The sequence below is a fragment of the Paraburkholderia sp. CNPSo 3076 genome (assembly GCF_026343935.1).
Lineage (GTDB): Bacteria > Pseudomonadota > Gammaproteobacteria > Burkholderiales > Burkholderiaceae > Paraburkholderia > Paraburkholderia nodosa.
In genome coordinates, this window is record NZ_JAPMAL010000043.1 from 1 (window position 1) to 57219 (window position 57219).

The 57219-nt window shown below is 62.5% G+C and carries 51 protein-coding genes and 3 pseudogenes; 11 read left to right on the plus strand and 43 right to left on the minus strand.

Annotated elements, in window-relative coordinates; all coding sequences use genetic code 11:
* From M3A49_RS35770 to M3A49_RS35790, 5 genes and pseudogenes are all read right to left on the minus strand, one after another.
* Positions 1 to 205: pseudogene (locus M3A49_RS35770) on the minus strand (IS5/IS1182 family transposase); the annotation flags it as partial.
* Positions 206 to 1282: 1077 nt separating this feature from the next.
* Positions 1283 to 1675 (minus strand): tautomerase family protein, encoded by a 393-nt coding sequence (locus M3A49_RS35775; RefSeq protein ID WP_266233095.1) that lies wholly within the window; start codon positions 1673 to 1675, stop codon positions 1283 to 1285.
* Positions 1676 to 1742: 67 nt separating this feature from the next.
* Positions 1743 to 2333, minus strand: a complete 591-nt coding sequence (locus M3A49_RS35780; RefSeq protein ID WP_266233096.1) for a flavodoxin family protein — start codon at positions 2331 to 2333, stop codon at positions 1743 to 1745.
* 196 nt (positions 2334 to 2529) lie between these two features.
* On the minus strand, positions 2530 to 3153 hold the full coding sequence (locus M3A49_RS35785) for an isochorismatase family cysteine hydrolase (RefSeq protein ID WP_266233097.1): 624 nt from the start codon (positions 3151 to 3153) through the stop codon (positions 2530 to 2532).
* 59 nt (positions 3154 to 3212) lie between these two features.
* The gene (locus tag M3A49_RS35790; RefSeq protein WP_266233098.1) at positions 3213 to 3977 is read right to left on the minus strand and encodes an SDR family NAD(P)-dependent oxidoreductase; all 765 of its coding nucleotides are present in this window, start codon (positions 3975 to 3977) and stop codon (positions 3213 to 3215) included.
* A 137-nt stretch (positions 3978 to 4114) separates the two neighbouring features.
* Here M3A49_RS35790 and M3A49_RS35795 point away from each other — a divergent pair, with 137 nt between their 5' ends.
* On the plus strand, positions 4115 to 5008 hold the full coding sequence (locus M3A49_RS35795; protein WP_266233099.1) for a LysR family transcriptional regulator: 894 nt from the start codon (positions 4115 to 4117) through the stop codon (positions 5006 to 5008).
* 35 nt (positions 5009 to 5043) lie between these two features.
* Here M3A49_RS35795 and M3A49_RS35800 read toward each other — a convergent pair whose 3' ends face one another.
* The 4 genes from M3A49_RS35800 to M3A49_RS35815 form a co-directional block, all read right to left on the minus strand.
* Positions 5044 to 6153: an alkene reductase gene (locus tag M3A49_RS35800; protein WP_266233100.1), complete on the minus strand. Its 1110-nt coding sequence runs from the start codon at positions 6151 to 6153 to the stop codon at positions 5044 to 5046.
* A 45-nt stretch (positions 6154 to 6198) separates the two neighbouring features.
* On the minus strand, positions 6199 to 7065 hold the full coding sequence (locus M3A49_RS35805) for an aldo/keto reductase (protein WP_266233101.1): 867 nt from the start codon (positions 7063 to 7065) through the stop codon (positions 6199 to 6201).
* 199 nt (positions 7066 to 7264) lie between these two features.
* A complete protein-coding gene (locus M3A49_RS35810; protein ID WP_266233102.1) occupies positions 7265 to 8485 on the minus strand; it encodes an MFS transporter in 1221 nt (406 codons plus the stop codon).
* A 12-nt stretch (positions 8486 to 8497) separates the two neighbouring features.
* Positions 8498 to 9607, minus strand: coding sequence for an alkene reductase (locus M3A49_RS35815; protein WP_266233103.1), 1110 nt, complete (start codon positions 9605 to 9607; stop codon positions 8498 to 8500).
* A gap of 247 nt (positions 9608 to 9854) precedes the next feature.
* On the opposite strand from M3A49_RS35815, the gene M3A49_RS35820 reads away from it, so the two are divergent.
* From M3A49_RS35820 to M3A49_RS35845, 6 genes are all read left to right on the plus strand, one after another.
* Positions 9855 to 10739 (plus strand): LysR substrate-binding domain-containing protein, encoded by an 885-nt coding sequence (locus M3A49_RS35820; protein WP_266233104.1) that lies wholly within the window; start codon positions 9855 to 9857, stop codon positions 10737 to 10739.
* Between the two features lie 155 nt (positions 10740 to 10894).
* Positions 10895 to 12031, plus strand: a complete 1137-nt coding sequence (locus tag M3A49_RS35825) for a Gfo/Idh/MocA family protein (protein WP_266233105.1) — start codon at positions 10895 to 10897, stop codon at positions 12029 to 12031.
* A gap of 88 nt (positions 12032 to 12119) precedes the next feature.
* Positions 12120 to 12869, plus strand: coding sequence for an SDR family NAD(P)-dependent oxidoreductase (locus tag M3A49_RS35830; RefSeq protein ID WP_266233107.1), 750 nt, complete (start codon positions 12120 to 12122; stop codon positions 12867 to 12869).
* Positions 12870 to 13539: 670 nt separating this feature from the next.
* Positions 13540 to 13815, plus strand: a complete 276-nt coding sequence (locus tag M3A49_RS35835; RefSeq protein WP_266233108.1) for a helix-turn-helix domain-containing protein — start codon at positions 13540 to 13542, stop codon at positions 13813 to 13815.
* A gap of 611 nt (positions 13816 to 14426) precedes the next feature.
* Positions 14427 to 15185, plus strand: a complete 759-nt coding sequence (locus M3A49_RS35840) for an SDR family NAD(P)-dependent oxidoreductase (RefSeq protein ID WP_266233109.1) — start codon at positions 14427 to 14429, stop codon at positions 15183 to 15185.
* A gap of 48 nt (positions 15186 to 15233) precedes the next feature.
* Positions 15234 to 16343 (plus strand): glycerol dehydrogenase, encoded by a 1110-nt coding sequence (locus M3A49_RS35845; protein ID WP_266233110.1) that lies wholly within the window; start codon positions 15234 to 15236, stop codon positions 16341 to 16343.
* 246 nt (positions 16344 to 16589) lie between these two features.
* Here M3A49_RS35845 and M3A49_RS35850 read toward each other — a convergent pair whose 3' ends face one another.
* The 12 genes from M3A49_RS35850 to M3A49_RS35905 form a co-directional block, all read right to left on the minus strand.
* The gene (locus tag M3A49_RS35850; protein ID WP_266233111.1) at positions 16590 to 16895 is read right to left on the minus strand and encodes a hypothetical protein; all 306 of its coding nucleotides are present in this window, start codon (positions 16893 to 16895) and stop codon (positions 16590 to 16592) included.
* 248 nt (positions 16896 to 17143) lie between these two features.
* Positions 17144 to 17620: a DUF3788 domain-containing protein gene (locus M3A49_RS35855; RefSeq protein WP_266233112.1), complete on the minus strand. Its 477-nt coding sequence runs from the start codon at positions 17618 to 17620 to the stop codon at positions 17144 to 17146.
* 44 nt (positions 17621 to 17664) lie between these two features.
* The gene (locus tag M3A49_RS35860; RefSeq protein ID WP_266233113.1) at positions 17665 to 18168 is read right to left on the minus strand and encodes a YkgB family protein; all 504 of its coding nucleotides are present in this window, start codon (positions 18166 to 18168) and stop codon (positions 17665 to 17667) included.
* A gap of 202 nt (positions 18169 to 18370) precedes the next feature.
* A complete protein-coding gene (locus tag M3A49_RS35865; RefSeq protein ID WP_266233114.1) occupies positions 18371 to 18820 on the minus strand; it encodes a GNAT family N-acetyltransferase in 450 nt (149 codons plus the stop codon).
* Between the two features lie 167 nt (positions 18821 to 18987).
* Positions 18988 to 19458 carry a pyridoxamine 5'-phosphate oxidase family protein gene (locus tag M3A49_RS35870; protein WP_266233115.1) on the minus strand — a complete coding sequence of 157 codons (471 nt, stop codon included), beginning with the start codon at positions 19456 to 19458 and terminating at the stop codon, positions 18988 to 18990.
* A gap of 89 nt (positions 19459 to 19547) precedes the next feature.
* Complete coding sequence (locus M3A49_RS35875) at positions 19548 to 19967, minus strand: cupin domain-containing protein (RefSeq protein WP_266233116.1); 420 nt, start codon at positions 19965 to 19967, stop codon at positions 19548 to 19550.
* Between the two features lie 54 nt (positions 19968 to 20021).
* Entirely contained in the window at positions 20022 to 20717 is a 696-nt protein-coding gene (locus tag M3A49_RS35880) for a glutathione binding-like protein (RefSeq protein WP_266233117.1), read from the minus strand.
* A gap of 121 nt (positions 20718 to 20838) precedes the next feature.
* Positions 20839 to 21384 carry a carboxymuconolactone decarboxylase family protein gene (locus tag M3A49_RS35885; protein ID WP_266233118.1) on the minus strand — a complete coding sequence of 182 codons (546 nt, stop codon included), beginning with the start codon at positions 21382 to 21384 and terminating at the stop codon, positions 20839 to 20841.
* Positions 21385 to 21572: 188 nt separating this feature from the next.
* The gene (locus M3A49_RS35890) at positions 21573 to 22190 is read right to left on the minus strand and encodes a nitroreductase family protein (RefSeq protein ID WP_266233142.1); all 618 of its coding nucleotides are present in this window, start codon (positions 22188 to 22190) and stop codon (positions 21573 to 21575) included.
* A gap of 451 nt (positions 22191 to 22641) precedes the next feature.
* Complete coding sequence (locus M3A49_RS35895) at positions 22642 to 23598, minus strand: AraC family transcriptional regulator (RefSeq protein WP_266233119.1); 957 nt, start codon at positions 23596 to 23598, stop codon at positions 22642 to 22644.
* A 118-nt stretch (positions 23599 to 23716) separates the two neighbouring features.
* Positions 23717 to 24118: an SDR family oxidoreductase gene (locus M3A49_RS35900; RefSeq protein ID WP_266233120.1), complete on the minus strand. Its 402-nt coding sequence runs from the start codon at positions 24116 to 24118 to the stop codon at positions 23717 to 23719.
* A gap of 15 nt (positions 24119 to 24133) precedes the next feature.
* On the minus strand, positions 24134 to 24766 hold the full coding sequence (locus M3A49_RS35905) for an FMN-dependent NADH-azoreductase (protein WP_266233121.1): 633 nt from the start codon (positions 24764 to 24766) through the stop codon (positions 24134 to 24136).
* A 411-nt stretch (positions 24767 to 25177) separates the two neighbouring features.
* On the opposite strand from M3A49_RS35905, the pseudogene M3A49_RS35910 reads away from it, so the two are divergent.
* A pseudogene (locus tag M3A49_RS35910) lies at positions 25178 to 25687 on the plus strand (aminotransferase class I/II-fold pyridoxal phosphate-dependent enzyme); the annotation flags it as partial.
* A 544-nt stretch (positions 25688 to 26231) separates the two neighbouring features.
* Here M3A49_RS35910 and M3A49_RS35915 read toward each other — a convergent pair.
* Both M3A49_RS35915 and M3A49_RS35920 read right to left on the minus strand, forming a co-directional pair.
* Positions 26232 to 26693, minus strand: a complete 462-nt coding sequence (locus M3A49_RS35915) for a carboxymuconolactone decarboxylase family protein (RefSeq protein ID WP_266233122.1) — start codon at positions 26691 to 26693, stop codon at positions 26232 to 26234.
* Between the two features lie 5 nt (positions 26694 to 26698).
* A complete protein-coding gene (locus M3A49_RS35920) occupies positions 26699 to 27130 on the minus strand; it encodes a cupin domain-containing protein (protein ID WP_266233123.1) in 432 nt (143 codons plus the stop codon).
* Positions 27131 to 27217: 87 nt separating this feature from the next.
* On the opposite strand from M3A49_RS35920, the gene M3A49_RS35925 reads away from it, so the two are divergent.
* Positions 27218 to 28633, plus strand: coding sequence for a PLP-dependent aminotransferase family protein (locus tag M3A49_RS35925; RefSeq protein WP_266233124.1), 1416 nt, complete (start codon positions 27218 to 27220; stop codon positions 28631 to 28633).
* Between the two features lie 178 nt (positions 28634 to 28811).
* Positions 28812 to 29129, plus strand: a complete 318-nt coding sequence (locus tag M3A49_RS35930) for an NAD(P)H-binding protein (protein ID WP_266233125.1) — start codon at positions 28812 to 28814, stop codon at positions 29127 to 29129.
* Between the two features lie 42 nt (positions 29130 to 29171).
* Here the strand turns inward: M3A49_RS35930 and tnpB are convergent.
* Together tnpB and tnpA are read right to left on the minus strand one after the other, a co-directional pair.
* Positions 29172 to 29393, minus strand: a pseudogene (gene tnpB / locus M3A49_RS35935) (IS66 family insertion sequence element accessory protein TnpB); the annotation flags it as partial.
* Positions 29390 to 29821 carry an IS66-like element accessory protein TnpA gene (gene tnpA / locus M3A49_RS35940; RefSeq protein WP_266233143.1) on the minus strand — a complete coding sequence of 144 codons (432 nt, stop codon included), beginning with the start codon at positions 29819 to 29821 and terminating at the stop codon, positions 29390 to 29392. The gene tnpA and the pseudogene tnpB, both read right to left, overlap by 4 nt.
* A 141-nt stretch (positions 29822 to 29962) precedes the next feature.
* Between tnpA and M3A49_RS35945 the strand changes: the two genes are divergently transcribed.
* Positions 29963 to 30112, plus strand: a complete 150-nt coding sequence (locus tag M3A49_RS35945; RefSeq protein ID WP_266233126.1) for a hypothetical protein — start codon at positions 29963 to 29965, stop codon at positions 30110 to 30112.
* Positions 30113 to 30701: 589 nt separating this feature from the next.
* On the opposite strand, the gene M3A49_RS35950 is transcribed toward M3A49_RS35945, so the two are convergent.
* The 18 genes from M3A49_RS35950 to tssJ all read right to left on the minus strand — a co-directional run bounded on the left by M3A49_RS35950 (position 30702) and on the right by tssJ (position 57163).
* Positions 30702 to 31091, minus strand: a complete 390-nt coding sequence (locus M3A49_RS35950) for an Imm1 family immunity protein (protein ID WP_266233127.1) — start codon at positions 31089 to 31091, stop codon at positions 30702 to 30704.
* Positions 31092 to 31109: 18 nt separating this feature from the next.
* Positions 31110 to 35609, minus strand: coding sequence for an RHS repeat-associated core domain-containing protein (locus tag M3A49_RS35955; protein WP_266233128.1), 4500 nt, complete (start codon positions 35607 to 35609; stop codon positions 31110 to 31112).
* Positions 35610 to 36860 carry a tetratricopeptide repeat protein gene (locus M3A49_RS35960; RefSeq protein ID WP_266233129.1) on the minus strand — a complete coding sequence of 417 codons (1251 nt, stop codon included), beginning with the start codon at positions 36858 to 36860 and terminating at the stop codon, positions 35610 to 35612.
* Between the two features lie 19 nt (positions 36861 to 36879).
* Positions 36880 to 37575, minus strand: coding sequence for a hypothetical protein (locus M3A49_RS35965; protein ID WP_266233130.1), 696 nt, complete (start codon positions 37573 to 37575; stop codon positions 36880 to 36882).
* A 26-nt stretch (positions 37576 to 37601) separates the two neighbouring features.
* A complete protein-coding gene (locus M3A49_RS35970) occupies positions 37602 to 39845 on the minus strand; it encodes a type VI secretion system Vgr family protein (protein WP_323183466.1) in 2244 nt (747 codons plus the stop codon).
* Positions 39846 to 39848: 3 nt separating this feature from the next.
* A complete protein-coding gene (gene tssG / locus M3A49_RS35975) occupies positions 39849 to 40964 on the minus strand; it encodes a type VI secretion system baseplate subunit TssG (protein WP_266233131.1) in 1116 nt (371 codons plus the stop codon).
* A 23-nt stretch (positions 40965 to 40987) separates the two neighbouring features.
* Entirely contained in the window at positions 40988 to 42883 is a 1896-nt protein-coding gene (gene tssF / locus M3A49_RS35980; protein WP_266233132.1) for a type VI secretion system baseplate subunit TssF, read from the minus strand.
* Between the two features lie 14 nt (positions 42884 to 42897).
* A complete protein-coding gene (gene tssE / locus M3A49_RS35985; protein WP_266233133.1) occupies positions 42898 to 43386 on the minus strand; it encodes a type VI secretion system baseplate subunit TssE in 489 nt (162 codons plus the stop codon).
* Between the two features lie 85 nt (positions 43387 to 43471).
* Positions 43472 to 43963: an Hcp family type VI secretion system effector gene (locus M3A49_RS35990; RefSeq protein ID WP_254357702.1), complete on the minus strand. Its 492-nt coding sequence runs from the start codon at positions 43961 to 43963 to the stop codon at positions 43472 to 43474.
* 85 nt (positions 43964 to 44048) lie between these two features.
* On the minus strand, positions 44049 to 45569 hold the full coding sequence (gene tssC, locus M3A49_RS35995; RefSeq protein WP_266233134.1) for a type VI secretion system contractile sheath large subunit: 1521 nt from the start codon (positions 45567 to 45569) through the stop codon (positions 44049 to 44051).
* A gap of 16 nt (positions 45570 to 45585) precedes the next feature.
* Entirely contained in the window at positions 45586 to 46149 is a 564-nt protein-coding gene (gene tssB, locus M3A49_RS36000) for a type VI secretion system contractile sheath small subunit (protein ID WP_254357700.1), read from the minus strand.
* Positions 46150 to 46270: 121 nt separating this feature from the next.
* Positions 46271 to 47326: a type VI secretion system protein TssA gene (gene tssA, locus M3A49_RS36005; RefSeq protein WP_266233135.1), complete on the minus strand. Its 1056-nt coding sequence runs from the start codon at positions 47324 to 47326 to the stop codon at positions 46271 to 46273.
* A gap of 21 nt (positions 47327 to 47347) precedes the next feature.
* Complete coding sequence (locus tag M3A49_RS36010; protein WP_266233136.1) at positions 47348 to 49366, minus strand: serine/threonine-protein kinase; 2019 nt, start codon at positions 49364 to 49366, stop codon at positions 47348 to 47350.
* Between the two features lie 61 nt (positions 49367 to 49427).
* Complete coding sequence (gene tagF / locus M3A49_RS36015) at positions 49428 to 50105, minus strand: type VI secretion system-associated protein TagF (RefSeq protein ID WP_254357697.1); 678 nt, start codon at positions 50103 to 50105, stop codon at positions 49428 to 49430.
* Entirely contained in the window at positions 50102 to 53791 is a 3690-nt protein-coding gene (gene tssM, locus M3A49_RS36020; RefSeq protein ID WP_416339081.1) for a type VI secretion system membrane subunit TssM, read from the minus strand. Before tssM ends, tagF begins: the two co-directional genes overlap by 4 nt.
* Positions 53788 to 55143, minus strand: coding sequence for a DotU family type VI secretion system protein (locus tag M3A49_RS36025; protein WP_266233137.1), 1356 nt, complete (start codon positions 55141 to 55143; stop codon positions 53788 to 53790). Before M3A49_RS36025 ends, tssM begins: the two co-directional genes overlap by 4 nt.
* The gene (tssK, locus tag M3A49_RS36030; protein WP_266233145.1) at positions 55140 to 56543 is read right to left on the minus strand and encodes a type VI secretion system baseplate subunit TssK; all 1404 of its coding nucleotides are present in this window, start codon (positions 56541 to 56543) and stop codon (positions 55140 to 55142) included. The genes M3A49_RS36025 and tssK overlap by 4 nt, the downstream gene beginning before the upstream one ends.
* Positions 56544 to 56551: 8 nt before the next feature.
* Positions 56552 to 57163: a type VI secretion system lipoprotein TssJ gene (gene tssJ, locus M3A49_RS36035; RefSeq protein WP_323183467.1), complete on the minus strand. Its 612-nt coding sequence runs from the start codon at positions 57161 to 57163 to the stop codon at positions 56552 to 56554.
* Positions 57164 to 57219 lie beyond the last annotated feature (56 nt).

The following is a 57219-nucleotide window of genomic DNA, read 5'->3' on the forward strand; positions in this document are numbered from 1 at the left end:
TGGCTCGCAGCAACTTCTCCGGCGCGATGCTCGGCCGTCCACCTTTTATGTCCGCTTCGTACATCTCGGCGAACAGTCGATCCATCTTCGCCAGCGCTTCGTTCGCCATTACGCGGATCGAACGCAACGGATGCGACTTGGGGACGAAGTCGTCCAGCTTGCGCACGGAAAACAAACTCTCGGTGAAAGTGTCGGCGCCGCGCATGATCTCCAGTGGGTAAGTGGTGGTTCATCTATCAACGCTTCACGAACTCTGCGCGATGACATGTTTCAGCGGTACTTCAGCAACCTGTTAAGCATTGGTCCGCGCCAACTCAAATGAGTCGCAAAGGCATTCAATGCCGCGACCGCGTCCAGCGAAACCACTCGTGGTGATCGAGATTACGCAGAAGATCCGCTCGACGCCGTTCACGTCGGTAGTGGGCGACAACGCTAGATGCAGCGATTGCCAACACTACTACACCAACAGTCATTGCCAGCCAGGATTGGTCCATATCAGCCTCCTCTGGTACGCCGGATCGCCACCCGCTAGCGCAGGCGACACGCTCGGTCAATATAGCCTTTCGGAACGACACGCAACAGAAACCGGGCTGCGGCCGACGCGCTCACGCGATGTTTGGCCGTAACCAACCAAATAGAGACAGTGGACAAGCTACTTCAAAGTGCTGCCGTAAAATGCTGCCCATGAATATGGAACCGGCGGATACCCCAATGCTTAGTGAAACCGAACTGCGCGCGCAGCATGCGGACCTCCATCCCCGTCTGCGTACGACGAAGAGTGGCGCGAACAGTTACTGTTCAGGCTCGCCGAGGTGCTAGAGGTGGCCACCGATTTGATCGCTGAGGGTGAAGCGCACCTTGAGCGCTGCGCTCGCGTTGAAATCTATGGTTAGCCCTACCCGGGATCTCCGTTGTCGACGACTGCCGGCCGCATCGGACAGTAGTCGGCCAGTTTCGGACATCCGCACATACTTTCGCGCGGACGTTCGAGCGTCGATTCCACCCACACAACGGACCTTCGTGGGTGGACGATGACAATCGAGCCGTGGACCATAGCGGCCCTCGACGTGGCGATGGCGGGTGACCGGATCGCCGCGCGCTCTGTGCTGAAATGCACGGCACACAAGTCGAAGTATGGCGACGGTAATCTAACCAGGTTCGACAAGTCACCGGGCCCGCCCAGTTTGTCAGTAACCTCGCCCGCGGCATCCCAATCGCTGACTCTCGGCTTCGATCGCTCTGATTGCCCTTGGTGGAATCATGCGTGGCGCTTCGTTCCGGGTTACGCCTTCGGAGCGTATTGCATTTCGCCGTTTCCAAACGACCAGTCCTCGCGAGCGACATCAACCAGACTGATCCAGACGTCTTCCTTGCGAACCCCGGTCCTGGCATGAATTCCGTCCGCAATGGCCTTGTAGAACGCCTTCTTGACTTCAATGGACCGGCCGGAATTCCACGTGATCTGAATGAAGACGATGGCGGGCGTATAAGTGATACCCAAATAGCCCTCGGCGGGATAGATCAGTTCATCGAAGGAGTGGCGCGAGATGATTTGAAACTTGTCGTTCTTTGGAACATTCGCGACATTGATCATCGCCTCATAAACTGAGTCACTGACTGCACGAGCGACTGCATCCGAGGCGTCTTTTGACAGATTGATTCGCACGAGTGGCATTGCTGAATCTCCGTTGACGACAGCAAACTGTCATCGTTTAACAGTACGTGAAGCGCCCCGGGGACAATCACGCTGGCACACGTCCCCGGGCGAATTGGATCGCGACTTTTGCCACGCGCTCGCCAAGATACTCTGCCGTGAGCAAATCCGATTGCGGCGGGGAGACATCGGGACCCTCGTCAGCATTCGACTGGGCGCCAGCGCCAAGAAAGAAACCCAGCCGATTCAGTTCCTGCTCCGAGCCCTTGGAGTGGTTGTTGGCAGGTGGCAAGCCAAGGTTGACCCAGTGCATGCCATGCTGGGCGGCCAAAATAGCGAACTGGATTAATGTTCCAAGCTTGTCGCCGGACCTGGAAGCCGAATTCGTGAAGCCCGCGGCGATTTTGTCCTTCCACGCGCCGTCAAAGAATAGCCTGGATGTCGCATCCATAAAGGTTTTGAATTGTGCAGAGGCGCCTCCCATATAGGTCGGCGCGCCGAAGACGATAGCATCCGACTTCGTAAGCTCATCCCAGCGAGACTGCGCGTCCTCAGAGGTAAGAAACAGCGTCGATGCTCCGACGACCTTCTCTACGCCACGTCTGACAGACTCGGCTTGTTTGGCGGTGTGACCAAACCCACTGTGATAGACAATCGCAATTTGCACGGTGTTTTGCATATCAGGACTTTTCAACTTTAGTTAATCGCGTGGCTGCGGCGGATTACACGGACACGCCAGTTTGGAAGGCCAGTCGGCACTTCGGTCACGGCGTTGCCGGCGATCCCGCCAGGGTCTGCGACGAGCGCCGTTTTGAATTCGCACATGCGCGATGGCTTCTCAAGCGCGATCCGCTTGTCCAACAACCGGATGGCAGTCAGGTTGCCGCGACGGCTTTCAAAAACTCGTCGATCGTCAGGACCTCATGGCCATAGGTCGGATAGGAAACGTCAATCGCCGCCCGATGAGCCAGTTCGGTAAAGTCGGCAACAGCATCCTTGAGGAAGGTGACATGGAAACCGACCTCCAGAGCATGGCGGCCCGTGCCCTCCACGCACGTTTGGGAGGTCAACCCAGCAAGGACGACCTTTTCGATGCCGTTGGTGCGAAGTTGCTGTTCCAGATCGGTGCCGACAAACGAGTCGAACATGCGATGCTGGCTGATGATAGTCTCGCCTGCCTCTGGCCGAAGCGGTGCAAAGAAGTCCGCCCCATGGCTACCCTTCCAGAACACCTGGTTTTCGATACCAAACTGAAAGCGCGGATGGATATGAGGGACGTCGTCGAAGCTATGCTCGTCAACTCCGTGCGGCGAAAAGAAAATCTTCACCCCTGCGGCACGTGCGCCGTGCAAAAGCCGCTTGAGATTCTCCACCAGCGCAGTTTCCTCAAGCATCGGCGCGATCATGCCGTTTAGCTTGCCGTCTGGCGCCAGAAAGTCGTTCAGCACGTCGACCAATACCAGGGCGGTAGTTTGAGTTGAGTACTTCAATGTGTTCATCACGGATCCTTTAGTGGTGCGTTGGCGCTTTGCCAACTCCCTGGCAATGCGTTGGAAGCTCAGTTGGCGCTTTGACCGCCATCTACCATGAGCGCATGTCCATTAACGTAGGAAGCCAGGTCCGACAGCAAAAACAACGCGGCCTTTGCGACGTCGTCGGGCTCGGCCAATCTGCCAAGCGGAATATTCGCCGCGAAGGGGTGGGACTCGGTACCGTCAGCGTGTGCATCGATCCGAGCGGACGTCATCGGTGTTTTCGTGATCGATGGATTGACGGAGTTGACGCGGATGCCGTGCGAACCCAGTTCGACAGCGGCCGCACGCGTCAGTGCTACGACGCCGCCTTTGCTGGCGCTGTAGATCGTCGTGCCGGGATAGGCGATGCTGGCAAGTACCGAACCGTTGAATACGATCGATCCGCCATCGCCCTGCAAGCGCATCTGTGCGGCCTCGGCCTGAAGACCAAAGAACGCTGCCTTGAGGTTCGTATCGATCACGCGGTCCCACGTCGTTTCATCCAGCTTGTCGAGGGGACCACCTCCGGAGATGCCCGCGTTATTGAAGGCGCAGTCAAGCCGACCGAAATGTGCCACGACCTGGTCAACCACGTCAGTCATGCTTGCCGTGTCCGTCAGGTCGGCCTGAATGAAAATGGCTTCGCCGCCGGCCGCGACAATGTCCGAAACAACGGCATTGCCCTCGTCTGCGCGACGTCCGGTCAGTGCCACTTTGGCGCCTTCCTTTCCGAAAAGGATTGCGCTTGCACGGCCAATACCCGACGTGCCGCCGGTTACCAGCGTTACTTTTCCCTTGAGCAGTTCCATACAACTCCCGGTTTAGATTCGACTGTCGGAGATACGGATAACCTTCTCACCGCACCCCGCTTCCATAAATCCAGTTTGATCTATTTGTGCTAGGGTTACTATCCGTCTGCGTCGAAGATCAATTATTCGTTTGTCAAATGAATGATCGCTTCCAGGAGTTGAAGCTGTTCGTCCGTGCGGCCGAGTCAGGCAGTTTTTCAGCCACGGCGCGCGAAATGGGGCTGTCCCAGCCTTCGGTGTCACGCATCGTGTCCGAACTCGAAGCGAGACTGGGTGTGCGTCTGTTGCTCCGTACGACGCGCAAGATCGTTCCGACTGAAGCCGGCAACGATTACCTGAGGAAAGCGAAACAGCTTCTGCTGGACCTCGACGAGCTGGATGAAGTCGCTCGCGGAGCCGGCAGTCTCAAGGGCACGTTGCGCGTGGCGGTCTCCGAGACCTTGTGTATCCGGACTATCATTCCAAACCTGCAACGATTTCTGCACGATCATCCGCAGTTGAAGCTGGAATTCCTCACAGCGGATGTCATGCATGATCTGGTAGCGGAGGGCGTCGACATGGCAATCCGTTTCGGGCCCTTGCCAGATTCAGGATTCGGCAGAAAGAAGCTAGCGACGCTAAGGCGGCTGTTGATGGCTTCGCCGGCATATGTCGAAAAGCACGGAGCACCGAAAACGCCCGCCGAGCTTACACAACACGATTGCATTTTCGGGCCCACGGGTGTGCCGACCCAGCCTTGGGAATTCATGCGCGATGCTGAAAAAATATCAGTCAAGATCGATCCGCGTTACTCGTTCACGTCTGCTGAAGCACTCATCGCGTGCGCGCGCGAGGGTCTGGGTATCGCGCGAGCATCGGCACTCATGTGTAAAACAGAGCTTGAATCCGGGCAACTGCTGTCGTTGCTTCCTGACTTCAAGCTCGCCCCTGTTGAAATCAACGCAGTCTTTCCTGCTGGGCGAATGCCATCCCAGAAAGTGCGATCATTCACTGAATTCCTATCTGGCACTCTCGCTGATCCAGATGAGTAATTAGCTTGGTAAATTAATAGTGACCAACATGGCTATCAGGCGGAGCGCCTGTTTTCCTGATCCTGATAGCTTGGATAGTCGGTGTAGCCGACATGTGTGCCTCCCCAGAAGGTCGAGCGATCGTAACTGGCGAGAGGCAGCCTGTGTTGCAAACGATGTGGCAGATCAGGATTGGAGGCGAAGTGCCGGCCAAATGCCACCAGATCGGCATCTCCCTTTCGCAGGATTTCTTCCGCACTGTCGCCATTGAAGCCGCCGGCGGCAATGATCGGGCCGTCGAAAGCGCTGCGCAGCAGCGCAGACGCCACGGGCTCCTGATGCTGGTCGAGCGTTTCGACGCCTTTGACGCGCGGCTCGATAATGTGCAGATAGGCTATGCCAAACCGGTTCAATTGTTCTGCTGCGTAGGTAAAGGTCGCCTCGGGATTGGAGTCGGATATCGAGCCCCACTGGCCGCTGGGCGACAACCGCACACCCACGCGGTTCGCCCCCCACACCGACACCAGGGCGGTGACCACTTCGATCAGGAAGCGCGCGCGTTTTTCGATGGTGCCGCCGTAGGCATCCGTACGCTTGTTGGTGCCATCTTGCAGGAATGTGTCGGCCAGGTAGCCGTTGGCGGAGTGCAGTTCAACGCCGTCGAGGCCGGCAGCAAGTGCGCGCTCGGCACTCCTTCGGTAGTACTCGATCACGGTCTGGATTTCGGCGATATCGATCGCGCGATGCATCGAAACCGGCACCCAGCCATTGTGCGTCAGCGCTTCGCCTTCGAAGGGCACTTCTGACGGCGCGATCGGCGCCGCCCCGCCTGTCAGGTCGACGTGCGACTGGCGTCCGTCGTGCCCCAACTGCATGAAGATGCGCCCGCCCTTCGCATGGACGGCATCCGCGATCTTCTTCCAGCCCGGGATGTGTGAGTCTTCATAAATCCCAGGCGCACCGAGGTAGCCGCGGCTGTCGTAAGACACGTGCGTCGATTCGGTGATGATCACGCCGCCCGCGGAAGCGCGTTGCCTGTAGTACTCCAGCATGATCTTGCTGGGACTATCGTCGCTGTTGGCGCGAAGGCGCGTAGTCGGCGCATGCACCACACGGTGTTTCAATTCATAAGGGCCGAGTTGAAGCGGCGAAAAGAGCTTGGTCATTATCAATCCCTAGTGAGGGTCGGATGCGATTGGTGCAGCGGCGGACTAGCTCTGCAGTCGTTGGGCGGTGGCGCGATCCAGTTGGCAAAATTCGCGGTCGGACAGGGTGATCGCGCCAGCCGCCACGTTCTCTTCCAGATGCGTGACCCGGGAGGTTCCCGGTATCGGCAGGATCACCGGACTGCGCTGCAATAGCCACGCGAGGGCGATCTGCCCGACGCTTGCCTGATGGCTTCGCGCGATGGAGTCGAGCAGCGAACCGGGACGGGTCAGCGCCCCGGCAGCCAGTGGGAACCATGGGATGAAGCCAATTCCACGGGCGGTGCAGTAGTCGAGTACGTCTTCGCTTCCGCGGTCACCCATGTTGAAGCGGTTTTGCACGGTCGCCACCTTGAAATATTTCGATGCAGCCTTGATGCCGGCCACCGATACTTCGCTCAGGCCAGCGTGGCGGACCACGCCGCTGTCGATCAGGTGGCGGACGGCGCCAAACTGCTCATCCCGCGGCACCAAGGGGTCGATGCGATGCAACTGCCACAGGCCGATTTGTTCGATACCAAGCCGTTGCAGGCTGCCGTGGGCTTGCTGAACCAGGTACTCCGGTCGACCCTGCGGTATCCACTGGTTGGGACCCGTGCGTGTCAGTCCCGCCTTGGTCGCTACGAGCATGTCGGCGCCATAGGGATGCAGCGCTTCGCGGATCAATTCTTCCGAAACGTTCGGCCCGTACGAGTCCGCCGTGTCGATGAAATTCACCTTGAGTTCGCGAAGGCGACGCAGGACGCGGATGGCTTCGACCCGATCGGCGGGCGCGCCCCAAATACCGGATCCGGTGATTCGCATCGCGCCGAATCCGAGCCGCTGGATTTCGGTGTCGCCGCCGATTTTGTAAGTAGGGTGCGGGATAGTCATGTTTCACCTTTACTGCCTGTCTGTGACCGTTAGAGATGGCGGCGCACTACCCGCCGGGACAGGGAAATGCGTGTTGAAGGAGGCTGGCTGTCCCGGCGCCGATATTTGCGTCATACGCAGCACGTTCTCCCGGCTTCACGATGTGGCCGATGTGTGCCCTGGAAATTGCGGCGAACGTCTGCTGCGCATGAGTGATACCTCAGGCCGCAGTGACCGCCCCTTTTCGTGCCCTTATCAGGTGCTTGCCGATACTGGCTGTCAGAATCAGCGCAGCGACTTCGCACGCAGCGGCGGTCCAGCCAAGGTTGGTCACTGAGGTGACACTCAAGGTCAGGGACCCGAGCGCAGCGCCAAGCGAAAAGCCGAGATACATGAAGGAAGCGTTCAGTGACAGGGCAATGGGCGTGCCGCGCAGCCCGGCGAGATTAATTAGTCCTGCTTGCTGTGCGGGATAGAACGACCAGTGAGCAACGCCCCAGGCCACTACACCGATCAGAATGGGGACCAGAGCCAATGTCATCGTCAGCCAGTGCGCGCTCGCCGACATGAGCGAGAATGCGAGGATCGTCACGCTCAGGCAGGGGATGATCACGCGGCCGGGGCCGAAGCGGTCCACGGCTTTGCCACCGATGAACACGCCGATGGCTGCCGCAACACCCCAGGTGAACAGCACAAAGCCAATTTGTGCGCCGTGCAACGGCGTCGTTTTGGCAACGAACAGCGCCAGATACGTATAGATCGTATAGGCGCCCATCGCCCACAGCGTGGTGACGAGCAAGGTCATCAGGATGACTGGCTGTCGTGCGACTTGGATACGCTCGCGCAGCGTGGCAGTCGGCAATCCTGCGCCAATGGAACGCGGCAGGCCGAACATCAAGCCCGCTGTGGCGACAGCGGACAGGGTGGCGACGCCCGCGAAGGTCATGCGCCAGCCGAGCCGATCACCGACCAATGCGCCCAGCGGCACGCCGAACGCAACCGCGATCGTGATGCCGCCGTTGACGATGGCCAGCGCCGTGCCGCGCCGTTCTGGACCAGCAATGGCGCCAGCCAGTGCGTTGGCGCCAGGCACATACAGACCGGCGGCTGCGGCGAGCAGGATGCGGGCCGCCATCAATTCCCAATAGTTCTGGGCGGCCCAGGCAATGATGTTGGCAACGGTGAAGGCTGAGAGCGACAGCATCATCAGTGTGCGCCGATGAAACGAGCCGGTCAGGGCCGTCAGGATCGGTGAGCTGAGTGCGTAGGCCAAAGCAAACACCGTGACAAGCTGGCCTGTGGCGACAATGCTGGTGTGCAGGTCCGTGGCAATGTCGGGCAGCAGGCCGGCAATCATGAAGCTCTCGGTGCCGACTGCGAAAGTTCCCAGCGCCAGCCAGTACAGCGGCGCGAGGGAGGTGGACTGGGTCGTGGAGGTCATTGTGTGCTCCGCTTACGCTGCTACCGCGTCGGCGTTGTAGAACGGATAGTCGGTATAGCCGACGTCGGTGCCGCCAAAGAACGTTGGGCGGTCATACGGATTCAGCTGCAGCCGGCGGCGCAGCCGTTCGGGCAGATCCGGGTTGGCAATGAAGTCGCGGCCAAATGCAACCAGGTCAGCATCGCCCGCCTGCAGGATGGCTTCGGCGGTATCGGCCTTGAAGCCGCCGGCGGCAATGATGGTGCCCTTGTAGTGCTTGCGGATCAGTTGCGCGGCGACCGGGTTCGGATCCTTGCTGTCGTCGTCGACGTTGCCCAGGACACGCGGCTCGATCAGATGCACGTAGGCCAGGTTCAGCTTGGCCAGTTCTTGCGCGACGTAGCTGAAGAGGCCTTCCGGATTGCTGTCGGACATGTCGCCCCAGGTGCCGCTCGGTCCAAGGCGCACGGCCACGCGTTCGCTGCCCCACACGCCGATAACGGCCTGGGTGGCCTCCATCAGGAAGCGGGCACGGTTTTCAAACGAGCCGCCATAGATGTCGGTGCGCTTGTTGCTGCCGTCCTGCAGGAATTGATCGAATAGGTAGCCATTTGCGGCGTGCAATTCAACTCCATCGAACCCAGCCTCCTTGCCGCGAATCGCGGCGGTCCGGAAGCTTTTAACGAGCTCGGCGATTTCGGGGATGGTCAGCGCGCGGCTCGGCGTGTTCGGGATCCAGCCTGCTTCGGTGTAGGCGACGCCACCGTGCGGGACGGCGGACGGTGCCACCGGCTGTGCGCCGCCCGGCTGCAACTGGCTGTTGGACTGACGTCCGGCGTGATAAAGCTGCAGGAAGATACGGCCGCCCTTGGCGTGTATAGCGTCCGTCACGAGTTTCCAGCCGGCGATCTGGCTGTCGTCGTAGAGGCCAGGTGCACCGAGGTAGCCGTTGCCGTTGGGCGCGGCGATGGTGGCTTCGCTGATCAGGAAACCGCCTTCCGACGCGCGCTGGGCATAGTACTCGGCCATCAGCGGGCCGGGTCTCGCGCCTTCTTCGGCGCGCATGCGGGTGAGCGGCGCCAGCACCACGCGATGGGAAACTTCGTAAGGACCGACTTTGACTGCGGAATGGAGTTTGGACATGATTTCCTCGAGATTCAGTTGCTGGTGACGTTCAATCAACAGCGGGCTTTCGACCTTGAGGAGAAGTGTATGGACGGGCTCGGCTTAGAAAAATAGGCTAAGGTTCCGAATATATAGGACTGGAAAGTCCGCAATTGAGGCGCATGCGGGTTGAACTCGCTAACCGACATTTGCGAGCATTGGAAAATAAAGCTAAGGTACCCGCGATATCGGACAAATATGTCCTAGACGACCTCGGGAAGCGGTAATGGACAGCCTCAGTGGTATTTCGGTGTTCGTGCAGGTGGCAGAAACGCGCAGCTTTACTGAAGCGGGACGGCTGCTCGGAGTATCGTCTTCCGCGGTCGGCAAAAGCATTGCGCGCACCGAGGAGCGGCTGGGCGTGCGGCTCTTTCATCGCAGCACGCGCAGCATCACGCTGACGGCCGAAGGGGTGTTGTTTCTGGAACGGTGCCGACGCATCCTCGGCGAAGTCGAAGCGGCGGAAGCCGAGTTGTCCGATGCCGCTGGAAGTCCGCGCGGCAGGCTGCGGATCAGCACGCCGCAACTGTCCGGGCTGATCATGCCGGCGCTCGACGGCTTCATGTCGCAGTACCCGGACATCGAAGTCGATGTCGATCTCTCCGATCGCATGGTGGATATCATCGAAGAAGGCTTCGATGCGGTCATACGCACGGGTGAGCAGCACGATTCGAGGCTGGTATCGCGACGCCTCGGCTCCTGCGGTCAGGTGCTGGTCGCGTCGCCTGGCTATCTCGAGCGGCACGGCGTACCGAGGCATCCGTCTGAACTCGTTCGGCATGCCTGTCTGCTACATAAATTCCCCGCTAGCGGCAAACTGGAACGCTGGCCCTTTCGGCTCACTGCGTCGGAAGCGGAGCCGGAGTTGCCGCAAACATTCGTCAGCAACACCATTGAAGTGCTGGGCTTTCTGGCGCTTCAGAACAAGGGCCTCACCTTCCTGCCGACCTTCCTCGTGCGCGACGCACTGGCGAGCGGTGCGTTACAGATCGTGCTCGACGATTTCATTGACCAGACCGTTACCTTCTGGGTCTTGTGGCCGGCAAGCCGTTACGCCTCGCCGAAGCTGCGTGTCTTTATCGACTACATCAGCCAGAATCTGCAGATCTAATAGGGTCCGGCAAAGAATCAGCTCAAAGTCGCGAAGCCGGACTGAAGTGTCCGAAATGATCGGAATCCCAGCCTGTTTATCTCCAATCCCCTGATCTCTACTATTTCCCTGTCGCTGCGCGGATGGTCTGCACAGCCTCAAAGTGGAGAGTTCTTGTGAATAGTGTCGCCAGCCGAGCTACAGGCTCCGGCAAAATCAGGGTGGGCGTCGTTGGGCTGGGCAATTGGTCGGAATACGGGCACCTGCCTTCGCTGAAACTGCTGCCGGAATATGAACTGACCGCGGTGTACAGCCGCAACCCGGAAAAGGCGGCATCGCTGGTCACGCGCCATGGGTTCAAATACGCGGCAAGCTCGCTGCAGGAACTGGTATCGCATCCGGAAGTCGATCTCGTACTCGTGTTGACGCCCGCGTTCCAGCATGAAGAGGGCATTCGCGCGGCCATTGAGGCGGGCAAGGACGTCTACTGTGAATGGCCTCTGACGCCGAGCACTGAATTGTCGAATGAGTTGCTCGCATTGGCCGGGAAGGCGGGCGTGCGCACCATCGTAGGTTTGCAGCGGCGGCTCAATCCGGGCTACCGATATGTGCGCGATCTGCTGGAGCGGGGCGAGATTGGCGAAGTACGTTCGGTGCGCCTGCACGTGAGCGTCGAGTACTTCCAGCGTGAACGGCCTGCCGCACTGTACTTTACGGTCCCCGAAAAAAACTTCTCCAGCCTGCTGTCGATCTACGGTGGCCACTTCCTGGACGCCTTGTTCACGACGATGGTTGGCTATCCGAAAAGCCTGTCGGCGCTGGCCGTCAATCAGTTCAAGGAAGTCACGCTGGTGGAAACGGGAGAAACATTGCCGCATACCAACGCCGACCAGGTCGTGCTTGCCGGGACATTCGCCAACGGCGCAGTGCTGGCAGTCCATATCGAGGCGGGAAAGCGCAATAATTTCGGTATGCAGCTTGACGTGACAGGCAGCAAGGGCGACTTGAAAATCTGGAACACCACCAGCTTTGGCGACGCCTTCAACCGCATCGAATTCGCGCGGGGTGACGGCCAGCCGCTTACTGAGCTGACGATTCCGGCGGAATATGAATGGCTGCCGCCAAGCGAACTCGGGGCGAGTGTCCTGGAGTTGGCAAATCTGTATTCCGCTTATGCACGTGACGTCAAGGCCGGTTCAACGCTTGCGCCTACTTTTGCGGACGCGATTCGCATGCATGAACTGATGGACCAGATCGTGGAGTCTGATCGCACGGGTCAGCGCGTTCCGCTCTCATTCAGCACACCCGGTTAAGCCGGACGGCCGGCTCAGATACTGCAGCCGGCTTCAATCCTCAAGCAGCTCCGCAGTCCGCTTCCGCAAACTTCACCTGGGAAACGCAATGTCTACCCATCCCGTCGTTCTGATCACCGGTGCGTTGACTGGTATTGGCCGCGCCACCGCACTCGCCTTCGCCCGTGAAGGTTCCCATGTCGTTGTCTCTGGACGCCGCGTGGACGAAGGCCTGAAGCTGGCCGACGCGCTTCGCGCACTCGGCGCGGAAGCAGAGTTCATACAGTCGGATGTCCGATTCGAAGACGAGGTACGCAACCTCGTCGATAAGACGGTTGCGCGCTTTGGCCGGCTCGATATTGCGGTCAACTCTGCGGGCACCGAAGGCCAGTCAGGGCCGGTAACGGACCGGACTCCTGAGGGCTATGCAGCCGTCTTTGATACCAATGTGCTCGGCACGTTGCTCAGCATGAAGCACGAGATGCGCGTGATGCAGACGCAGGGCAGCGGCAGCATCGTCAATGTCTCATCGACGATGGGTTCTCGCGGCGCGGCGAACGCCTCTCTCTACGTGGCAAGCAAGCACGCTGTAGAGGGCTTGACCAAATCTGCAGCGATCGAGGGTGCCGCTTCAGGCGTGCGCGTCAACGCCATCGCCCCGGGTCCGGTCGAGACCGCGATGCTCGACCGGCTAACCGGCACCGCCGAGCGGAAAACCGCGTTTCTCACGAACGTCCCGCTCAAGCGCGCGGGAACCCCCGAAGAGATAGCCCACGCCATCGTGTTCGTCGCGTCTGACAAGGCGAGCTTCATCACTGGCGAAATCATCAGGGTCAACGGCGGCAAAACGGCCTCGTGAGGCCTGCTAGCCATCACCAGACCGTTTTGGCCCAGGAGCACGATGATTCCTGGGGGCACTCGAACGACTTTTCTCCAGGGCACGCGTTGATCTCAACGACGAGGGTGGAAATCAGCGGTACTACGCACGGCGGGGACGTGTAATCCGGACAAACGGCGTGACAGACGAGACTTTTATCTGGTGACGTTGATAGGCCGCTCTCGGCCTTATGTGAAGCTTTCAATAAGGCCGACGACCTGGCAGGCGGCACTCAAGCTCGTATGGCCGTTATACATTTGGAATCCGCCATAGATATGGCTCTGGCTCCAGCGGCCGCCTCGGGTCGTAAGCGGCCAACCGCTTCTTCGACTGGGGGCGCTCCCCTTCCTTACGCCCTTGACACCTAAGCGTAACCGGTCAAACAGAACGTCTCGGGACTTGTTCTCACTGCAGCTATTCCAGTCTGACCTAGAAGGGAAGCGACCGCTGCAGAAGCGGAGGAAATTCGCGAAACTCAACATGTGCAAGCGCGAATCAAGCCTTCCGAGTATCCCTGAATAGCCGGCCGCAGGGCAGGCTGGTTGTTTTATCTGAGGTGGCAGAGAGGTTTTCAACATGGATAACAAAGTATCTAAATAGGCTCGATGGATACTTTGCTACTCCTATGCGTACCCTAGGCGAATTGAGCACGGTGCTGTCCGACGACGCGCAATCTGCATCAGCCGACAAGTCGGACCTTGCTGCTGCGACCGGCGTTACCCGCGTGACGCTTCGTCGCGCGCTGACAGGTTCGGACTTTAAGGTTTCCACGCTCTTCGCAATTGCAGACAAGCTCGGGCTTGAGGTCGTGCTTGTGCCAAAGGGCGCTGCCCGCGGACTTGCCGCGGAGACGCAGGCAGCCGCCCCGCAGGTGAAAACGCTTGTTCAGGCCGCGCTCGAGCGAGTCCGGAAGGTGAGTGACGAATGAACGTCAAAGCACTTGAAAATCTGCTCGGCACGACGCGCGTGGGCATTCTCCTCCAGTACAGCGACGACAAGCCAAGCGCATCGCCGTGAAGCCCCAAATAACGCGTGATTTTCGGCCTGCCCCGATCGGTGCCTACCGGCGCGAGAGCAGGTGAAGCCGGAGTCGTCTGCTAACTCTCACTAGTCTTCCGTGGTGAGCGGGCGAAGCGGCAGCGAACACACGCACGCGAAGAGTCGTCGGCCAAGATCTGCGGTAGACACTCGCTCGGCAACACAATGCCGGGTTCGCAAATCGGCGCCACGAAATATCCGTAGAGCGTTACGACATTCATCGTTGCATCGCCGCGCATTCGGACCGGTCGGGACCGATACGCCTGACGAGGCAAAAGCCGATTATGCGAAATTCAATGGGTCTGCCTCCGTAGCATGACTCGAGCAAAACAGTCCCCGGAACTCCCGAGGCGATTCAATCGCAAATTTGCACGTCGCCAAGCATGCGTTTTATGAATGCTCGCCCACGAAAAATGTCGTGCAAGCTCCCTGCACCGTACCGAATCCTGCTCGGCTATCCTCATTCCCGGTTCGTATCTCAAACTTAAAAAGGAGACAACAATGTTCGACCTTTCAGGAAAGGTGGCGGTCATTACGGGTGGAGCGAGTGGCATTGGGCTCGGCATCGCTCGCGGCATGGTTGCGGCTGGTGCGCGTGTTGTGCTGATTGGTCGCGATCGATGGAAGGGCCGTGCTGCAATTGAATCGCTGTCAGGCGGTAATGCAAACGGCCATTTCATTCAAGCCGACATCACGAATCATGGTGAGTGCACTAAGGCAATCGAGCAGGCCGAGCAGCATTTCGGGTGTCTAAATATCCTTGTGAACAACGCTGGCATGAATATCCGCAAGCAAGGGCACGAGCTAGGCTCCGAGGAATGGCACCAGATTGTCGATACGAACCTGAGCGGCGCGCATTTCTGCGCTCAGGCTATTTATGGTGCGTTCACGCGCGCAGGTGGCGGCAAGATTATCAATATCGGCTCGATGCTCTCCCTGTTCGGCACGACCTACGGTTCGGCCTATGCGGCCAGCAAGGGCGGAATCGTGCAGCTCGGCAAAGCGTGGGCTGTTGAATGGGCACCTCATAACATTCAGGTCAACACGTTGCTGCCTGGCTGGATCGAAACCGATCTGACCGCCGAGGCGAAACGGCTTTTCCCTGACCTCGAAGCGGGCATCTTGAGCCGCACGCCTCAGGGGCGCTGGGGCAAGCCCGAGGACCTTGCCGGCATTGCAGTGGCGCTCTGTTCAAGCGAATGCGACTTCGTGACTGGCGCGGTCATTCCGGTAGACGGTGGATATTCGGTTCAAGGTTAGCCGATTCTTTTTGACGCTGCCATATCAAATACAAAGGAGACACCCAGCATGTCCAGTGCATATGCCGGGCCCGGAAAATATATCCAGCGCGCGGGTGAGATCTCGCGCCTTTCACAGCACGTTGCACCGTTGGGCCGCAACGTGCTCGTTCTGATCGATCCGTTTCTGTTCGACCGCTTCAGCAGTCCACTACAGCGCGATCTCGAAGGTGCCAAGCTGTCGGTACATCTGGAGAAGTTCGGCGGCGAATGTACGCTGGCTGAAATCGCGCGCGTGGCCGCAATCGCCAGAGGCAAGGAGAGCCAGATTCTCGTGGGCGTCGGCGGGGGAAAGGCAGCAGACACCGTCAAGATTGCGGCATTCGAAGCCAACGCGCGGACCGTCATCGTTTCGACGATTGCGTCAACGGACGCACCGTGTAGCGCTGTCGCCGTCCGCTATACGTCTGAGGGCGTATACGAGGGGTCCGCCCGGCTGCCTCGCAATCCCGATCTGGTCGTAGCGGACACCAGCATTGTGGCGAGTGCGCCAGTACGCTTTCTCGTCGCAGGAATCGGCGATGCGCTATCGACTTGGTTCGAGGCACGTTCGAACCTGGAGTCGCGAACGAACAACTACGTCGCGGGAGGGGTCCCTCCGACAGCTGCTGGTATTGCCATTGCGCGAGCCTGCCACGATGTGCTGATGCGAGACGGTCTGAAGGCAAAGCAGGCGGTCGAAGCCGGTCTCTGTACCACGGCAGTCGAAAACCTCATCGAAGCTAATACGCTGCTCAGCAGTATCGGCTTCGAGAACTGCGGATGCTCCGCAGCACACGGCATGCATGGTGGACTGACTGCCCTAAGCGAAACCCACGGCATGCTGCACGGCGAGAACGTCGCGTTCGGGACGCTATGCCTGCTCATGCTAGAAAATCGCCCGATCCAGGAAATCGAGGAGATGATCCGGTTCTGCGAACAGGTCGGGCTTCCTACGACACTCGCCGAACTAGGGCTGCCCGGCGACCTGCGGTACTACGCGAACCGGATCGCCGAGGCATCGCTCGCTGAAGGAGAATCTACCCACGCGTGTCCCGTGGATGTTTCCGTGGCCCTCGTGAGTGATTTGATACTCGCGCTCGACGCGACGACGACGCGGATGCGGGCGGCGAGACACTAGCGCCTGTTCACATTCTCACCTGCTGGCCAAAGGCGCACACCAGCTGCGCCTCCTCCGGCCTGCGCTTGCCGCAGTGGCTCAGCGCCTTATTTCGTGCGGCCCCCGCGCCGCTCGCGGCAAATAGCGCTCGCATGGTACGGAGTCGCTGTGGAAAACATCAGAGTGCTGACACCCCGTTCCACAGCGCCGCTACATCCGGGTCTTTGCAACTCAATCCGGCTATCAAAGCCTAAGGCGCCCCACCCCTTACCCACGAGCACTGATTTTTAGCGCATTGGCAGCTGCCGAACTCATCTCTTCGTTGGCCACGAATACGATAAGTGCATCTCCATCATTGAGTTTTCCAATCTGTGCGCGCAGTCGCTCGTCGACGCGCTCAATGGAATCAAGAACCACGATTCTGATTTCACCACGCGTCTGGATGTCGTCAAGGTCACTCAGTCTGGTGACACCATCCCCATAGCGAATATCGACGAGAACCTCTCCGCATGGGAAGCTGCATATGCGAGTTTGGCTGTTGGCTCCGGGGTTGGAAACAAGCTTCTGGGGCATTGTAGGTATCTCAAGTTCTGGCGTATCGCCTTTCATAATCGACGACGGGAGAAAACGCTCGCGACGGTTTGGCCCAACTCAGCCGGAGCCCAGATTTACGTGCACCGTGGTGATTTTTACGCAGGTATCCGCGTGACCTTTGCGTGCCGGTCAGCCACGGATGGCCCGCAGAAATTTATATGAGGTGCGCAGCGAAAGCGCAAACAGGCGGTGCGCAACAATGCAGCCACCGCCCATGTGATACCGGGCTACAACCCGCGAAAAGGTGTAAGCGTGGGGCGTTTCATCCTCATGAGATCCGTCACCTCAACTCGGTCATCCACCGACAGGATTGGGATTGTCATCCATTTCCCGTCATGATAAGTCCGGGATTCGTCGTACTGTTTGACCAGCGGCGGACTCCAGAAGTAACGCCTTTCTTCAAACTTCTCTCGTTCGGTCCGGCCTAAGACGACCAATACGGACAACAGCCTGTATGCCGGAAACAGACTGCAAAACGCCCTGTTCTCCTTGTAGCGCAGTGCCCAACCACGCTTCTTGCCGCCATATATCCAATCCGGCGTGAAAACATTGGGGTAAAACTCGTCGATCCAGCTTCGCAGCTCGCCCCAATGTTCGAACGCCTCCGGGCCCAACCAGTCGCGGAGAGTACGCTCATCCGGATGCGAGGATTTGTCAGAAATTCTGTCGCCTATCTCAGCGCTTCGTGCGGTTTTGCTTTCCATTCTTCACCTCCTCAGCTTATCCGGATATTTAACTTTCCATCAACTCACCGCCGTGCGTCGCCCTGCGAAGTCCGGAGCGACCCTAGCAAGAGCGTCAACGATGCAGCCAGCAGGACGAGGTCCTTAAGCAGGAACTGGCCGGGAAACGCCGAAATCGCAGGAAAGCCACCCGCAGTCGCTTCGGCGACGCCAGGGGTGCTCAACATGAAGGTAAGCGTGATCAGATAGGTAGCGGCCGACATCGCAGCGCCCAACGCAGAGAAAAAGGGCTGAATCGATCCGATAATTAGAGCGACCGCGGTCGACAGCTCTAGCAAACCAATCACATCACTTGCCCCTTGAACACCGAACGCAGAATTCAACCAGCCCATGATAGGACTATTCACGATAAACGGCGATATTCCAGTCGCTTCATAGTGGGTGAATTTCATTGCTCCGAACCACAGAAAGATTATGACAAGCGCCCACCTCAGCAACAAAAGACCAGTTCGAGATCCAACGCTCCGTTCTGCGATTTGAAAGCGAAACTGATTTGTACGAATGCTCATTTTGATTTCCAGATTCAGTATGTTGAAGGGTTTTTTACCGATTCACAGCTTTACTTTTCCGATAGCGGCTCCGGGACTAACTTCGACCGAAATAGTCCCGGAAATGTTAGACACACTGGAGATCCGACCCGACGCCACCCCTTATTTCCATCCAGCTCGCGACGCCTCGCTAGTCTCCAGGCAAAGGCTGGACAAGTGAGTTTCACTTGAACACCTTCCGGTACTGTATAAAGCCAGAGCGCTCTCCCACGGCGTCGTAGAGGAGCCTGCCTGGATAGTTCGTTTCGTGGGTCAGCCAGTGCACCCGAGGAGCTTTTCGACGTTTCGCCGCCGCGTACACATGTTCGATCAGTGCGCGACCAATGCCACGCCCACGTGCGTCAGGTCCAACAAACAGGTCCTGCAGATAGCAGTAGTCGGCAGATGTCCAGGTCGACCTTTGGTAGACCGTGTGCGCGAAGCCGCAAGGGTGACCGCATGTCATGGCGAGCACCGCGTACATCGGTTCGTCGGGGTCGAGGAAGCGCTCCCAGGTGTTGCGCGTCACAGCATGCGGGATATCAACCTTGTAAAACTGCTGATAGCCTTCCCAAAGTGGCAGCCACATATCGAAATCGCTATTTTCGATGGCTTTGATCTCAACTGATTGCATAGAGTTCTCCCGAAGTCCTATGGCAGTAAAGCGATGAAGCGCAACTGTGACCAAACCACAGCATCAAGCAATGCGATCAACCACAATTAACTTCAGTCTCACGGGCAATTTCTTTCCTCCGTTCGCGAAGGCGTGATTCGATCGAACCGCAGGTAGACATTTAAAGTCTATTCCCCGGTTAAGCGCATACCGTACTTCCGACGGTACGTACTCTGTATCTCATCTTGACTGCGAGGCGGCTCGGCAAAGATGTGCGCAGGAGAGAGCAATGAAGACATCGAGCTAACATCAATCCTGACGACGTGTTCGACTGGATATTCAGGCCCGTTGCTTATACGGACCCAGTCGGCAATCGTTGAATATTCTTCACCGTCAGGCGGCAGAATAAACGCCTTTCCTCTGAACCGGTAACCACGCCTCAGGAATACGTCGACTACGTTGATCTCGACGGCGGCGTTGGCATTCAAATTTTTCAACGTCCCGGGCGATGCGATATCGGCGAAGTAGAGCTTGCCACTCCTGACCGTTAAGGAGGCCTTTGGCGAAAGATTCGGCGTCCCATCCTCATTGACCGTCGCGACGAACGACAGTATTGCCCCTTTTATGATCGCTTCGGCGTCTGCGGTGATTTCAATCATGGATTCACTCCTCTGAAAGGACGTCCTGCGCATTCAAGAAAAACTCTCCTGTGTCTCGCAGGGTTCGTTGTTTATCGAAAATCTTTGCGCTATCTGAGCGGCGTGGTGAGCGTTTTGTCGTCCGTGTCGAGGACGAACACGGCGAGCAATTTCGCGGATTGGCTTTTGCTCGCGTTTCGGCTGATCGAATGGATAGCACCGGGCGGTTCTGACCAACTCTCACCCGCTCGATAAATGCGGGTTGGGTCGTCATTCACCTTGGACTCGACAGCGCCCTCGATCACGTACGCGTAAATGAATGCGGATTTCGCGTGGGTGTGAGGAATAGACGCCGCGCCGGGCGCGTATGTAACTTCCAGTGCAATCAGCGATTTGCCGGGGACGTTGGGAATCGCTGCGTCGAAATTCTTCGTGACGGTTTGTCCGTCACCGTCGTGAGCTTCCGCGGAGTCGGCGGCCATCGCAGCTAGTGCAACGAAGCTGGCAATGATGATGTTCCGTATCTTCATGGTCTTTTCCTTCTGCGTGTCAGCGAGGCTATGCGGCTAACTGCCCGGCCTGATTCAGGCTGATGGCATCTCGAGGCCGCGCTGCACAGCAGGGCGTGCGAGACCGCGATCGAACCAACGCTGGACATGAGTGAAGCGATCGAAGCCGACAAGGTCGCGCGCCTCGTAAAAGCCAATCAAGTTACGAACCCACCCGAGCAGAGAAATGTCGGCAATACTGTAGTCATCGCCCATCACCCAGTTGCGTCCGGCAAGCCGAGTGTCGAGCACGCCGAGCAAACGCGCGGCTTCCGACGCATAGCGGTCGCGCGGGCGCTTGTCTTCGTAGGCTTTCCCAGCGAATTTGTTGAAAAATCCGACCTGTCCAAACATGGGACCGACACCACCCATCTGCCACATCAGCCACTGGATCGTCTCAAAGCGAAGCGCTGGGTCCGTGGACAAGAGCTGCCCCGTCTTGTCGGCAAGATAGAGCAGGATCGCACCTGATTCGAACAATGCGATCGGGCGGTTCCCGGGACCGTTTGGATCGAAGATCGCCGGAATCTTGCCGTTCGGGTTGAGAGAAACGAAAGCAGGTTCCTGGTTTTCATTCGCCATGATGTCGACGCGGTGAGCCTCGTACGACAGGCCCGTTTCCTCCAGCATGATGCTGACCTTCACGCCGTTGGGAGTCGGCAATGAAAATAGCTGGAGCCGGTTGGGGTGTTGCGCTGGCCAACGCGTGAAGACTGGATGCTGAAGGGTCATCTTTTTCCTTGATCGGGGACGGCCAGCCATTTAACGAAACTGGCTGACCGTCCCCGCGAATGGTGCCCCCAAGAACATCGCTCTCGGGGTTACCAACGTCATGGGCGTCGGAGTCTCGAGCTCAGATCGAACCGGCCGGCGTGACAGCGGGGAAATCCATGTCCGGATCGAACACGTTATTGAAGAAATTCGTCAGGGAATACATGGCCACTAGTGCGACGATTTCCATCACGTTTGCATCCGTGTAGCCCGCTTCGCGAACCGCGTTCAAGTCGGCGTCGCCCACCTTCCCACGGGTTTCGATGACTTTGCGCGCGAACTGGACAGCCGCGTCGCGCTTCGGATCGGCAGCGTGGCCTTTGCGCGCGAGGATGATTTCTTCCGCCGGCAGTTTCGCAAGATGCTCTGCCGTGAAGCTGTGAACCGTCAGGCAGTAGTTGCAACCGTTCACTTCGGAGACAGCCAGGCCGATGCTGTCGCGCGTCTTCACATCGAGCGCCTTGCTCAGGGAGCCGAGCAGGTACGCCCAGGCGTTGAACGCGATCGGGCTTTGCGCGAACGCAGCCATCATGTTCGGCGTGAAGCCGATGTTCTTGGCGAAGCCATCGAGCGTTGCCTTCGATTCGGCGGGTACTTGTTCCGGCGTAAGAATGGTGGTACGGGTCATGATAGGATCTCTAATTAATTCGCACTACTTATCAAGAAAGGTTCATTCTTGAACCCTTCTCTGGGATTGCTTCGTGCCCGGGAGCGGGTCGAAGCCGTTCAGGACTTCAGTTGAGCGTCATCTTGCCTACGACTACCCTTTTCGCGGCTGGCTGGTCCTTGTACGTAGTGAACACTCCAGCAACCCGCTTAGACGAGGTCGAGAACTTCGTCCACGGGACGGCGCGGCTTTTGCGCCCAGTTGCCTTGACGCTCGGCACCGACAGCGAGCAGAAGCGCGGGCACTTCGTCATCGGCCAAGCCGAATTCGCGGTGAACCGCCTCAGCGTCGAAGCCGATCATCGGCGTGGACCCCATACCCAGCGAGCGGGCGGCGTAGATCATTGCCGACGCGCCGAACGTTGCCGTGCGTACGGCTTCGTCGCGACGACGCTGCGGATATTCCATGTACAGTTCGCGGGCCGGGGCCTCCCACTCCGACACCATCGTCGCCGGCATCACGCCTGCTTCGACCAGCGGAGCCAGGCGATCCGGAATCACGCTGGTGTCGACCAGCTGTCCGCAGATGATGAAGGTGACTGACGCGTCAGCGACAGCCGGCTGGCTCCAGGCAAGCGGAAAGAGCTTGGCCTTCGCTGCGGGCGTGCGCACCGCAATGAAGCGCCAGTTCTGCAGATGAAAGGACGTCGGTGCGCTGGTGGAGATCCGCACCAGCTCGCGGATCTGGTCGTCGCTCAACGTCGCCGACGGGTCGTAATACTTCGTGGCGCTACGGCTGACGATGCAGTCGATGACTGCGTTGGTCATGGTCGTTCCGCTGTTCAGGGTGGTTTCGCTGTTCATGATGATTCCTTTGGGTGGAGGGACCTGCTGGGTACAGAAGCGCCTCTTACGAGATCGCGCGGCAAAAATTCACTTTCTTGTGCAGATTGCGGATCACCGTCGCCGCTTTCACCGTGACGTCGCAGTCTCAACTGCGTGTTTGCCGTCAAGTGGTGAGTTGTTTCAACTTTAAGGCCCCACGAGGGCTATTTCGAGAGCGAAAATGCTCAATAAAGTGTCCAAAAGGATCAAACTCCACAAGGGCTCATCGGTTCGCTCGATCCTGCGACGCCGTAGCGTTCATCGCGCCGGCGCGATTGAAGTCCCTTGTCCAGATTGCATCGAAGGACGCACGGACGAAGAGCGGCCGCTCCGCGTCGACCTCGCCGGATCGTGTCCGATGTTGGTTAGAACCGGGAACGACAAATTTCAGGGTCTATCGCCCCTGACGTGCGAGACGACGCCATTCACCTGGTGTCATGCCCATCCTCTCTGTGAACAAACGCCGGAATGAAGATACAGATTGGTAGCCAACTGATTCGGCTACGGCCTCTGTGGTCATCGTCGGCTTCTTCAACTCGTTCGCAGCGTGGCTCATGCGGATGTCGGTTAGCAAATCAACCGCTGAGCATCCGAGCGTTTCCTGGAAATGCCGCATGAACGTGGCGCGGGACATATTGCACAAGGCGGCCAGCTCGGGCAGGTTCCAGGCGCGCGCGGGATCGGAGAACATCGCCGAAATCGCGGGCGCCAACCGTGGGTGGCCAGCCAGCGCCAACAAGCCTGTTGGGGCCTGTTCGGATTTACTTGCCTCGCGCAGCACGATGGTGAACAGCGCCGAACTGAGCGAATTAAGGACGGCGTAGCCGCCCACTTTTTCTCCCGTAGACTCATCACGCATGAGCCTCACAAAATTGGCGAGAGGATTCGAGACGGACTCAAAATCCGACTCATCGTCGATACTAGTAGTCCGCACCACCAGATTTGTCGGAAGGTAATTGCGAATCAGTCGGTCATGCGGCGGCGCAATAAAAAAGCGGCCACATAACATATCGAGATGTTCGCCAGCGCCATCATTCTCGCTAAACGTCCACCCGGCGAGGTCTTGGCGCTCGCGAGTGGGTCCGGGCTGAATTCCACTGCCGTCGTGCAGGACGTGCGCTGAGCCGTGGGGCAATAAGACGATATCGCCAGCGACAAGCTCCTTTGCCATTCCCGTCTCTGGATCCTCGATAATCGCCTTGCCCTTAAGGACGACGTGGTAGGGGATTTCATGGGTTGCCGCCTGATCCCACACGACGCGCCACGGTGCGCCGTAGGCGCAGCGTACTTCCGGCCGACCAGTGACGGTGATCAATTGCAGCAGGTGACTCAACCAGTCGACGTAAGACATAGAATTCCGTAAGGCCTCAGCATGGGGAAATCAGGTGACGGCAAAAACTCACAATTTTCAGCGCCCGAAAATCTCGACGAGAATGGATGCTCATTCCTCGCCATCTGCAGGACCGAATCTATCGGCCAGCACTCATCCCGCCGTCGACATGCAGTACCTCGCCCGTGACGAACGACGCTGAATCAAGAAAGGCAATCGCGTCCGCGATATCGCCCACCTCGCCCATGAATCCGAGTGGACCCAACGCGGCGAGATCGTCATGGACTTCTGGCCTGTGCATAGTCGACCTGATCAAACCCGGAGCCACCGCGTTCACCCGAATTCGCTTGCTTGCATACTCAATGGCGAGCGACTTCGTTGCGGCGTTGAGACCGCCCTTCGTCAATGCCGCTAGTGCCGAAGAAACTCCGATCTGGCTCTCGTAACGTCCCATGCAGGGATCACTCCAGCGGACGCTAATCGTCGTCGACGACAGTTTCTCCACAACGGAGACTTGCGAAGGCGTCGGCAGATTTGGCATGAGATATCCGCACGCTCAAACGTGGCCGCACGCGAGACTTGTCAAAAGCGGCTCAATCGTGGCTATCAGCGAAGCACGAAGTTGCGCGGATTGATCCTCATCGAGAAATGCGGTTGCCTGCAGCGGCACATAGTGGATGGTGGTGAAGCCAATGCAAGCCAGTACGGCAGAAAGATAAGGCGTGAGGAAATCCGGCTGGTTGGCGCGTTCGCCAGTAAACACGCCGCCGGAGGCAATGCCGACGAATACCGGACGGTCCCGAAGCATTCCAACCTTGCCAGCGGGCGTCGACTGCATCGTGCGTCCGACGCGGATAAGCTGATCGATCCACGCTTTCAGGACGGACGGAACCGTCAGGTTATTCATCGGAGTACCGATGACGATCACATCGGAATCCTCGACCTCCTGAATGAGTTCCTCCGCGAAAAGTACAGCGCCAGCGGTCCTTCCAGCAGCAGCCAACGTCGCAGGCGTCGAGAGTACGTCGGCGTAGGCGGCTCCGAGATGAGGTATCGGCTCCAGCCCAAGGTCCCGGCGGCGAACCTCCACGCCCGGCAAGAGCGTTTGAATCTTTTCGACGATTCCCGCCGAAAGTTTTCGGCTATGCGATCCCAGTCTAGGGCTGCAGTCGATATGCAGAATATTCATACAATTTTCTCCAGCAGATTTTGCAGCAGCTTTGGTCGCGCGGTTGCTTGACCAGCAGACGAAATCGGGCGCGTGAAACACCGGGCACCGAGATCGGAGTGCGTCTTAAATGCCTAGTTAACGAAGGCTTTGTGCAGGCTGTATCCATCTGTGCAACACTCTGCGCCCTTGCGGCTCCAGCACGGCATGAAGACGCCCCGCATTTGCAGCTCGCTCGCAGCTTCGACCGAATACGCAGAGAAAATCGGGTGCATGCTGCAAGAGCCACATTCCGTATTGACTTCGCGTTCGTAGCACTGTTGGTAGGGCAGATTCTGTACTATTCACGGTGCATAAAACAGTACCAAGATTGTGATTTTCGTGTGTACCAAGACTATGGCTTCAGACTTGCAGATACAGCTCGACCGGACATCTCTTGGCGAAGGTAAGAACGTCATCCACATCGGCTCCTTCAGCAAAACTGTTAGCCCTGCTTTGCGGCTTGGCTTCGTTGTTGTCCCTGCCGAACTCGCCAACGCGTTTGCGGAGATCGCCGCGACACTCGTCCCCGCGCCGTCACCGGTCATTTAAGTCGCCACGGCTGAGTTTATGCGGCAGGGCCACTATATTCGGCGTGTGCGTCGGCTCAAGCGTCTATATTCCTCGCAGCGCGACGCGCTGATAGCGGAGTTGTGTAGCCGAAACGCGCAATGGGTAAGTGCTGGCCTCGCCGTGCTTCTTCGCCTCCCAGAGGGCGCCCCCGATGTGCAAATCGTTCACGAGGCAATGACTGCAGGCATCGCGCCATCACCTTTGTCCGCGTGGTTCGCAAATCCATCGTGGACGGTGCCAGGCCTTTTGCTCGGGGTTGCGACCGCGCCCGAACAACACCTTGCCAAATCGTGCCAACGATTGTTCGAGATCATTGAAGGGTACTGCTGACTAAATGGGTCACCCGGCGTTGCCTGATTAGCATAAGTGCAGTTTCGTCGAAAAGCGCAGCTATATGGCTGCTAACTGTTAGCAACGGGGAGGCGCTTTTCCGGCAAGATCGCCGTAGCCATGCCACCGTGGGTGGCCATTCTCGAACGTACTTCAGGCGCTAACTGATCTTACCCACGAACCGCGGACACCTTGAGCTGCTACGGTCTATCGTTTTGCCCGAGGCGACAGACCGATCGATATGCTCGCCGAGCGCGAATCCAGACCTTAACCAAACCCGGAACTCAGGGCCCGGTTGTACGGCTTTTTCACGGGGTTTTCGCTCAGATGGGGAGTCGTCGGCAATTCGCGTCAGCACGGCCATGCACCGCGATCGCGACCAAGTACCCAAGTTAATCGCGGAAATGATGAAGAGCTGGGACGTCGACGATGGGACGGTGGGCATGCATGACCCATGCGGCGCTGCTGCTAATGGCACGCTAAGGCCGGCCGCAGCAACAAGTTTAGGAAAAGCGCGCCGGACAGGCGCGTTCTTTTGACCGCTTCAGCGTTCCGCAGCCATGGCGGAGTCGGGGGGCCGGCGGAAGCTGATGGCAAGCCGGTTGTAGGCATTCATCAGGCTGATGGCCATCGTAAGGTCCGCTAGCTCCTTCTCGCTGAACGTCGTCGCGGCAAGCTGGAAGTCCTCGTCGGGTACGTGGGTGTCGGCCACGCGGGTGACCGACTCCGCCCACGCCAGAGCGGCGCGCTCGCGATCGCTGAACAACGCACCCGCTTCATGCCAGGCTTGCACAAGCGCCAGTTTCGCGGGCGTGACGCCCTTCTTGATCAGGTCGCGGGTATGCATGTCGAGGCAAAAGGCGCACCCGTTGATCTGGCTGACGCGCAGATAGACCAGTTCGACGAGGACGTCTTCCAGGCCCGACTGCCTGACATAGCCATATACCCCCCCAAATGCCTTCACGCCGCCCGGCGATGCCTTGGCGTAGTCCAATCTCATTTTCAAGCTCCTTACTCGTCGTTGGTTGTCAGTGCTGTGTCGTTCGAATCGACGACAAACACGGCCAGCAGTTTTGCCGGCTTGGTCTTGCTCGCATTGCGGCTGACCGGGTGGCGCGAGCCGGGCTCCTCGAAGAACGCCTCCCCGGCCTTGTAGACGCGTTCCGGCTCGTCGTTCACCTTGCTGGCGACGCTGCCTGAGACCACGTACGCATAGATGAACGCCGACTTCGCGTGGGTGTGAGGCAACGAAGCGCCCCCGGGCGGGTAAGTGACTTCCACGGCGATCACCGATTTGCCCGGAATGTTCGGAATTGTGTGCGAGAAGTTCGGCTTGACGATATCGCCAGTGCCATGGTCAGCGGCGCCGTGCGCCGCGGCAACCCCGGACATGGCCAGGCTGCCAGCGGCAACAACAGAAAGTAAGGTTCGTGAAATTTTCATGATCAGCTCCTTGGTGGCTAGAATCATGCATCGGCTATGGTCCACGAAAAAGAACCAAGAACGCGAAAACTTGATGCACCACCCACCATGACAAATATTCTGGATCTGAAGCTCGACCGTGGTTCCAGGACAGCACTTGCGGAACAGATACGCCTGGCGATTACTGGCGTCATCGAGAGTGGTGTACTGGCCCCAGGCGCCAGGCTGCCGTCGTGGGTGGATCTTGCCGCGCAGCTTGGTGTGGCGCGCGGCACCGTCAAGACCGCCTATGAGCGGCTGACCGATGCGCAGTTGATTGTCTCGTCGCGCGCGGGCGGGACGAGGGTCTCCGAGCACACACCCACCGTGAGCCCCATCGCGGAACGGGCGCGATCGATAGAGACGGATTTGCAGTCGGCGCTGTACCAGCACTTCCTGCCCGGCCCTGCGGTGTTCCAGATGGGCGTGCCGGCATCGGACTGTTTTCCAAACACGTTGTTTGCACGTCTGCGCGCCCGGGCGGCACGCGATGAAGTCGAAGCGCCCGCATCCTACCCGGACCCGCGCGGCGAACATGAATTCCGCCGGGAAATCGCCGCGCATTTGGCCTTGTCACGCGGCATTGAGTGCCAGCCCTCGCAGATCTACATCACGGCAGGATTCTCGGGGGCGCTCGGTATCGCGCTACTCGTGCTTCAGGCCCAAGGCCGCAAGGCATGGGTCGAGAATCCCGGATATTTGCTGAGTCGCAAGGCCCTGGAAATTGGCCAGATCACGACGGTTCCGATTCCCGTCGACGAAGAAGGCATTGACGTCGGCTACGGCGAAACGCATGCACCGGATGCCGCGTTGGCGCTGGTCACCGCGGGACAACAGGCGCCGTTGGGTCCGACCTTGTCGCTCGCGCGCCGGCGGCAACTGCTGGAGTGGGCGGCCCGGGCGCAGGCATGGATTATCGAAGACGACTATCTGGGCGAGCTGCAGCTGAAACGCCGCGCGGCGCCAGCGCTGGCGTCGCAGGATCGAGCGGGGCGTGTCATTCACATCGGGACGTTCAGCAAGACCATCAGCCCGACGCTGCGACTGGGATTTGTAGTGGTGCCCCCCGCCCTGGTACCCCGCTTCGATGAAGCGGCAGCGTGCCTGTCTTCCGCACCGGGGCCGGCAGTACAGATGGCAATGGCCGAGTTCATGCGTGACGGGCATTACATGCGGCACTTGCGTCGCATGAAACGCATCTACGCGGGCCGCAGCCAGGCACTGATGACCGCGCTTGAGTCCAGGGGATTCGACGCCTATCCGGCTGGTCTGGCAGTGGTGGTTCGGCTCGCCGATGGCGCCGACGACAAGCGGATCGCACGGGAGTCCTATGCCTACGGGATCGCGCCCGCGCCGCTATCGGTCTGGTACTGCTCCGAGTCCACGCAGCGCTCGGGGCTGCTGCTTGGCGTTGCGCCGGCGATCGAACAACAGATTCCAGCGGCCTGCGATCGCTTGCAACAGCTGATCCGCAAGTTGAGCTGATGCGAAAGCGCCGGCAGGTCGTGGGCCAGCTGGTACACCATTTCTTCCGGTTTTTGGTACTTTTTTAACGACCAGTGAACGGACACAATGCCGTTCACCGGCTGGCGCGTCACGTTGCGCTGAGCCATATCGTTAAATCACCGCTGCACTGCGTCGCCACGCAGTCTTAGGAGGAATCGTGAAGATTTTCGTTGCAGGCGCCACCGGCGCCGTTGGACTGCCGCTGGTGCGCGTGCTCTGCGCGCAGGGTCATGAGGTAACGGGTATGACTCGCGCCGGCGCGGGTGCCGACAGGCTTCGCGAGCTTGGCGCCCGCGTGACCCTGGCGGACGCCTTTCATGCGGAGTCCGTGAAGGATGCCATCGCGACGGCGTCGCCCGATGTGGTCATCGACCAACTCACGTGGCTTCCGGCGAATCCTGCCGACATCGTCAAGTCCATGCCCAACGATACGCGCCTGCATCGCGAAGGCGGCGCCAGACAGTTGGGCGGCTGACAGATGGACTGTCCCCGAGTCCGCCTGCGGCCACACGAAGCGTCCACGCTCGAGTCGTTTCGCGTACAGGTTCATGCCGTCACCGCTCCACCATAAAATCTTGATGAGGTCACCGCGACGCCCACGAAACAGGAAGATGTGCCCCGAGAAGGGATCACGTCCGAGTGCTGACTGCACCAGCGCGGCAAGTCCATCCATGCCGCGGCGCATATCGGTAACGCCCGCTGCCAGCCATACGCGGGTACCGCCTGGCGGCGCAATCATGCTGGCATCAGGCAGCGCAGCACGAGGCGCAACTGCACAGGGTCGACCATGCCCGTGACGCGTACACGGGCACCGTTCAGTTCGATCTCGATGCCCGACGCCGCCGGTACGCTCTCGCGATGTGGCTCGACAGGTTGTAGAGCGAGCGACGCCGGTGCTGCGGTCTCGCCGGTCGGTGCATCAGGTAGCGCTACGAGCAGCAACACCGCTGTGCTGTGCGCCACCCCTTCAAACAGGCCCGCCCGCAGTTGCCGGCGCCACTTGAACACCATATTCGGATTCAGTCCGTGCGCCTGCGCGAGCTTGGCCACCGAAATACCCGGCTCGCACGCCGCGACGGCAACTTGCCGTCGGTACTCTGGTGTGTAGTTCGGTCGGCCCTTGCGGTTCGATGATCGCGCATTCCGTGTGTCCAAAGTAGTCCCCATCACTTGAAGTAACGGACATCACTTTGGACACCGGCTTCAGCTCTGTCCATGCGGCCACGAAATGACGCTTACTCTGCGGGGATGCTTGCGCGCGACGCGCGCGATGTGGCAAACAACGCGACCCGTGAAGCCGTGCGAGCCATGCTCCAGCCACCTGAGACCTACGCCACGCTGCAGGCCGACCTGCTCGCGCGAGCGGTGACTCACATGTTCGGGGACAACGTTGACGATTCGCATGCGCTGCTCGAGGCATTCAAGGCGCAGTTCGTGATCGATGCGCCCGGGGCATAGCGCCGATCCAGCCGTTTGGTGGGCGAAGGACCGGCCACCCTCGCCGGTCCGTTCCCCGCGGGTCCGCCCTCGCCCGCGGCGTGTCATCGGCTTGGCCGATCATCGATGACAAACCATCGCATCCGTCGCTCGGGTCGATCCGGTACGGCCAGTTGGCTATCTCGCCGATTTGAACGTCGACCCAGTACCTCCGGAACACGTGCTCTCCAATATCCAATCCGTATGTCGTAACATTCATTGGGGCCCTCCGTTCCTCAAGTGGACGTGTCGAAACCCCACTCTGACTATTGATGCCGTTCAATTTTGGAGGGCCTCCGCTTTCCTGCCAGACTCTGAACCCCCAAAGGGAGGGCGGTGTCCATTCCATCTCGGTCGATCTCGGCCGGATGGAAGGCGTCCCGACGCACGTGCGGATGGCACATCCACCACGATTCATCTCTTTTGTCCTTAACGTGGTTAGCGTCCCGCCGACGGAGGAATTGACAGCAAGGTTTCTGTCGAGAAGCCGATTAAGAGTCGCTAACACAACCTGGACATGCTGTCCAGGATATGGCCGTCATGGCCTCATGTCGCGGTTGTGTTAGCGACTCTAAAGCTCGATCCACTCGATGCAGTTCGGTCGACGCGAGCATTCGGCGAATTCTCGCGCAGCCTCCCATGCAACCTCAATGGGTATGACTCGATAATTGGCTACGTCCGTCGTTTCCGTGTCAGTCAGGAAAAACGTGCTGGTACCATCGGGATCCAGTCCATTTACATTGCCTAGGGAAATGAACCCAGGATGACGTGCGTCGGGAAAGTAATGCGCAGTAGCCAACGGCCCATTGGCCATGACCGCCAAGGCTGGAAATTTGGCGTTGCCGTGGGACAGCCAGTAGTCGTTCGCCGCGCCGCTCCACTGCGCAAGCGCGGCGTCCAACTCCTGACGCGTGTGCATTTCGCACGCGCCGCCAACATATTCCATTTTGATGGCTTCCATCACCTGTCTATGCCCCTATCAGTTCGGCGGCGGCTTGGGATCCGCTGAATTTCCAAAGTAATCCTTGGGCTGATCGTGCCAGTACTTCGTTGGCGCTATCGCGTTCTCTGGAGGAATGACCCGTAGCTTCGCATTTTTCGGAAGCAAAGTCTCCACTTGCCCATAGCAATAGTGACATGTTCCGTATGGGTGATTGTGGATCACCACCGCCTCCGTTATTCCCTCATCTCGCATGATCAGAGCCGCGTTGCCCTCAACGTGCCCCGATGAGTCGTAGTTCGATAGCACCTTGCCTCCCGAGTACAGCTTTCTAACGTGGTACTGCCCATTTGCATCCGTGTAAAACATATAGCCAATGGTGGTCTTTCCATCGAACGGTGGGAGCGTGACAGCGTCCATGGACGGGAACTGCTCTCTGAGCAACGCAGCGTCTTCGGCCTCCTGCTTCGTGTTTATGTCGTTGAGGAGCCGCTTGTATTCGTCCTCATAGCGGCTATCTTTCCCCGTCAGATCGTAGGGTGCGAGGAGTGTTCCTGGATGGCCAGTAACCTCCTCTTCGATTTCCATTCGTCTCGCGATTAATTGCAGCTTCTCCTGACGAATCCGCGCCGCCTCTTCCCGGTCCGCGCACTGCGAACACTCGCTCGAACTTTCGTTTCCATGCGGGCATTCACGGCCCAAAACGTCAATGAGAACCAGTGGGTTAGCGGTATACGCATAGAGGTTAATGCCGCCAGCTTGCCCTGCCGGGTCTGACTGCAAGTATCTTCCGAGCACCGGGCTGTACGATCTGAACCGGTTGTAGTGAAGACCTGTTTCCGGATCGAACCAGTGACCCGGCCAGCGAAGGTTGTATTCCAGTTCGTTGCCTGGTGCGACGCATATCGCCCCATAGGGATCGATCTCGTTCACACTCCATACGCACCCTCCCGAAATATCTTCAATCCACTCGGGCAGCCCCACTTGATTGCAGAAGACGTAGTAGGTCCGACCAGACTCCGGAGCGGCGTCACAACCGTCGTAATCGATAAACATGAACGGCAGGTATGATGTCTCGTTCACGTAGGCGTAGATCCTTAGCTGTCCATTCGGAGCCACTTCGGCGGCAAGCCGATCCCCATCCCAGAAGTACTGCGTGCGCGCGTGCCCCATCGCTTTCGCGATACGCCGGCATAGGCCGTCGTATTCCGCACTCCAATTCTCCTGACGATCGCTCCATTGGACCCGCACCAGCAGATCCATGCTGTTGTACTGCCAGGTTGTGCGACGGTTGTTCTCGCCGATCTGCTCGGCCAAATGATTGCGACTGTTGTAGCAAAACGCACCACACGCAGCGCCCGAAAGCCGGTTGCCCTCGGTATAGCGCATCCACTGGCATGTCGGCGTCGACAGGAGGTTTCCGCCGCGGTCATATTCAAAGCGGCGAACGGTCCAGCCATCGCGGCTCTCGCCAACCAGCCGGTGCGCGGCATCGTATTGGTACTCGGTGGTGCCCCCCGTGCTGTCGATCGCGCACTGCAACTCGCCCGTCGCGCTGTATTGGTATTGCACGCAATGGATCTCTGTCATGCGACCTTCCGGCCAATTCAGCCGCCCGGTGCATCGACCGTCCGAATCGAACCGGTACAGCACATTGGTGCGGTTGGCTAGCCGGACCAGCACCGTGCCGTCCGCTGCGCGCTGAAGCCGATGGACACCTCCATCCGGCGTATGAATCACCACGTCGCCAGTCGGGCCCGCGTCGTAGCGCGCGACGAAGCGCGAAAAATAGGTCGTGCTCTCAAGACGCTCACCAACGAAACTGTGCTCGATACCGCGCCCATCGCGCTTGTCGCCTGTGCGGCGACCGTTTGCGTCGTAAGTCAGTGTGACTTCGAATTTATCCGTCGACGCTCTGGTAAAGTTGCCGCGACGGTCGTACTCGTAGGTATGGGTTTCGCCGCTCGCGAGGATGCGCTTGCTATGCAAGCCGTTCTCGCCTACCTCGAAACGCAGCAATGTGTTGCCAGCACCATCGCGTTTTTCGATCAGCCGGTCACCCGTGTCGTATACGTATGATTCGCGTATCGTGTCGTGTCGTGCCACACGGGTAAGCCGGCCCTTGTAGTCATACGTGTACCGGCTCTCGTTGCCGTTCGCATCGACGATGGCCGTGATCTCTTGTTTAGGTGAATACCGGTATCGGACGGTGTTGCCCAGCGGATCGGTTTCACTTTCACGCAGGTTCCACGATGCGATGCTGTATTCATAGTCGTGCCCGTCTTTATCGCGTCGTTGCACCACGTTGCCGGCAGCGTCACGGCTCAGGCATTCAGAATGCCCAGATGCGTCCGTGCTGCCGATCACGCGGCCCGCTCCATCACGCTCCTCGGCAGGCTCAAGCACTGCGGCGCTCGATGCGAAAGCGGCCACTGCGACTGCTTCGATCTCCGGTGGCAACAGCAACCTGTCCGTCAAGTCCTCGGGTCTGGCATCCCCCCAGAGCAGTTCCAGCGGCCTCGCAGGGACAACATGCGCAAGGGGATTGGGCAACTGTGGGGCCTCGTCTCGCGTGGGCCAGCGATTTCCCCAGCGATCCAGGCGTCCGGTATTATCACCTCGTTCATCATAGAGCCAGCGCATGACGCGCCCACCCGAATCGACCTCCTCGACAATGCGTCCGTCGTCGCCCGTCACGCGCTCGGTCGCGCCGCCATAAGGATCGACGATACGCGTCACCGTACGCGCCGCGTCGTACAGGTAGGTCCACTTACCGCCGTCGGCTTGCGTCACCACCGTGCGGCCAGGCTGATAGTCGAGCAGCACCCGCCACAGGCCGTCCTGCCCCGCGCTTTCCACGCAACGGCCGCCGCTGTCGTAACGGTAGGAGAACGAGTAGCCATTGGCGTCCGTTTCGCGGATCATGCGTCGCCACGCGTCGTAGCCATAGGTCATCGAGGCGCCGAGCGCATCGGTGGACGCCACGAGGCACCCAGTGGCGTCGTAGCGATAGCGGGCGGCGCACAGGACCGCGCCTCGAGGGTCGGTCACACGCATTTCCACGACATGGCCGCGTGCATCGTAAAGCAGGTCGATCATCCGGCGGCGCTGCTCACGCCCGGCTGTTTGCTCGATGTGCTGCAACGTGCCGTCACCTGCGTAGCGCACCGTGCTTTCGACACCCTCGCGCACATGGCGTACGAGCCGAGCCGATGCTTGCACCCCACTCGCGCGGTCGAATGTGAATTTGCCGTGCGTGGCGTGAAGCAATACGAATCGATTCTCCCCCTGCTGCTCCAGTTCGTAGCCTGCGAACACATCCTCGTAGCGCCCCGAAGCACTGCGCCGGAACACATAGGCGCGGCCTGGGCCATCTACGTAAATCGCACGCGTGCGCAGCAAGCGCAGTTCGTGCTGGAAGCTGTGACGAAAGCCGAAGCCCAGCGCGCCGTCGCGTTCGCTCCAGTCGCTACGGTAGTAGCGCTCCCATTTGAAGGCGGGCGCGTCGACGGTCGCATAGTCGGTAAACTCATTCTCCGCCGTGCCCCTGACCACGTCGACAGGGTGGCCGCCCTTGCATTCCCCTTGCTCCGTACGCTTGGATTCCCCGGCATCTTCGGGGGCGTGCGCCTTCTTGCGCAGCCCCCAACCCAGCATCAACATGGCAAGCGCATCGGGCATCGGGAATCCGCCGATCAGGACGCTCTCGTCGCCATCGATCAGCGTTCCCATTCCTGGCTCAACGCCGGGATCCTTGCCCATCAGATTGCTCATCGCCATCGCGATCGCGTCTGCCGCTGTCTGCGCCGCCGTCATCTCGCCGGCGGCCGCCCCGGCCCCATCCACGGCCTGGTCGGCGGCCGTCAGCCCGCCGGAGGCCACCGGCGCCGCCATTCCGGCAATGTGCATCGCACGCTTTAGTGCGCTCGCCTTCTCAGCGTCCTGCTCGGCATGCCCGGCACCGCTCATGCCGAGCGGATTGCAGTGACGCGTCAGGTCCAGCGCCATGCGCGCCGCGCGCGCGCCACCGATGAAGGTATTGCTCGATCCGGTGCAGATCTCGAAGACGGGCGCAAAGCCGCCACAGGTGGGCGCGAGGCCGATGTCGAGCACCCGTGCAGCGGGCATGCCCCCATACAGCACGCTCAGGCAGCCGCTTCCGATCGTCACGCCGCAACTCGGCATCGGCACACCGTCGCTCGGCGGGTGCGCGTGCGCATGTGGCACCCCGAGATGCGGCACACCGATGAACGCCGCCGGCATGCCAGGCACAAGATTCGCACCGGGAATCATCGCCATGCCCGTATTGAGCAACTGGTCGAGCGCGCCGAGACTGCCCACCGCACCGCTCACAACGTTAGTGACGCGGTCAAGCGTGTTCGCCTTCGGGTTACCGAGCTGCTGAAACGGCTGCGCGCCGGCATTGACCGCACTGGCAAGCGCGTCGACCGACGTGTTGCCGGTCGGCGAGATCAACGGTGCAGGCGGCGGGGGCGGCTCGCTAGCCGGGCTGGCCGGATTGACGGGCGGGGTGCTCATTTATCGACGCGCTCCCTCAGGATATGAAGGAATCCGATCTTTCTCCATCTCGTAGGCTTTCGCCTGCGTCTTCAAGCCGGCCTGCGCATACAGGGCGGCCAGCCGTTCGAGCAGCGAGCGGCGCTGATGCTCGCAACCGAAGCGCTCGCACAGCGTTTTCGCCTCGGTCCACGTGCGTGCTGCCTCGGGCGTCTTATGCGCACCCAGCAGGGCCACGCCGAGCTTCTCCAGTGCGGCGACGCTCGCGTGCGGGAACATCAGCTTGTCCGCACCGCGGCTCGCGAGCTCGAAATATTCGGCCGCGCGCGCGGGCTGTTTCAGGCGCAGGCAAGCTTCCCCAGACGCCATGAGAATATTGAGCGTCACGCCCAGGTTGCCGCTGTCCGCCGCGGCATCGAGCGCATGTGCATACCAGCGGCTCGCATCGGCGTGCTGGCCGCTGCGCGTCGCGACATCGCCGATTCCGCCCAGCGCCAGCGCCAGCCCGAGCGGGTTGCACTGCTCGCGATGCCAGCGATACAGCAGGCGATATTTCTCCAGCGCCTGGTCGAGCCGACCGTGCGTGAGATCGAGCGCGGCCAGCTGCATCGCCGTCTGCATCCGCTCAGCCAGCGGGCGACCTGCGTCGTTCATCGCGCCCACCAGGACATCGGCGGTCTTTTCCGGCGAGAAGTCGAGGTCGAGCACGAGCACGTGTTGCGCTTGCGCGTGCTGCTCTTGCGGCAGCAGGATGCGCCGCGAACTATCGTCGCGAACGCAGAAGCGGTGGCCCTGCATCCACGCCTCGAAGCCATCGAGCGCGAGCAGCGGCAACACCGTCTCGCGATAACCGGCGGCGTCCTCGAGAGTCGATGGCATGAGCCCCCAGACGATATCGACGCCATCCGCAACCAGTGTGCGCACATGCTCGATCGCCGCTCTTAGGCGCCGAGCGGGGTGCTGCGCCGGATCGGTGCAAAGCAGCGGGAGCTCGGCCCACGGCATCACGCCCTCTTGCGCGCGCACCTGGTTCTCTGCGTCAATCTGCGCGGCGAGCGATGCCATGCACTGCTGCACAAAGCGGCCCGACGCGGCGCATTCGAACGGAAACAGCAGGTAGACGCGCTGCCCGTCGCGCCGATCGCGTTCCTGCAGCATCCTGAACGCGAACACGACGTCGAGATCGGTTGCGCCGAGCACGAGCGTCGGATAGTCGGGCTGCTCGATGAACGCGCCCAGCGCAGCATCCGCGGCGGAAAATTCACGCTGCATCACCCGATGCCCTCGTGCGTCAGTTCAGCCGAATGTAGCGACTGCGCACCACGGTATCGGCCTCGGTGCGGATATCGACGCCGCCGCGGCCTGCCTCCAGCTCAAGCGCTTGCGCGCGCAGGCTGAGCTTGCCCGCGGCCTCGAGGTTGACGTTCGAGCTCATGAGGCGCACCACCGGTCCCGCGCTCGAAGCGAGAATCTGCACCAGCGGTTTGCCATGTGCATCGTCGATCTGCACGCATTCGTCGGGCGCGAGCTTCACGGTCTGGCTCGCGTGCGTCTCGGCCGCGCCGGTTGCGCCATGCATGCCAGGCGCCTCGGTGATGCCCGCTTCGGCCCCTGCGGCGCTTGCCGAAAGAATCCCCGTGACAAGCGGCTCTGACCAGTTCACCGGCTGCTCGACGAGTACGCGATCGCCCCTGCGCGGCCGATGCCCGTGCAGGCATTGCAGCCAGCACTCCACGGCCTCGCCCTGGGCGGAGTGCCAGCGCACCCGCACCCGACCGGGGCTGTCCGGATGATGGGTGTCGGTCACCTCGGCTGCGAGCAGACCCTCCATGGCGGGCGCTCGCGCGGGCGCTGCCGGACCAGGGACCGTGCCCGCATCGAAAAGGGCGCGCAGCTTCGCGCGTGTGGCGTCGTCGATGGTGTCGGGATCGATGTATGTGGCTTGCGTAGCCATCGCTTCATCGGTTTGATCTGCGTGAGCGTCCATAAGATCCTCTCCGTTCTCCTGCACGACTAGTTGATATGGGCGATCGTCCCCTGAATCGTGATCCCTGACGCGTCGAGCTGGATGCTCGCCCCGTCCGTCGAGATGACGATCTTCTTCGCGTTGATGTTGACCTGCTTGACGTCCTGATCGCCGACGTTGACCGTGGGCGCCGAGATGTCCACGTTGGTCGTGCCATAGACTTCCGTAAAAGGGGTGCCGGCGATGACGACGCCCTTGCCTGTCCCGGTGATCGCCACGCCCCGGCCCTTGCCATCGCCGGTGATGCCGACACCACCATCGTTCCCGTTCACGTCGACGCCGAGCTTGCTGCCCGTGATGCCGACGCCGCCGTCGCCGGTGATGCCCACACCCTGTTTTTTGCCATACACGAGAACCGCGTTCGCCGCGGTCACGCTGTAGTCGCCTACGGCCACTTCGACGATGCGCGAGCCGGCGGCCACCGCATGCGTGCTGGTCTGCTCGACTTGCACGGTATGCGTGCCTTTGGCCACGGTGAAGCTGTGATTGCCGTCGGTGACCGTATGCGTACTGTTGCCCTTCACGGTGACGCTATGGTCTCCGCCTACACTGGTGGTCTCGTTCCGGCCGATCTGTGCGACCCGATGCTGCCCGATGTTGACGGTCTCGTTCTGCCCGACACTCCTCTGCCGGTTGTTCTTCACCTGCATCGTTTCATCGTTCCCGACCGTGTGCGTGTGGTCGTGCCCCACGGAAAGCGAATGGTCGAGTTCTGTCTCAGCGTCGAAATTGCGCTCCGCATGCATCCACAATTGCTCCGAGCCCTTGCGGTCTTCGAAGCGCAGCACATTCGCATGCTCGGGCGTACCGCCCGGCGTCGAGCGCGAGAGCAACCCGCTTTGCGTCGCGCTCACGGGCAGGCTCCAGGGCGGCATGCTCGCGGCGTTGTAGACGCGTCCGGTCACGATCGGATAATCGGGATCGCCATTCAGGAAGTCGACGATCACCTCGTCGCCGATGCGCGGTATCTGCACGCCGCCGAAACCGCCGCCCGCCCAGGGGCTCGAAACGCGCACCCAGCAAGACGAGTCCTGGTCGCGCCGCCCGTAACGGTCCCAGTGGAACTGCAGCTTCACGCGGCCGTAGCGGTCGGTCCAGATCTCCTCACCAGGCGGCCCGACCACGACCGCCGTCTGCGGGCCGTTGGTGTGCGGCACCCGCGTCGTGCGCGGCGTGCGGTACGGCAAATTGTCGGGCTGGGCAAGCAGATCGGCCTCGTGCAGCACGGGCTCGTTGCCGGTGTGGCTTGCGTATGGATTCTCCTGGAAACGGTACGTGCAATGTACGATCAGGTATTTGCGGTTCTGGTCGGCGCGCGAGCAGCGTTCCAGCTCAAAAAGGTACCCCGGCGCGCACGCGCGTACGTCGGTATGCGCCTGTGCGCGGTCGTAGGTACCCTGCAGCTCTTCCAGGCGCACGCGATTGCGCTGGGCGCCGTGCGCGTCGTCGTGATAGCCACCCGGCCATTCGTACACCGAATAATCGTCGTGATCGTGGCCGCGCGGCTCGGCGCGCTGCACGCCCAGGTCAGCGTGCGGCTTCGTATAGTCGTAGTCGCTCGCCTCGCGCCGCCCCGCGCTCACCTCCTGAACCGGCTGCCAGCTGTCGATATGCTCCTCGTCAGCAATCGCGGCGCGGTCGCGGCCGATGAACGGAATCGTCGCGTAGCCAGGCAGGTCGCGGTGCGAAGCCATTGCGTCGCACAGCACGAGCGTGTGCGTACCGGCCTCATGGCGGAAAAAGTAATAGATGCCCTCCGCCTCCATGAGCCGCGAGACGAAGTCGAGATCGGTCTCGTTGTACTGCACGCAGTACTCGCGCGGCGCATAGGTTTCGGTCAGCCGGTTCTCAATCGGGTAACCATAGGGAGAGAGCACCTGCTGCACGATTTGCGGCACGCTTTTTTCCTGAAAGATGCGGCAGTCGGCGCTGCGGCTCGCGAGCCAGAGCCACGGCCGCACGATCAACTCGTACGCGTAGTAACGCTCGGCATGGCGCCCGATCAACGAGGCGCGCGAAACGATCCCGTTCAGGTAACGCTCCCCGCCCACGGCCAGTTCGACGCGCACGGTCACCGCCTTGCCGAGCAGTTCGCGCAGCGACACGTTGTGACTCGCGGCAAGTGCCTCGATGCGCCACTCGAACGGATGCCCGAGTGCCTCTTCGCCGTTCAGGCGGTAGAACTTGAGTTCGTCGCCTGGCGGACTGTCGAGGGTGAATATGCGCGCCATGCGTCAGCCTCCCTGCGCACGCGCAACCAGATCGACCACGAGGTCGCGCGCGGGTTCATGGCTCAGGCGCCGCCCGAGCCAGGTTGACAAACCGAGCCTGCCCGCGCCGCCGGGCGTTGCGCGCGGCACCTCAGACGCTGCCAGTTCGAGTTGCAGGTCCCAGCCGAACTCGGCGCCGATGTACTCGCGCACCCAATGCACGAGCCGGGCCGAGTCCGCGCCACCGGGCAGGAAACCCTGGTAGCGCGCGAGCGGCAGCGGCCCCAGCACGATGCGAAAGCTGCCCTGCGCGTCGCGCACCGCACGTCCGAGCAGCGCGCCCTCGCCGAGCGCCGCCCCCGTTGCGCGCTGGCGCGCGACTTGCCCGCTGCCGCGCCGCGGGCCTCGCACAGCGCCGATCGCGCTGCGCTGACGCTCGCCCAGCGCGATCCAGCGCACGACATGTTCGACGATGCGCACCGGCACGCCGAAGTCGTGGCGCAGCATTTGCGCGAGCCCTTCGGGGTTGCGCGTCTGGCGCACCCAGTGGCCCGCCTGAAAGTACTTCGCATGGCGCCCCGGCACGTCTCGAGCACGCAACGGCGGTGCCGCGTTCCGCGTGCCGGCGGGGCCGATGAGACTCGCGACATAGCGGTCGAAGCGCGACTCTCCGGGCCGGTCGAGGCCGACCACCGGCTGCGCGTCGGCCCACGCGCGATAGAGCAGCACGATCAGCCGATGGTGGAACAGGTCGGCGAACGCGCCCATCGTGTTGTCGCCGAAACTGTGAACGCGCTCGTACGCATACTCCGTCACGTGCTGCGGCAGCGGACCGTTCGGGCCGAACAGCCCGAAGCCGTGAATATGCACGCGCGGCGGTCCGTCCTGCGCTTGTACGTCTTCTTTGCCATCGACCGCCGCCACCATCGATGGCGCGAACGACAGCGACGGCGTCTGCCCGAGCCGCACCGGCTCGCCCGCAGGATGCTGCGCCTCGCCGAGCGGCGCTTCGCCGCCTGCGAGCGCGTCGATCCAGCGCAGCAGATGAAACAGGTCATGCTCGTGCGGCGCGGCCCGTAGCCGCCGCCAGAACACCTGGTACCTGTCATGGCGGGCGGGGATCGGCTCTTGCTGGCTCATGTTCCGGAATCCTGATGATCGATTCATACCGCAGGCCTACGTCCGATCCGCGCGGGCCATTCGGCGATCTCGCCGCGTTGCGCCGAGTACAGCGCGAATTCGACGAACGCATTGATCGACGCGTGCCGCGCGAAGAACTGCTCGAGCGCCGCGCCGAGCGCGTAGGGACTGTCGCCTGCGAACGCATGGTCGTCGACGGTCATCTCCACGCGCACCCCACGGCCATATACGAGCGGACCGGGCACCGGCAGTCGCCTGAACACCGGCCTGCACACGAGGCCCCGAATGCCGCGAATACGCTGCGCGAGCGGCGCATCGGCGGGACCGGCGTAGATCTCCAGTTGCTCGCGCAACCGCTGGGCGCCGGCCTCGTCCTCGATATCGGCGAGCGGCTGATAGTTAAGCCCCAGATGCGCGATGAGCCGCCACGTCGCGTCGTCGTGCGCAAGCGGCGGGCGCGGCAGCGAAGGACCCCGCACGATGCGTACGCGGCTCACGGGCGCGGAGATCTTCAGCGTGAGATCGCCGACGTTGCCAGAAGCAAGATGCAGCGGCAGGTCGCGGTTCGTGCAAAGGGTGTCGGCCGATAGCAGCGCGATACGCTCGTCGAACGGTGCGCGCCGGCGGTCGACGAGCGAAACGTAGACATCGGAGCCCGCATAGTTCGAATGCGTGCCGCTGCGCCGCGCCTGCGTGCCGACGAGCCGCACCTCGCGCCGCAAGCTGAACCAGGCGCCGGATTCCTGCGCGTCGTCGGCGGCCGATGTGTAGAGCGGCAGGAAATCGCAATCGCCGTCGGCGCCCGCGCGATGGCCGATCACGCGCTTCACTGCGAATACCTCGTAGTCCAGCGCGCGCGTGCGGTCGACCATCAGCCGGTACTCGCTCGCGCCAGGCGTCACCGGGACACGCTCCGTGCGCTTCGGGAACAGGTTAATTGCGGGTGTGCAATCGAGCGCAAGGTGCGTCGCGTCGATGCTGCGTTCGAGATCGGCGTCTTCGCCGTCCAGCAGCACGAAGAGGTCGACGCTCTCGCTGCTCGCGTTGGCCAGTGCGCTGCGCAGACCGTACACGCTGAAAAAGAGGTTGCGCGCGGCGAACGCGAAGTGCTCGCGCAGGATCCGGTAGCCTTCGAAGCTGCGCGCGCCGGGCGGAAAGAGCGCCTGCTGCGCATCGAATCCTTCGTGCACGACGCATTGCGGCCCCAGCGCGCCAAGCCACTTGCCCTCGTTGCCCTCGCGCAGCGCGACACCGAGCGTGCGCGCGCAGACGAGTTCGAGCAAACGCATCGCCTGACGATCCGGGCCACTGAGGAAAAACGTCAACTGGTCGAGCGGCAACTGGCTCAGCCGCGCCCCGCCCCGCGCAGTCAGCGCGATGCGCAAGGCTCGCAGCGGCCCAGTGCCCCGGCGCACGCCGCCGCTACCCGTTCCACGTGGCATGCCGGGAAGCGGCGGCACGCCCGCGGGTGCGGGCGCGAGTTCGACCTCGCGCAGCGAGAGCGGCCACAGCGTGACTGGCTGCGCGGTGCGGAATTCGCAGACGGTCGCAGTGCCGGCCGCAGCCGCCATCAGACTGGTCCCTGCCGGCACGGTAAATCCCTGGCTTAGCGAGCCTTGTGCGGAATCGGCCTGGAACTGGATGATCGCCATCGCCGGCGTGGGCGCGAGATGATCCGGGTACACCACGTCGAGCAGCCGTTCGGAGAAGCGCGGAAATTCCGCGTCCATCTTCAATTGCACGCGCGCGGTGAGAAAGCAGAAGCCCTCCAGCAGCCGTTCGACGAACGGGTCCGCCACGTCGATGCCGCGCATGCCGAGGCCGCCCGCAACCTTCGGGTACTGGCGCGCGAACTCAGCGCCGGATTCGCGTAACCAGGCAAGCTCACGGTTGTAGTAGTCGAGAAAGCGTGCATCCATAGGGCAGCGTTTCCTTAGCGTCGCGGGCGGGCGTCGTCAGTCGCGGCTTGCGCGGCACCGCCCAGCGGCCGCAGCAGCGCGACGCCGGAATCCAGGTCCAGCTCCGTGTGCACCAGCATGGCAAGCGGCGGATCGCAACAGGCGAGGCGTCCGGAAATCTCGAAGGTCAGCACGTTGTGCCGCCTTGCGCGCGGCGCGTCGCTCACGCAGCGCACCTCGACACTGCCGCCTTGCAGGCGCGGTTCGAAGCACACGATCGCCTCTCGCAGCGCGTTTTCCAGATATTGCGTATCGATGCCGGAGAGCGGCGTGCCCGCCAGGGCGGGTACGCCGAAGTTGAGCACCGAGCGGGCGGCTTCGGCATAGTGGCGCGCGGTGCGCTCGTCGAGCGCGCAGGCCGTGTTGAGCAGCCACGAGAGATCGCGCAGCACCGCATCGAGCAGCGCGTCGGCGTGAGCGGCGCCGCGTGGCGGCGCGCCTTCCCTCAGACGGTCAAACAACATGGGCGTCGCCGCGCGTATGTGTGCGGCGCTGTCCGCTGGCGCTCGCGAAGGGTCCAGACGATGGGAGGCATTCGGCATGCGGGCCTCACATTTCGCTGTTCTTCTTGATGTCCCAGCCCATCGTGACCTCGGGCCCCTTGCCGCCGTTCGCGTTCTGCTCCCAGTACTGCTTCTTCACGCGCGCGGCCTGGAAGCCGTATTGCATCAAGAGACGGTCGGTGGCGTCGCTCGCATCGGCGCCCACCACGCGCGCCGCGGTTACGATCACCTCTTCGAGCGTGACCCGCGAAAATTCGATCTGCTCGCCCCCCGTCTTGCACGACGATATCTCCACCTTCGAGAGATGCTTGCCGCTCGCGCAATGCTTGATGATCGCCGGCGTCGCCTTGTCCATATAAGCCCTCACGACCAGGTCATCGAAGTTCGCCTTGCCCGCGTTGCCGCCGCCGCCCATCGCCATCGCTGCTGGCTGGGTCGCGCCCCAGGAAAACGACTGGATATCGCTCCAGCCGGTGTGCTGCTTGTCGGCGGATTCGCCGGTCGCGCCGTCCACCTTCATAAACATCGCCACGCCCATTGCGGTTCTCCCGTCTGCCTGCCTGTTTGCCTGTCGAGACCGGCTGCGAATTACGCCGCCAGATTCATTTGATCAGTCATCCTGTTTAACTTCCGGCGGGCACCGCCGGCAGCCGCGACACCAGCCTGAGCGACACCGTAAGCCCTTCGAGCTGATAGTGCGGCCGCAGGAAGAAGCGGGCGGAATAATAGCCGGGGTTGTCCTCCACGGCCTCCACTTCCACCCTCGCGTCGGCCAGCGGCTTGAGCGCCTTGGTCTCCTGCGATGAGTTCGCGGGGTCGCCATCCACGTAGTTCATGATCCAGTCGTTGAGCCAGCGCTCCATGTCCGGACGCTCGCGGAACGAGCCTACCTTGTCGCGCACGATGCACTTGAGGTAATGCGCGAAGCGGCTGCACGCGAACAGGTACGGCAACCGGCCGGAGAGCCGGGCGTTGGCCGTCGCGTCGGGGTCGTGGTACTCCGCGCTCTGGTAGAGCGACTGCACGCCGATAAAGGCGGCCACGTCGGAGTTCTTGCGGTGAATGAGCGGAATCAGCCCGTTCTTCGCAAGCTCCGCTTCGCGCCGGTCGCTGATCGCGATCTCGGTGGGACACTTGAGGTCGACCCCGCCATCGTCGGTCGGGAACGTGTGGCATGGCAGATTCTCGACCGCGCCACCCGACTCCACGCCACGAATCGCCGAGCACCAGCCGTAGAGCTTGAACGAGCGGTTGATGTTGGCCGCCATCGCATAGGCCGCATTGGTCCAGGTGTAGTGATCGTGCCGCGCGCCGTCGGTCTCCTCCTCGAACTCGAATTCGTCGACGGGGTCGGTACGCGCGCCGTAAGGCAGCCGCGCGAGGAAGCGCGGCATCGCGAGCCCGACATAGCGGGAGTCTTCCGATTCGCGCAGGCTGCGCCAGGCGGCGTACTCGGTGTTCTGGAAGATCTTCGTGAGGTCGCGTGGATTCGAGAGTTCCTGCCACGAGTCCATCTGCATGAGCGCCGACGATACCCCGCCGATGAATGGCGCATGCGCCGCCGCCGCGATCTTCGAGACGGACTGCAGCATTTCGACATCGGGCGGGCTGTGATCGAAGTAATAATCGCCCACGAGGCAACCGAATGGCTCGCCGCCCAATTGTCCGTACTCCTCTTCATAGATTTTCTTGAAGAGCGGGCTCTGGTCCCATGCAATACCCTTGTGGCGCTTGAGCATGCGCGCCAACTCCTGCTTGCTTGCAGGCATGACGCGGATCTTGAGCATCTCGTCGCTTTCCGTGTTGTTCACGAGATAGTGCAGGCCGCGCCACGAGGCCTCCAGACGCTGGAACTCTGGGTGATGCAGCATGGCGTTGATCTGCGCGGAAAGCTTCTGGTCGATCGCGGCGATCACTTGCCGCACGCCCTCGTAAGCGTCCGACGACAGCGTCGCGCTGCCGCTGTGCTCGAGCGCCTCGCGCGCGAGCGTCTGCACCGCGCTCTGCACCGTCTCGCGCGCAAGCTCGGTCTTGGGGCTGATCTCGCGCTCCAGCAGCACGGCGAACTGCTCGCCGCTGAGCGTGGTTGCGGGCAAGGTGGAGACTGGGATTTGCAGCGCGTTTTGCGGCTCGGTCCGGCTCATGTTCGTCCTCCTGCTTTTACTCGTGCTTTGGATCATTGCCGCGTTGCGGCGGGTCGTCCGCATCCTTCGGCCCGGCAAGCGCCTTGGGCTCGGAGAGCTCAGCCAGCAGCGCCGGATCGCCGAGCGCTCGCGCGATTAACGCCTCCGCACCGCGCTTGCCGTCCATGTACGAAAGCAGGTTCGCGAGCTGGGTACGCGCTTCGAGCAGGCGCCGCAGGGGCTCGACGTTACGGGCGAGCGCGGCGGGCGAGAAGTCGTCCATGCTGCTGAACGCCATCTCCACGCCGAGCACGCCGTCGCCCGTAAGCGTGTTGGGCACCTCGAACGCGAGCGTCGGCGCAATCGATTTCATGCGGTCGTCGAAGTTGTCGACGTCGATCTCCACGAAGCGGCGCTCGGCCAGCTCGGGCAGCGCGTCGCCGCGATTGCCTGCGAGATCGGCCAGCACGCCCATCACGAACGGCAACTGCACTTTCTGCTCGGCGCCGTAGAGCTCGACGTCGTACTCGATCTGCACGCGGGGCGCGCGATTGCGCCCGATGAACTTCTGGGCTCCTGCCGATGGCTTGTGTCGAGACATGTGATTCAGCTCCCGCGCAACCCGTGCGCTTCACGGGATCGATTACTGTATCGATCCCTGCGTTGATCCCTGTGCGGCCCTTGCGCATCCGGGGCCGCGCGCCGTCTTGCATCGCCGCGCATCACTGCGGCGATTCGTTGCGATGACCACTCAGATGGTCGAGCTCGCGCACGCTCTCCGGTGCGATGTCGCGGAAGATCTCGTAGAAGTTCAGCGAGAGCAGGCGTTGCGCGCGGCGCAAAAAGATCGGCGCCGGATGGCTCGGCTCGTGCAGCTCGAAGTAGCGGCACATCTTTTCGAGCCCGACGTCGATGTCGGACCGGCTCGATATCTCGGCGTCGCGCCATGCGGCGCCGTTTGCGCCATTGGCGGTGCTAGCGGCGCGCGGCGGCGCAACGCCCCGCTGCTGCGGCATGGGTTGCGGTGCTTGGCCGCCCGCTTCCGGCGTGGCTTCCTGCGCCCTGCCGGAAGGCAGCGCCGTCGCCAGGATGGCGAGCTGTCGCTCGAGCGCGCTCGCATCGAGCGTCCACGCGTCGCCGAGACGCTCGCTCACGATGCGCCGCAAATGCGCGAGATGCTCCCAAATCGTGAGCCCCGCACGCAGAGCCGGGCTGGCCGACTCGAGCGCGTCGCGCCACTCGCGCACGAGTCGCTCGCGTCCGCCAGCGTAGGCGTCTGCATGAGCGCCATCGGCACCCTCGGCCTGCTGGAGCACGTTGAGCGCCGCGCTCACGCTCAGCGCGCCGAGAAGCGGCTGCTCGCGCGCGGCGCGCGCGCAGCCCTGCGGACCCGCAAGCTCGGCGAGAGCATTGAAGCGCGGCAGCGGATCGGGCGTGCCGTCCACGGCGAGCATGGGATGCAGCGGCTCCCAGTACGTGTGGAGCAGCGACGTCGTGAGACGCAGCCCGTCCGCATAGCCTTCCAGACCGCGGCGGTCGATCCACGCATACGTGAGCGGCACGACGACGCGCAGATCCTTCGTGCGCGCGAGCAGCGCGAGCGCGATGCGCTCCACGTCGCGCCATGCGGGCGGCTGCGCGGCGATGCGGGTCTCGCCATACTGTTCGTCCGGCTTGCCGGCCGCGCTGCGCTGGAGCGCCAGAAAGTCGGCGTCGTATTCGAGGTCCGGTCCGCACGGCGCGTCGGCGCTGATCGGTGCGAGCAGGGTGTCGATCATCGTGCGGTCTCCTTGCTGGAATTACTCGAACGTATGGCTGATTTCGAGCGGCGCGCTGCCCGCATCGAGCGTCACCAGGCGCACGTACGGCTTCAACGTGCCGTTGCGGATCTCGATGCGATGGGTGCCTGGCGCCAGACTCGCCGTGCGAAACGGTGGGCTGATACCGCGCCGCACGCCATCGACATAGACCTCGCCCCACGGAATGATCTGGAAGTGCACACGCACGGGCGGCAGCGACGCGGGCATGCGCACCGAAGAATGCGGGGCCTGCGCGACAACCGGCGCGGATGCGCCGGATACCGGAGGCAAGCCTTGCGCTTCAGCGGGCGGCTGGGCCGCTGCGTTCGTTTGGGCTGGCTGCACCGCGGCGGCGGCAGTGGCCGCATCGGTCGCATTGACGGGCTTGTCCTTGCCCGCCTGCACTTCCACCACCGTCGTGTCGGTGGTCAGCGCAGGCGCAGCGGGCATCAACCCCGACGCGCCCGGCTGCTGCTGCGCTTGCGCGGACGACTGCCGCGGCGCGTTGGCGCCGGGAAGCGCCTGCGCGAGTGCGGGCGCATGGCTCGCCGGCGCGGGCGGCGCATTGCGGCTCGCGGCCGCCTGCTGGGCAACGGGCGGCGCATGAATCGCGAATCGTAGAACAGGAACACCCACTACGAGTATGAGCAGCAGGACCAGCACAGGGATGCGGAGCGTGCGCCAACTGAAATGCCGATGCGAGGTTTCGGAGACCGTACTTTCTCGGCGTTCCACAGTCTCCGTGGAGACATCATCTCCGGCCGGTTGTGCATTTGCTTGCGCGCGAACAGCCTCATACGGTGCTTCGTTTTGCTCTTGCGGCACCGCGCCGTCATGCGGCCGGGCCTCGACGGATGCCGGTGTCTCGGCTCCATCGCCTTCGCTCGTGGCAGTGGCGGTGGCAGTGCCAGTGGCATCGGCAGGCGCAGGAGCCGCCTCTACGGCGGGTGTTTCTCCCTGCGGTGCGGGCGCTTCGGGCGTTGCGTCGTCTTGCGCGCTCGCCGCCGCAACGTCAGCGGCAATGCCTGCCGCGCGGGCGGGCGCGTCATAGCCCGCGGGCACGAACACGCTTGGCGAGACCTCGTGCAAGTCCAGCGCCTGGGCGAATGCGCCGACCGACTCGGGCCGGTCCTCGATGCGCAGTGCGAGCGCGTGATCGATCGCGGCCCGCAGGCGCTCGCCGTAGTGCTCCGCGTCATGGCCAGCGGCTTCACGGCCCGCCAGCGGCCGGTACTGATCCTGAATGCTGCGCACCACCGCCGCCGGCGGCAACTCGCCGGTCATCAGCGCATAAGCGAGCGCGCCCAGCGCATAGATGTCGGTCCAGGGTCCTTGCCTGAACGCGGGATCGTCGGTGTATTGCTCGATCGGCGCGTAGCCGGGCTTGAGCATCATGGCGGTCTCGTCGACCATGTCGCCGATCAGCTTGCGCGCCGCGCCAAAGTCCAGCAGCACCGGGTTGCCGTTGGGCAGCATGAGGATGTTGTCGAGCGAGATGTCGCGGTGAAAGCACTGCGCGCGATGCAACACGTCCAGCGCGCCCAGCACCGAAGCGAGCAGGCGCCGCAGCGCCGCTTCGCTCATCGGCTTGCCGCGCTTCTGGAGTTGCTCGAGCGTCTGGCCTTCGTAGAACGGCATCACCATATAGGCGGTGCCGTGGCTCTCCCAGAAGTGCAGCACCTTCACGAGCCCCGGATGGTCGAACTGCGCGAGCAGCCGCGCCTCGTTCAGGAACGCGGCGCGGCCCGCGTCGAATGCCTGCGAAAAGCGCGGCGCGCGCAGCGCGACCGTGAAATCGCCGGCGCGCGAAGCGAGCATCGCGGGCATGTATTCCTTGATCGCGACCGCGCGCTGCAGCGTGCGGTCGAACGCCCGGTAGACGATGCCGAAGCCCCCCTTGCCCAGCACCGAGTCGAGCTCGAACCCGGCGAGGCGGTGGCCGTTCGGCAACGGCCGCACGCCATCGGCGCCAGGCGGCGCGGCGTGCGCCGCCGCTTCGGCGTAGTGCGATTCGGTCATGTCCCTCCTCCCTGTGCGGCGCGCGCGCCGTCGCGCCGCACGTTCTTCGAGGCGGCGCGTGTCATCGCTCGCCTCTGCCCGGCTCGCCGAAGAGCCGCTGGAACAGCGCGGTGTCGAGCCCACCCGTGTGGACGTCGGTGCGCGGCGCGCCGTCTCCGGCATCGGTCCACCAGAAGCTCGTCATGCCGTTCGGGTCGAAGTACTCCCACAGGTTCGGCCAGCCCCCGTCCGCGGCCGTGGCCTCGCGGGCGCCGTCGCGCGCGCCTTCTCCCGGGGGGCGCGCCGCGTCGTCGCGCAGCCCCTCGGCCAGCGCGAGATCGAACTCCTCCGGTCCATGCGCGCGGCGGATCGCGTCCTGAACGATGGCGTCCATCGCCCGGATGCGCGCGTCGGCGCAAGCGAGCGCCGGCCCGCCGGGTCTCCCGTAGCCCGCATGGGCGGACGGTGCAATGGCCTGCGCGACGACGATCGGATAGCGCCGCCCGACGCGATCGTGACTCGGCGCGACGCAACCGAGCTGCACCCAGCCGTCGCCGCTGCCGGCGGGAATCGCGAAGCGCCAGACCGGCGCACGCACATCGAGGCCCGTGCGAGCGGAGGCCATGCCCTGCGCGAGCCAGCGCTCCCAGGTGCGCGCGAGCTGGCCCGGCATGCGGCGGCCAACGAAGTCGCCCGCGCCCGGCAACTTGCCATACCACGCGGGCAACCCGAATTCAGCGCCGATGCAGGGACCGTTCATGATTTCCCCGGACACGAGAACGACTCCAGTTGGGTAAGACGCAAGGGATTGCGCACGCTGTCCGCCGTCACCTGCATGGCGAGCGCGTGATGATCCACGTTGAAGCCAACCACCATTTGTTCCGATGCCTGAGCGCGCGCCGCCGCGCCGCGATCGAACAGGCGCATCAACGCCCACGGCCCCTGGATCGTGAAGCCGTCGGTCGCCCCCGACTGCTCGGTGATCTGCAGGCTCACCTGGTTCATGCCGCGCGGCCCCGGCCACTGCACCGTGACGGGGGCCTGCGGCCCATGCGCGTAGCGCACCTGCTGGCCGTCCACGTCGAGCGTCCACTCGGAGATTTCCGGGTCCATGTCGAGCGGCTTGATCTCCACCTTGATGGTCGGCTCGCGCGCGCCGCCGGCAAAAAACGCGTCGCGTATCACCGCGGCCTTTTCGAACGAGGCGAGCAGCGCGCTGTCAGCGGACGCGCCGGATCCACCGATGAAACGCCACGGCTGGACGCTCGCGTCCACGCGGCTTTGCAGGTTCTTCTGGAAGAAGTCGTCCATCAGGCCGCCCGGCGCGAACACGCGCGCGAAGTCGCCTGGCGCCACGTCGCGCGTCGAACCGCGCGCGAACGGATAGCGCCCCGCGATCGCCTGGCGGCAAAAGTCGCCGATGTTGACCGACGCGTTTTGCGCGAGATTCTGGTCGACGTTGCGCGTCACATTGCTCTGCGCGGCGTTCGCGAGGTCGCCCAGCATCTGCCGGAACGGCGCGGGCATGCGGCCCGCCTGGGCGCGGATCTGGTCGGCGTTGTCCGACTGCGGCGGTGTCCCGCCGCCGCGCAGTGCGGCGTCGGCTGCCGTGAGCCAGGTGTAGAGTCCGTCGATCGATTTGAGGACGCCCGCCAGCGCCGCGCTCGTGCCGGGTGCGCCGTTCGCGCCGCCGGCGCCGCCCGCCTCCAGGCTGCTGAACTCGCGCAGGTCCGCGAAGTGCGCGTCGACCACCGCTTCGGGGCGGCTTGGCTCGCCGGCTGCGTCGCCGCCGCCCTGCGGTTGACCCAGGATCTGCGCCAGCGATTCACGCGCCTGGTTCACCTTGTCCTGCGCGTTCGCGGCGAGTCCGCTCGCGCCGCTCGCCGTGTTCGCGCCCTGCGAAAGCGTCGTTTGCCGCGCGGCGGCATCGGCGAGTCGCGCGAGCGGCGAGTCCTGCGACGAGAGAATGCGGGCGATCTGCGTCGTCTGCGCAAGCGTCGACGTGCTCTGCAAGCGCAGATCGCCGAGATAGTCGTCCCAGCGGCGCATGTAGTCGTCGAAGTAGAGCGAGCGCACGTCCTTCGCCCGCGCGCTCACCTCCGCTGGCGTCGCGGCTTCCGGCGCGCTCAGCCCGAGCACCCAGACTTCGTCGCGGCCGAACGCATCGACCGCCGCGTCGAGCCGCCGGTCGAAGACCTTCCAGTAGCCGTCGTAGGTGAACAGGCCCGGCACGGCGTCGCTCAGGCTCGCGCCGCTCGCGCGCCGGAACACCAGCGCGCCCGAGGGGCCCGCCATCTGCGCCGCGCTCACGTCCCAGGCCGCCGCGGCGGGCCGCAGCGTGCGCGCGAGCTGTGCATAGAGGCGCTGCGCGAATGTCAGGCGAGTGAGTTTCTCGCGCGCGCCGGCCACCATCTGCTCGTTCCGGGCAAATGGCGAAACCACCACGCGGCCCGCGAACAGCGCCGCCATGTGCGCGCGCAGATCGTTGCGCTGCGCGGGCGTGAGATTCGCGCCCGGCGCCGAGGCGATCTCGAGATCCAGGACCGCCTGCACGAAATCCGGATCGTAATGGGCGCTGTCGTACAGCATCAGATACGCCTTGAGGGCCGCATAGAGATAGGCCGGGTCGTCGGGTGGCGCGTCGCGCACCGCCGTTTCGAGACGCCGAGCAGCGAGCGGCAGCAGCAGTTCGTCGAGCGCGCGGTGATAGACGTTCTCAGCGGCGGACTGCACCTTGTCACCCTGGAAGAGGCCCCAGCGGTACGCGAGCGACGGGTTGGCCGGATCGACGCCATCCACGTGCGCGACGTTGCGAATCGCGTCGAGCATCGGCAGCACGCGCGCAATGTTGTCGGCGTCGGTGATGGTCACGCCCTGGAGCGTGTGATCGATCTGCGGCACGTTCGCCTCGATCGCCGCGAGGTACGCGCGGTTGCGTGCATAACTGCCCACCCACGCCGCCAGCGCGCCCGCCAGCAGGAGTGCGAGGAGCGCGTAGCCCACGAGCGCCAGCATGCGCTGGCGCTGGTACCAGCGCAGATCGGTGCCGGCGAGCCGCGCCTCCTTGAAGATGAGTTCCTGCAGCAGGTCCTTGAGGAAAAAGCTGCGCCCGCTCGCCGGCGCATGAGGCGCCGGCGGCACGCCGTCGATCTTCAGGAAGCGCTTGATGCTGCCCATCACGCGGTCGAAGACCGTGCCCTCCTGCGTGCCGCTCGTGAAATAAACGCCGCGCAGGAGCGGCATCGAATCGAAGTGCGAGCTCGAAAACACCTGCTCGACGAACTGTCCGAGCAACTCCTGCAAGCCGCTGAACTGCTGCGGCAACGAGTAGATGAGCTCGCGCCTGCGCGCGTCGGGCTCGGCGGTGAAGAGTTCCGGCAGCGCGTCGTTCAGACGCCGGTGCAGCAGCCGGTATTCGCGATCGAACACGGTACGCAGGCTGAAGTCGCGAGCCTCGGTCTCGGCGAGCGCGATCGTGAAGCCCCACACCTGTGCGCGCTCGGTGCGATTGAAGCGCGCGAAATACTCGTTGAAGCCCGAGAGCAGGTCCGCCTTCGTCACGAGCACATAGACCGGCAACTGGATACCAAGCTCCGTGCGCAGCTCCTGCAGGCGCTTGCGCAGCGCCATGGCGTGCGCGGTGCGCTCGACCTCCGTCGCGCCCAGCAGATCCGATACGCTGATCGTGAGCAGCGCCCCGTTCAGCGGCTGGCGCACACGATACTTCTTGAGCAGCGAGAGGAAGCCCGACCACTCGTCCTGATCGAGCGCCCGATTGCTTTCGTGCGTCGCATAGCGGCCGGCCGTGTCGATCAGGACGGCTTCGTTGGTGAACCACCAGTCGCAATGACGCGTGCCGCCCACGCCGCGGATCGCGGCCTTGCCGAACTGCTCGGCGAGCGGAAACGTCAACCCCGAATTCACGAGCGCCGTGGTTTTGCCCGAGCCGGGCGCGCCGATGAAGACGTACCACGGCAGTTGATAAAGATACTGTCGCGTGAACCCTTCGAACCAGCGCCCTGTGCGTCCCCGCAGGCCCTGAGCGACCTGCGCGCCCTGACCGCCCTGCGCAGCGCCAAGCCGCGCGTTGCGCAACAGGCGCGCGGCCTCGTCGAAGCGGCTGCGCAGCTCCTGGGTGTGCGGCGCTTCCTCCGCATGCGCGGCGCGCGCTTCCACGGGCTCGCGCAACTGGCTCAGCAACTGCGCGTTGAGCTGCGCGGCGCGCCAGTGCCGATACCCCGCGCGGCCAGCCCACACCGCAAGCAGCAGGACGATGACGAGCACGCGCGCCATGGCGCTGTCGAGCGGCCGGTACGCACCCACCGCGATCAACGGCCCGACGAGCCAGATGAGCGCCGCGAGCGCAGCAAGCCCGATCACGGCCCAGACGCGCGCGCCCAGCAGCGCGCGCACCCCGCGCCACGCGGAACTCGCGACGCGGCTCACGGAGCGTCTCCCGAGCCCGGCGTCGCGAGCTTCGGCGGCGCGGCGCGCAAGGTGATCTCGACGCGCCGGTTGCGCGCCCGGTTCGCCGCGTTGTCGTTTGGCGCGACGGGATCGGTGGCGCCGCGCCCTTCGGCGCGCACGCGGGTGCTGTCGCCAAGACGCGCGGCAAGGATGCTCGCGACGGCCTGCGCGCGCTCGACCGAGAGGTCCCAGTTTGACGGAAAGCGCGCGCTGTGCACCGGCACGTTGTCCGTGTACCCGGCCACGACCACTGCGCCAGGCACCTGCGCGAGCGCCGCCGCGACGCGCGCGAGCGTCGGCTGATAATGGTCGATCACAGTGGCGGATCCGGACTCGAAGAGCCCGTCGCCGCGCAGCACGATCACGCTGCGGTCGGCGAGATCGCGCACTTCCACGAGACCTTCGGCGATCTCCGGCGCGAGAAAGCCCGCAAGCCGCGGCGGCGGCACGGGGCGCACTGCCTGCGGCTCGGCCGCCTGCAGGCGCACGCCCGGCACCTGGAGGCGGCCAATCATTGCGAAAGCCCTGTCGGAGCGGCCAGCCAGCGCGAGATCGAGTCCGACATAGACGCCGAAGCCCACCAGCACGGTCAACGCGGCGCAGGCCCAGAGCGGCACGGCGAAGCGCTGCGGGTCCTCGCGCGCGATCTCGTCGCGCCAATGCGTGGACAGCGCCGCGTCGTAGTCGCCGCGTACGCTGCGGATCGCGCGCGCAAGCGTGTGCCGCAGGTCGTCGAGCTGGGCGCGGCCGTTGTCGAGCACGCGATAGCGTCCCTCGAAGCCGAGCACGAGGCAGTAGTAAAGCAGTTCGAGCAGATTCAGCTGCTCGCGCGGCTGCTGCATCAAACGATTGAGGAGTTCGAAGAATTTTTCTCCACCCCACGTTTCGTTGTGGAACGCGACGAGCAGGCTGTTCGCCGACCAGTCGCCCGATCCACCCCATGGCGTGAGGGCCGCGGCTTCATCGAGGGCCGTGCAAAGGCAATAACGCGCCGCGCCGATCTGCTCGGGCGAGGCGCCCGCGTCGCGCGCGCGCTGTTCGAACTGGCGGATCTCGTTGGCGAGATGCTCGCGCAGCCACGCCGGGTTCGGGTGGTGCACGGTGTAGCGGATCTGAGGGATCAGGTTCAGCAGCGCGTTGGCCGCGATGACGAGCGGATTGCCGCCATCCCCGGAAGCCGCCGAGCCCGGGAGCCAGTTCGCCTGCTCGTGAAGCGCGTCCGCCTGCCACGCCTCGTCGCCAGGCGCCGGGCCGAACCCGGAACGCGAGGCCATGAAGGCACCGTGTCCGGAAGCGCGTTCGACAGAGACGGGATCGTTGAGCGGATTCATCGGATGTCTCGCTCACGCGCGTCGCCTGTGCGCATCTCGCGGATCGCCCAGAACTCCATCGCAAGGCCCGGGAAGTCGCCCGCTAAATGAAGCGCGAGGCCCCCTGAGCGTTCGAGCTGGCGCCAGAGGTCACCGCCCTTGTCAACCTCGAAGTAGCTGTGGCCCGCGTGGTAGGGAATCTGATGCGGCGCGACCGGCAGCGGCCGCACGGCAATGCCCGGCAACTGCAGTTGCACCAGATCGCGAATGCGCTCCACCGGGCCGAGCTTGATCTGGGACGGAAAGCGCGCACGCACGCTCTCGGCGGGAATATCGGCGCGCACGGCCAGCACGAAGCCCGCATCGCGCAGCAGCGAGGTGTCGGCGATCACGGCGACCCGCACGCCGTTGCCCGCTTCTTCGAGCGCGATCTGCAGCGCGTGCTGGTCGAGTACCGTCGCAAGCGAGCGGCGCAGCTCCGCGAAAAGCGCGCCGAAGGTCGCGCGCAGGTCGTCGTGCTGATACACCGGCAACACCTCGGGCCGGCGTGAAGCCGCCGTGAAGGTGGCGAAGTCGGCGGCCAGTTTGAGCCAGTCGCGAAACAGCAGCTCCGGGTGAATACCCGGCGTCTGCGCCGTGTGCGACGCGATCGCGAGGTAACGGTTGACGAGTTGCAACAGCAGGAAGTCGGCGACCTCCGACACGCCGCCGCGCCCCGCCTGCGCGAGGCGCCCCGCCAGCAGCTCGCTGCGTTGCGATAGCAGCCGGTCGAGCTCCTGCACATAGCCCGCGAGCTGCGGGTGGGCATGCGCATCGAGCAGCGGCGGAATATACGTTTCCTCGATCACCAGCTGACGGTCGACGCGCCGCTCCACCACGCGCAGCACACCCATTGCGTACCAGTCGTCGTCCAGCTCGGCGGCGAGCGCGAGTTTGAGCTTCAGTCGTCCTAACTGAACCAGTGCGGGCTCCAGACGGACTTCGTTGACATCGGCAATCTCGGCTTCGTGCGCCACATAGCGCGCAAGCGTGCGAGCGCCGCCGCCGAACGTCACCTGTGCGCTGTTGCTGCGCGACGCAGGCAGCGCGAGCACGACCGTGGCGTCGCGCACATCGGCGCTCACCTCGAGCGCTTCGGGCGCCTCGTCGAGATGCGAGAAGTCGAACGGCGTGCCGTCCGGCAGGATGCCGCTTGCCGCGCGCAGCATCACCTTGCCTTGCGCGAGTGCCTCCTCGTCGATCTGCAGCGATGCGAAGCCCCACAGAAAGCGCTGCAGCGGCGCGCAGCGCAAGTGCACATAGCGCTCGAAATAGCGCTCGAGCTGCTGGAAGTGTTGCGGCCGCAAAAACATGCCTTCGGACCACACCACTCGGTCGCGCAGTCCGGCACTGCCCGTGGCAGGCGCGACAGGAGGATTCATGCGGTCGTTCATCGTGCGTCACCGCTGGCCGGCGTCGCGACGAGTCCGTCGCCCTGCACCACGATTACGAAATGCGCTTCGGAAGGCTTGCCCTGCCAGAACTTGAACAGGTTGGTGCTGGCGGGCTGCGGCAACGCCACGGTAATTTTCCAGCGGCGCTTTTCGAGGGTGCGGTAGCCCGCCACGATGCCGAGACTGCGCACCGTCTCGCCGCCGGTGTAGTGAAGCGTACGCGACTCCCCGGGCCTCAGGACAATCCGGTCCGTGCCCGCCAGCTCCGGGCCCAGCGCGTCTTCCGGCTTGTTCTGCAGAGAGAAATAATCCGCCTTCCTGAAATTATTATCGGATTTGAGTTGAAATGTTTGCAACGCAACAGGAGCAGGCCGGTTTTGCGAGTCGCGATTCACGTCAGCCGCCACGTGAAAGGTGACGGCATAAGGGACCGGCAAATCTTTCTCTGTCGATGCGCACCCGCACAATAATAAAAGGGCAAAGTATATCCCTTCGCGTGGATTATGCACGCGCTTAAATGATACTCCGTACATACCGTCCAAACCCTCTAATTCAGCGCGAATTCGCGTTGTCGATTGCAAAGGCAAAAGCGTCCCACGCTCCTGCATTCAAGCCTGAATTCAGGGGTTGGAAGTCGCTGCTCCCGGAACGCCTGCCCCGAAAT

Bases quoted from the DNA above. Each gene is read 5' to 3' on its own strand.
- M3A49_RS35775 (WP_266233095.1), bottom strand. From the start codon at position 1,675: ATGCCACTCGTGCGAATCAATCTGTCAAAAGACGCCTCGGATGCAGTC.
- M3A49_RS35780 (WP_266233096.1), bottom strand. From the start codon at position 2,333: ATGCAAAACACCGTGCAAATTGCGATTGTCTATCACAGTGGGTTTGGT.
- M3A49_RS35785 (WP_266233097.1), bottom strand. From the start codon at position 3,153: ATGAACACATTGAAGTACTCAACTCAAACTACCGCCCTGGTATTGGTC.
- M3A49_RS35790 (WP_266233098.1), bottom strand. From the start codon at position 3,977: ATGGAACTGCTCAAGGGAAAAGTAACGCTGGTAACCGGCGGCACGTCG.
- M3A49_RS35795 (WP_266233099.1), top strand. From the start codon at position 4,115: ATGAATGATCGCTTCCAGGAGTTGAAGCTGTTCGTCCGTGCGGCCGAG.
- M3A49_RS35800 (WP_266233100.1), bottom strand. From the start codon at position 6,153: ATGACCAAGCTCTTTTCGCCGCTTCAACTCGGCCCTTATGAATTGAAA.
- M3A49_RS35805 (WP_266233101.1), bottom strand. From the start codon at position 7,065: ATGACTATCCCGCACCCTACTTACAAAATCGGCGGCGACACCGAAATC.
- M3A49_RS35810 (WP_266233102.1), bottom strand. From the start codon at position 8,485: ATGACCTCCACGACCCAGTCCACCTCCCTCGCGCCGCTGTACTGGCTG.
- M3A49_RS35815 (WP_266233103.1), bottom strand. From the start codon at position 9,607: ATGTCCAAACTCCATTCCGCAGTCAAAGTCGGTCCTTACGAAGTTTCC.
- M3A49_RS35820 (WP_266233104.1), top strand. From the start codon at position 9,855: ATGGACAGCCTCAGTGGTATTTCGGTGTTCGTGCAGGTGGCAGAAACG.
- M3A49_RS35830 (WP_266233107.1), top strand. From the start codon at position 12,120: ATGTCTACCCATCCCGTCGTTCTGATCACCGGTGCGTTGACTGGTATT.
- M3A49_RS35840 (WP_266233109.1), top strand. From the start codon at position 14,427: ATGTTCGACCTTTCAGGAAAGGTGGCGGTCATTACGGGTGGAGCGAGT.
- M3A49_RS35845 (WP_266233110.1), top strand. From the start codon at position 15,234: ATGTCCAGTGCATATGCCGGGCCCGGAAAATATATCCAGCGCGCGGGT.
- M3A49_RS35850 (WP_266233111.1), bottom strand. From the start codon at position 16,895: ATGCCCCAGAAGCTTGTTTCCAACCCCGGAGCCAACAGCCAAACTCGC.
- M3A49_RS35855 (WP_266233112.1), bottom strand. From the start codon at position 17,620: ATGGAAAGCAAAACCGCACGAAGCGCTGAGATAGGCGACAGAATTTCT.
- M3A49_RS35860 (WP_266233113.1), bottom strand. From the start codon at position 18,168: ATGAGCATTCGTACAAATCAGTTTCGCTTTCAAATCGCAGAACGGAGC.
- M3A49_RS35865 (WP_266233114.1), bottom strand. From the start codon at position 18,820: ATGCAATCAGTTGAGATCAAAGCCATCGAAAATAGCGATTTCGATATG.
- M3A49_RS35870 (WP_266233115.1), bottom strand. From the start codon at position 19,458: ATGATTGAAATCACCGCAGACGCCGAAGCGATCATAAAAGGGGCAATA.
- M3A49_RS35875 (WP_266233116.1), bottom strand. From the start codon at position 19,967: ATGAAGATACGGAACATCATCATTGCCAGCTTCGTTGCACTAGCTGCG.
- M3A49_RS35880 (WP_266233117.1), bottom strand. From the start codon at position 20,717: ATGACCCTTCAGCATCCAGTCTTCACGCGTTGGCCAGCGCAACACCCC.
- M3A49_RS35885 (WP_266233118.1), bottom strand. From the start codon at position 21,384: ATGACCCGTACCACCATTCTTACGCCGGAACAAGTACCCGCCGAATCG.
- M3A49_RS35890 (WP_266233142.1), bottom strand. From the start codon at position 22,190: ATGACCAACGCAGTCATCGACTGCATCGTCAGCCGTAGCGCCACGAAG.
- M3A49_RS35895 (WP_266233119.1), bottom strand. From the start codon at position 23,598: ATGTCTTACGTCGACTGGTTGAGTCACCTGCTGCAATTGATCACCGTC.
- M3A49_RS35900 (WP_266233120.1), bottom strand. From the start codon at position 24,118: ATGCCAAATCTGCCGACGCCTTCGCAAGTCTCCGTTGTGGAGAAACTG.
- M3A49_RS35905 (WP_266233121.1), bottom strand. From the start codon at position 24,766: ATGAATATTCTGCATATCGACTGCAGCCCTAGACTGGGATCGCATAGC.
- M3A49_RS35920 (WP_266233123.1), bottom strand. From the start codon at position 27,130: ATGAAAATTTCACGAACCTTACTTTCTGTTGTTGCCGCTGGCAGCCTG.
- M3A49_RS35925 (WP_266233124.1), top strand. From the start codon at position 27,218: ATGACAAATATTCTGGATCTGAAGCTCGACCGTGGTTCCAGGACAGCA.
- tnpA (WP_266233143.1), bottom strand. From the start codon at position 29,821: ATGGGGACTACTTTGGACACACGGAATGCGCGATCATCGAACCGCAAG.
- M3A49_RS35945 (WP_266233126.1), top strand. From the start codon at position 29,963: ATGCTCCAGCCACCTGAGACCTACGCCACGCTGCAGGCCGACCTGCTC.
- M3A49_RS35950 (WP_266233127.1), bottom strand. From the start codon at position 31,091: ATGGAAGCCATCAAAATGGAATATGTTGGCGGCGCGTGCGAAATGCAC.
- M3A49_RS35955 (WP_266233128.1), bottom strand. From the start codon at position 35,609: ATGAGCACCCCGCCCGTCAATCCGGCCAGCCCGGCTAGCGAGCCGCCC.
- M3A49_RS35960 (WP_266233129.1), bottom strand. From the start codon at position 36,860: ATGCAGCGTGAATTTTCCGCCGCGGATGCTGCGCTGGGCGCGTTCATC.
- M3A49_RS35965 (WP_266233130.1), bottom strand. From the start codon at position 37,575: ATGGACGCTCACGCAGATCAAACCGATGAAGCGATGGCTACGCAAGCC.
- M3A49_RS35970 (WP_323183466.1), bottom strand. From the start codon at position 39,845: ATGGCGCGCATATTCACCCTCGACAGTCCGCCAGGCGACGAACTCAAG.
- tssG (WP_266233131.1), bottom strand. From the start codon at position 40,964: ATGAGCCAGCAAGAGCCGATCCCCGCCCGCCATGACAGGTACCAGGTG.
- tssF (WP_266233132.1), bottom strand. From the start codon at position 42,883: ATGGATGCACGCTTTCTCGACTACTACAACCGTGAGCTTGCCTGGTTA.
- tssE (WP_266233133.1), bottom strand. From the start codon at position 43,386: ATGTTGTTTGACCGTCTGAGGGAAGGCGCGCCGCCACGCGGCGCCGCT.
- M3A49_RS35990 (WP_254357702.1), bottom strand. From the start codon at position 43,963: ATGGGCGTGGCGATGTTTATGAAGGTGGACGGCGCGACCGGCGAATCC.
- tssC (WP_266233134.1), bottom strand. From the start codon at position 45,569: ATGAGCCGGACCGAGCCGCAAAACGCGCTGCAAATCCCAGTCTCCACC.
- tssB (WP_254357700.1), bottom strand. From the start codon at position 46,149: ATGTCTCGACACAAGCCATCGGCAGGAGCCCAGAAGTTCATCGGGCGC.
- tssA (WP_266233135.1), bottom strand. From the start codon at position 47,326: ATGATCGACACCCTGCTCGCACCGATCAGCGCCGACGCGCCGTGCGGA.
- M3A49_RS36010 (WP_266233136.1), bottom strand. From the start codon at position 49,366: ATGACCGAATCGCACTACGCCGAAGCGGCGGCGCACGCCGCGCCGCCT.
- tagF (WP_254357697.1), bottom strand. From the start codon at position 50,105: ATGAACGGTCCCTGCATCGGCGCTGAATTCGGGTTGCCCGCGTGGTAT.
- M3A49_RS36025 (WP_266233137.1), bottom strand. From the start codon at position 55,143: ATGAATCCGCTCAACGATCCCGTCTCTGTCGAACGCGCTTCCGGACAC.
- tssK (WP_266233145.1), bottom strand. From the start codon at position 56,543: ATGAATCCTCCTGTCGCGCCTGCCACGGGCAGTGCCGGACTGCGCGAC.
- tssJ (WP_323183467.1), bottom strand. From the start codon at position 57,163: ATGCAGGAGCGTGGGACGCTTTTGCCTTTGCAATCGACAACGCGAATT.